This window comes from Aquimarina hainanensis (genome assembly GCF_042684685.1).
Lineage (GTDB): Bacteria > Bacteroidota > Bacteroidia > Flavobacteriales > Flavobacteriaceae > Aquimarina > Aquimarina hainanensis.
In genome coordinates this window covers 831-58,501 of sequence record NZ_JBHULX010000045.1, presented here as the reverse complement: position 1 = coordinate 58,501, position 57,671 = coordinate 831, and the positions used below count along the sequence as shown (strand labels likewise).

Below are 57,671 nucleotides of genomic sequence, written 5' to 3'. Positions count from 1 at the left end.
TGATTGTTACATTCGGATTAGCGGGGCTTAGAATTTCAACTTTTCTTCTAAGGTTGGTTAAGTCTATGTCCAAAGCATCGAGAATGCTTATCGCCTTTCCACTTCCGTCACGTAATAATCCCAACATAAGATGTTCTGTGCCTATGAAGTCATGACCTAAACGCAAAGCCTCTTCTTTGCTATAAGCAATCACATCTTTTACTCTAGGTGAAAAGTTATCATCCATAATTCAGTTTCTTTCTTTGTTATAACTAAAGTAATGATTTTTAAACAGACATCACAAAAGTTATTCCTTTTAATTATTTTAAAAATGTTTCTGGCTAATTATCACGATTTTGTCATGATGACAGCATGGAGATAATTATAAGGTGTCAGAAAATAGGTTTTATTCGATAAAGCTGTTGAATACAAGCTTTACGGGTAAATAGACAAAAAAAACTTTAATAATCAAAATCTATATTTGTAGACTTATTAACCATGTGGTATACGATAGTTGTTAATAAATTACCTATATTACAGTACGTATTGGCTGTTAAAACCGTCTTAATTTACTTAAATTAGCGCGTTGAATAAGTCAATTTAGAATAAAATAATTATTTATGGCTGAAGGAGAAAAGCTAATACCTATCAATATAGAAGACCAGATGAAGTCTGCGTACATCGATTATTCGATGTCTGTAATTGTGTCAAGAGCATTGCCAGATGTAAGAGATGGTCTTAAACCTGTACATAGACGTGTACTGTATGGTATGTATGAGTTAGGAGTTAGGGCAAATAGTGCTCATAAGAAATCCGCAAGAATTGTAGGAGAGGTATTGGGGAAATATCACCCGCATGGAGATTCATCGGTTTATGATACAATGGTAAGGATGGCTCAGGAATGGAGTCTTCGATATATGTTGGTTGATGGACAAGGAAACTTTGGATCTGTAGATGGAGATAGTCCGGCTGCAATGCGATATACGGAGGCGAGGATGCGTAAGATATCAGAAGATATGCTGGCAGATATTGAAAAAGATACTGTTGATCACGCATTTAATTTTGATGATACCTTACAAGAACCTACAGTATTACCGACCAGAGTTCCTGGTTTGCTTATTAATGGTGCTTCAGGGATTGCGGTAGGGATGGCTACTAATATGCCTCCTCATAATTTATCAGAAGTTGTTGATGGTACCATAGAGTATATCAATAATAATGATATTGAGATTGATGAATTGATACAGCATATAAAAGCTCCTGATTTTCCTACAGGAGGTATTATATATGGATATGACGGTGTAAGAGAAGCCTTCAAAACAGGAAAAGGTCGTGTTGTAATTCGCGGGAAAGCCAGTTTTGAAGAGGTGAATGGAAGAGAATGTATTATCGTTACAGAAATACCATATCAGGTAAACAAGGCAGAAATGATTAAAAAAACTGCTGATCTGGTTAATGATAAAAAAATTGATGGTATTTCGTCGATTCGCGATGAATCGGATAGAAAAGGAATGCGAATTGTGTATATATTAAAGAAAGATGCAATTCCTAATATTGTCCTTAATTTATTATATAAATATACAGCGCTACAATCATCTTTTAGTGTTAATAATATAGCCCTGGTTAATGGGCGTCCAAAACTATTGAATGTCAAAGAGATGATTCATCATTTTGTTGATCACAGACATGAAGTAGTAATAAGGAGAACAAAATATGAGTTGAGAAAAGCAGAAGAACGGGCTCATATTTTAGAAGGATTAATCATTGCTTCTGATAATATAGATGAAGTAATAGCGTTAATCAGGTCATCATCCAATGCAGATGAAGCACGTGCAAAGCTTATCGAGCGATTTGGTCTAACAGAAATTCAGGCAAGGGCAATTGTAGAAATGCGATTGCGTCAGCTAACAGGACTGGAGCAAGATAAATTGAGAGCGGAGTTTGAAGAATTGATGAAAACAATCGAAGATCTTAAAGATATCTTAGCGACAGAAAGTCGTAGAATGGATATCATTAAAGAAGAACTGATTGAAGTAAAAGAAAAGTATGGAGATGGACGTAGATCTCAGATAGAATATGCCGGTGGAGATCTTAGTATAGAAGATATGATTCCGGATGAAAAAGTGGTAATCACAATTTCTCATGCTGGATATATCAAGAGAACTTCTCTTAATGAATACAAACGACAAAATAGAGGAGGAGTAGGGCAGAAAGGAAGTACGACTAGAAATGAAGATTTCTTAGAGCACCTTTTTGTAGGAACAAATCATCAATATATGTTGTTCTTTACACAGAAAGGAAAATGTTTCTGGATGCGGGTATTCGAAATACCTGAAGGAAGTAAAACTTCTAAAGGTAGAGCAATTCAGAACCTTATTAATATTGATTCTGATGATAAGGTAAAGGCATTTATTTGTACGAAAGATCTAAAAGATGAAGAGTATATAAATTCTCATTTTGTGATCATGGCTACAAAAAAAGGACAAGTAAAGAAAACTTCTTTAGAACAGTATTCCAGACCAAGAACCAATGGAATTAATGCAATTACCATAAAAGAAGGGGATGAATTGCTGGAAGCAAAGCTGACTAATGGAATGAGTCAGGTAATGTTGGCAGTTCGCTCTGGAAAAGCGATCCGATTCGAAGAAGAGAAAACAAGACCAATGGGACGTGGAGCATCTGGAGTAAGAGGAATTCGCTTAGCAGATGAAAATGATGAAGTAATTGGAATGGTCGCTGTAAACGATATGGATAGTAATATACTAGTAGTGTCGGAAAATGGATATGGAAAACGTTCTAAGTTAGAAGATTATAGAATTACAAACCGAGGAGGAAAAGGAGTGAAGACCATTTCTGTAACTGATAAAACAGGTAACTTGGTATCGATAAAAAATGTAACAGATGATGATGATTTAATGATCATTAATAAATCAGGAATTGCTATTCGTTTAGAAGTAGAAGGATTAAGAGTGATGGGGCGTGCCACTCAAGGAGTGCGTTTGATCAACCTCAAAGGAAAAGATGCGATTGCAGCGGTAGCAAAAGTGATGCATGATGAGGAAGATGTAGACGATGAAAACGAAGAGCAGGAAGAAAATATTGAAAACAAAGAAAATGGCACGAATATTGATAGTGCAACTGAGTAATTTACTAAAACTAAATCCCATAAAAAGAAAGAAAATGAAAAATAAACTTATTGTAGCGTATTTTTTAGCGATTGGAGCAGTAGGGTTTGCGCAAAAGCAAGAATTGAAAGAAGCGACCAAAGCTATTAAATCGGGTAATTTAGAAGCTGCTAGTCAAGCTTTAAAATCTGCAGAAGGATTGATAGAAGCTGCAGCTGATAAGTACAAAGCGCAATACTATTTGTTAAAGGGGCAAGTTGCTTCGGCAACAGCTAATGGGGCTTTGGAAAAAATTGAAAGTGCAGCAAATGCATATAACAAAGCAATGGAAATTGAGAAAGCATCAGGAAGTAGTAAGTATACTCCTGTAGCTAATGAAGCATTGGTTAAATTGCGTCAAGCCTTAATCGAAAATGCGATTAAAGATCAAAATGCAAAAGATCATTCGGCTGCTGCAAAAAAATTGTATTTAGGGTTTAAAACTAATCCGGCAGATACATTATACCTATATTATGCTGCTTCTAATGCTGTGAATGCAAAAGAATATGATACAGCATTAACGTATTATAACAAATTAATAGACCTTAATTTTACAGGAATTCAGACACAATATGTAGCTACAAATAAGAAAACAGGAAAAGAAGAAGCATTTCCTGCTAAGAATATGCGAGATATTTCTGTAAAAACAGGAGACTTTATTAATCCTAAGACGAAAAAAACTGATTCAAAAAGAGGAGAAATTGCAAAAAATATCGTTTTGATTTATGTAAGTCAGGGGAAGAATGAAGAAGCAATGCAGGCAATGGCAAATGCGAAGAAAGAAAACCCTAATGATGCTTCTTTGATGCAGGCAGAAGCTGACATGTACTACAAGTTAGGAGATGTAGCGAAGTATAAGTCGATCATGGAAGAAATCGTTAAAAATGACCCTGAAAACCCAGACTTATTCTATAACCTAGGGGTGAGCGCTTCTAGATTAGGAGATAATGATAAGGCTGTTGAGTACTATAAAAAAGCAATTGACTTAAAACCAGGATACGAAGCAGCGCAAGTTAATGTTGCAGCTGTAATTCTAGGGAAAGAGAAGAAAATTGTTGATGAAATGAACGGGTTAGGTACTTCTAGTAAAGATTATAAGAGATATGAAGTGCTTAAGAAACAAAGAGAGGATGTGTATAGAGAAGCTGTTCCTTACCTAGAGGGAGCGCTAAAGGCAAATCCTGATAATGTAGAGGCATTACGTACATTAATGAATATTTTCTATCAATTGGATGATCCAAAGGCTGATGAGTTAAAAACCAAACTTAAAGCATTGGAAGGAGGAAACTAATTCATAGTAACATACGAATAAAAAAAAGCCGGAATTAATCCGGCTTTTTTTATTCGTATACTTATATTATTAAATAAATCTAAATAAAAATAGATTTAATGTTAAAAAAGTTAAAAACAATTGGGGTGCGTTAAACTTCTGTTTAAATTTAATGATAGTTCGAACTACTAATAAATCATTTATTCACCTAATAAATAACTCTTAAAACATGAAAAATATAGTTACCGCTATATGCATCCTTATTGGATGTGTAGTAGGGCACGCTCAGATCAGCCAAGGAGGAAAACCAGCTTTCTCCGATGAATCCTTCGGGAAATCTTCGTCAGTCCCTTTAGAAATATTACCATCTGTAAATGTTTCTAAACTGTTAAAGGAAGATCAAAAGGAAAAAGAAGAAGGATTGCCTATGCGCTTTGCCTATGCACATGATGTAAATTTTACGCCTGCTAATTCAGGAAAATGGTATACAAAATCTAATGGTGATAAGTATTGGGTTTTGGAAATAACTTCTAAGGGAGCACATTCTCTAAACCTTACATTTTCTAAGTTTCATTTAGAAAAAGGGGCTCAATTATTCATATATAACCCACAAAAAACAGATGTAAAAGGAGCTTTTACGGAGTTTAATAATAAAGTTTCTGGTAGACTAGGAACGGCTCCTGTTCAGGGAGATAGGGTTGTTGTCGAATACTTTCAGCCTTCATCTGTAAAAGGGATGCCACAACTGGCAATAGAAACAGTAGCACATGATTATAAAAATGTATATGGTTTAGCCAAGGCATTTGGAGATTCAGGATCATGTAATAATAATGTGGCGTGTGCAGAAGGTGATCCATGGAGAGACCAGATTAGATCAGTAGCAATGATCATGTTGGCTAATGGAGCCAGAATATGTACAGGAGCCTTAATTAATAATGCAGCTAATGATGGAACACCTTATTTTTTAACAGCGAACCACTGTACAGGTTCAGATGTTACAAATTGGGTTTTTGTATTTAACTATGAATCTCCAGGATGTACAAATGTTGATGGATCAACTAGTCAATCTATTTCTGGGTCTCAATTAATGAACAAAGGGTCAAACTCTGATTATGCTTTATTAAAACTTTCAGCAGCACCACCTTCTAGCTATAATGTGTATTATTCTGGATGGGATGCTACCGGAGCTGCTCCCTCTAATACCACGGGAATTCACCATCCAAGTGGAGATATCAAAAAAATATCTTTTGATTATGAAGCAGCTACAGTTTCTGCTTATTTAGGAGGTGCTGGAACTACACATTGGGAGGTTAGTGACTGGAATGATGGAACTACAGAGCCAGGGTCTTCCGGATCGCCATTGTTTGATCATAACCAAAGAATTATTGGACAACTGCATGGAGGATATGCAGCTTGTGGAAATGATAGAGGAGATTGGTACGGTCGTTTATCGGTTAGTTATCCTAATATATGCGAATGGTTAGCACCAGGATGCCAAACCAAAACAGTTAATGGATATGATCCTTCTGGAGGAGGAGGGGAAGATACAGAAGCTCCGACGACACCTTCTCAATTAAGAGCCTCTAATGTATCTAATACATCATTAACGCTATCATGGAATGCGTCTACAGATAATGTAGGAGTAACGGCATATGAAATATTTCAGGATAACCTTCAGGTTACTTCAGTAGCAGGAACTTCTGTAGAAATAACAAATTTAACAGCTAATACTACTTATAGTTTTAAGATAAGAGCTAGGGATGCTGCCGGGAATCAATCTCAATTTAGCGCAGCTGTAGAAGCCACTACTACAGATACCGGTGGAGGTATTTGCGATGGAGTTGCTCCTTGGGACTTTAGAGCTACCTATGAAGAAGGAGATCGAGTAGTCTTTAGCGGACGATTGTATGAACGCAAAAATTCTAGATGGAATTTTATAGGATTCTGTGATAGAAATAGAACTGTTCCTGCTATATCAGGGATTCAATTACAGGAAAACCCTGTTAAAAACAATACGCTACGTCTTCAATTACATGAAAAAAGCAATATGCCATATCAGATAATGGACATGAAAGGAAGAGTAAAACTTTCAGGAGTATTGTCATCAGAAGTACCTGTACAGTCATTAAAGAAAGGAATGTATATTCTTAAAGTTAGAAATGGAGAAGAGGCAACGATTATACGTTTTGTAAAACAGTAAATCGTCATCTTCAATATATTTAAAAAAAAGAAAGCGGAGCTAGCAAATAGCTCCGCTTTTGTTTATTGTGCTTTTTTTAGCTCAAACAATTGCATATTACTTTGGAGGCGTTCTTTTACCAGGTTCATCATTCGCTTGTTTAAAGCTGAAGAATTCTTGATGTAAGTTGCATACTCCTCTGCAGTAAATAAACCAATCACCATGCCTTTGAGGCTGTTTCTGAATTTGGTGTCTTTTTGAATAGCATTCTCAATATATCTTATCTTGTTTTCTGGAGATAAATCGTAGAAAGTATTTTTTCTCTTTTTTATATAGTTTTTAAAAACCGCTATAAATAAATCGTTTTGAAGTTTGATAATAGGTCTTACGGTCTTGTTTTGGAATAATTCATCACTAGTCATATTTTTAGAGATATGAGAGTTCAGAATTAACGGACGAATTTTTAGTAAATCTTTTTCTCTGTTTTCCATAATAAAGAGTGTTTCTTAAAAATACTTAAATGTTTGGGAAGTGTTACAAGTTGATTTGTTGAGTTTTGCACTTTTTATAAACATTTAAAAAGAGAGAATAATTAATAAACATTTGATTACAATTTGATAAAATAAAACAATATTTTTATCGTCTGGGTTCTATATAAGAAATAAAATAACCGGGAGGGAAAAAAGAAAGAAATAGCAATGAGTATTAGAGTTCTCTTCATAAAAAAAATAATTGTAAAAACAGATGAAATTCGGAAAAGTTGAGCGTCCGGAGTTAATAGATTTTTCATTGCCTCTGGATCATACAGATACAGCATCGGTATTAAACTCCACAAAAACGACAGCTCCATTGTCACTTTATATAGGATGTGCAAAGTGGAATAAACAAGATTTAAAAGGGTTTTATCCACGAGGGACTAAAGATGAATTGGTGTATTATGCTAATCAATTTAATTGCATCGAATTAAATGCAACATTCTATCGGATTTTTCCGGAGGACCAGTTTAAGAAATGGTATCATAAAACACCTGAAGGTTTTAAGTTTTTTCCAAAACTGGTACAGAATGTATCGCATCTAAAAAGATTGAATGAAGAGGTGCATCCTTATGTAGATAGCTATTTGGCTAATGTTATTCATCTGAAAGAAAAGCTAGGTACGATTTTTTTACAGATGCATAGCAACTTTGCACCGAAAGACTTTGATAGAGTTATACGTTTTGTAGAAAGATGGCCAAAAGAAATAAGGTTGGCAATAGAGTTTAGGCATACAGATTGGTACAATGAAAATAGTATAGCAACAGAATTAGCTTCTTTGTTGTCAGAAAATAACATTACTAACGTATTGACGGATACAGCGGGGAGAAGAGATTTATTACATATGCGATTAACTACTAATGAGGCATTTATTCGTTATGTAGGAGCTAATCACGAATCTGATTATAGCAGATTGGATGCTTGGGTAGAACGTCTGATAAAATGGAAAAATGAAGGACTCCGCAATATTCATTTTTTTGTACATCAAAACATAGAAGAAGAATCACCTTTATTATCTAAGTATTTTATAGAGAAGATGAATGCTTCTTTAGGAACAAGCCTGAAACTACCTGGAGAAAACCCTAATGAGTTAAGCTTATTTTAATTTATTTTACGGTTTTACAGTAGTTAAAATAAGTTTTTTTTATGGTGTAAGCCTGTTTTTTAAGGGATAAAATTGCATTTAATCGTACAAAAGTGTATTTTAACGATGGTTTTGTGCATTTCGACGACAGATAACGAAAGTATTTGTTTTTATGCAGTTACTTTGTAGTGTATCAAAATTATTGTAATCAACTTAATTCCAGCCGCCATGAAAAAAGTTTTATATATCCTACCGTTCGCATTGTTAGTTTTTTCTTACACTACTCTAATTGCCCAAACATCTCTAGAAAATGACGAGCATATTCATCATGTACACGAATTGCATGAAGTGAAAAATGACACATGTAATGCAAAAAAAGTATGCGCTTATAGTTCTGAAATTGTTAATGTGATAGTAATTGACTCTTTGAAAACGAATGCATTATCAATGATTGATATTTTGTCTTCTGATGAAAATTCGGATGTAAATTGCTCAGCAGGTTTCTGTATGACTAAATCGCATAACCATAAAAGAGGATTAACAACCAAAAAGCAATTGTTTCACTATTTTATTAATATTAGTTGTTAATACCAGATTGTTGTTGAAATTGTTTTTTATTCCGATAGAATTATAATCCAATAATTATTTCAGTTATTTTTGTCGCCTAAACAAGGCATACCATGAAATTTTCTGATTTAGGAGTTCCTAAAAATATAAATAAAGGATTAAAAGAAATGGGGATTGTTACTCCCACAAAAATCCAGGAAAAATCGATTCCTCTTTTAATACACGATTCGATTGATTTTATAGGGAAAGCACAAACAGGAACAGGAAAAACTGCTGCTTTTGGCGTTCCTTTGCTATCCAAAATAAACCCTCAAAAAAAAGAAGTTCAGGCCTTGATATTATCTCCTACAAGAGAGCTTGGACAACAAATAGCAAAACAGCTGTTTAAATTTACAAAGTATACTGATAAAATTTTTGTAGAATCTGTCTATGGAGGAGAAAAAATAGAAAGACAAATTTCCAGAGTACTACGCCCTACACATATCATAGTAGCTACTCCAGGACGATTGATCGATTTGATTGATCGTGATGTAGTTGATATTTCAAAAGTCAAAACCATTGTAATGGATGAAGCGGATGAAATGTTGAGTATGGGGTTTAAAAAAGAGTTAACTGCTATATTGTCCAAAACGAAAGGAAAACGAAATATTTGGTTGTTTTCAGCAACCATTCCCGCTTCGCTAAATGATATTATCAATACTTATGTACGAAAAGATGCTACAAGAATAACAATAGACAAAGAAGATGCTGTAAATAAAGATATAGAGCATCATTTTGTGGTTGGAGAAGAAGTGAATAAATTAGATACGTTGACTTACTTCTTGAAGTCCCAGAAACAAGAGCGTGGAATTATTTTTACCAGAACTAAAGTTGCTGCACGAACACTTTCCAAACAACTCAAAGCTAAAAATTATGAAGTAGGGTTGTTAGAGGGAGAGATGACACAAAAGGACAGAGATAAAGTAATGAGAGGGTTTAAAAATGAATCCTTGCAATTGTTGGTGTCAACTGATGTGGCAGCCAGGGGAATTGATGTTGCTAATTTAGCTTTTGTCGTGCACTACCAACTTCCCGATCAAACAGAATACTATACTCATCGTAGTGGCAGAACAGGAAGAGCAGGAAATAAAGGGCTTTCTTTGGTGCTAATTAACAGGCAGGAAGTAAAATATTTGCGGAATCTGGAAAAAGAATTGGGAATACATTTTAGTCAGGTTCGATAGTTTTTGTGATTAGTTTAAGATGAAATGATAAAATTTTATTAATAAAATTTTATCATTTGACGATATTGAGCTCTAACATTTTTTTTGTTATTTAGTTGTTTATTATACCAATAATCAACTTCATGCAATTATTAGATTATCTAAAAGATAAAAAGGCGGATGCAGCTTTCCATATTGCGCAATCTTTGGCAAAAGAATATTACAATGATACGTATAATGCAGCGCATATTTTAAAAGCATTACTTCATAAAGATGTAGGCTTACGGGATTTTTTTAAGCAGATAGATGGGGATATCTATTATATAGAAGAATGGGCTGAAGTTAGAATTGAAGCACTCCCAAGAGTGACTTCTATTCCGGATGAATTATACGGTGATAAATCAGTAGATTCGGTTTTATTAGAAGCAGATACCATAAAGCTAAAATTAGGAGAAGATACTATTACACCTCTGGGACTTTTGATTTCTATTTGTACTCCTGGGGTTGGATTTTCTTATGAACAACTAAAGACTCTTCCCTTAAAATCAGAAGATCTACTTATTGCTGCTGGACAAAGTGGAAAGAGTGTACAAGGAACAAAAACGGTTAGAACACATCAGACCAAAGATGGAAAAAATATAGATGTAAGTGTTTTAGAGCAGTTTTGTGTTGATAAAACATTAGAAGCTCAAAACAATGGATTGGAAGATGTCTTTGGAAGAGATGCTGAAATAAAAATGATTACAGAAATATTAGGAAGAAGATCAAAACCTAATGTATTAATTACCGGAGAATCAGGAGTAGGAAAAACAGTCTTGCTAGACGGTTTTGCTAATGAAGTGGTAAACGGAACTGTACCTGAAATTTTGAAACATGCTCAGATCTATGAGCTTGATTTTATTAATATGGTTTCTGGAGCCAGTTATAAGAGTGAAGTAGAAGATCGTTTCAAAAAAATACTGACAGCTATTAAGCAGTTTGATAAACCAATTCTACTGATCGATGAGCTCAATAATCTGACAGATAAAAATAATGGGAACCAAGGATTGGTTAATATTCTTAAATCTGAATTAGCAAAAGGAGAAGTTACGTTTATTGCAACTGTAACAAATGATGCTTTTAGAAAACATATAGAAGTAGATGAAGGACTGTCCAGACGATTTGAAAATGTAGATTTAGAAGAACCAGGAGAAAAAGAAGCGCTAAAAATGATTTCGAATACAATTGAAAAATATAGAGCTCATCACGATCTGGAAGTTTCTGATCATACCATAGAAGAAGCAATACGATTGGCTAAGCGATTCAGTAAAGATAGAAGCCTACCGGATTCAGCTATAGATTTGATAGATAGGACAATGTCAGCTACCAGGTATATGCTGGGGACTACTGTCGCTCAAATAGCATTGGTAAAAGAAAGTCTGGAAGTGATTGAAGCTAGTGAAGGAGATGAGCTGAAAAAGGTAGAAGAAAGCAAGTGGCTGTTTGATGATTTAAAAAATAAATTTAGTTATTTGTTGTTCAGTGAACTGATAGAGGAAGACACCTTGCTAAAAGGAGAAAGTTTTGCAGAAAACAAATCTCATATTTTGACTGTTCTAAATAAATTTGAAGCAAGTGCAGCGGCAGAGAACAGGGAGATTAACAAAAATGATGTTTCGGCGACGATTGCTAATAAGACAGGTATTCCGGTAGGTAAATTACAAGCAGATGAGAAAGAGCGTTTGTTGCAGATGGAAGAGCTGTTAAAAAAACGAGTAATAGGGCAAGACCATGCAGTAAAGATAATTACAGACTCTATTTTAGAATCTAGATCAGGATTAAGTAAGCCGGGATTACCGATTGGTTCTTTCTTCTTTACAGGGCCTACAGGGACAGGAAAGACAGAATTAGCTAAATCACTGGCAGAATTTTTATTTCAAACAGAAGAAGCGATTATTCGTTTTGATATGTCTGAATTTAAAGAAGAGCATTCTGCAGCCTTGTTATATGGAGCGCCTCCGGGATATGTAGGATATGAAGAAGGAGGAATGTTAGTCAATAAAATTAGACAGAAACCATATTCTATTGTGCTGTTTGATGAAATAGAAAAAGCACATCCCTCGGTATTTGATATTTTTTTGCAGATATTAGATGAAGGAAAATTAAATGACAGATTAGGGAAAACAGGAGATTTCTCGAATGCAGTGATTTTATTTACCTCAAATATAGGAAGTGATCATGTTGTAAAATCTTTTGAAGATGAGGTGATTCCAAAATCATCAGACTTATTAGAAATTATGTCCAGGCATTTCAGGCCAGAGTTTTTGGGGAGGTTAACAGAAATTATTCCTTTTGCACCGATAACCAAAGAGAATGTAGTGAAGATATTTAATATTCAGTTAAAAGATTTACACAAAGCATTGGGGAAACAGGAAATAACATTGGAGCTGACAGAGAAAGCACAAGAATACTTAGCGCTTAAAGGGTTTACCCCTAAGTATGGAGCAAGACCATTGCGTGGAATAATAAGAACAGAATTAAGAGCCCCTCTTTCCAGAATGCTGATTACCGGAAAAATAGGGAAGGGAGCAAAAGTTCATTTAGATGTAGAACAAGAAAAGTTAACGTGGAAATATGATTAAATTAGTTTCCAGTAATAAAATTAGTATATTTAACATTCACAATCATTTATTAAGAGTACTATGAGTAATACGTATGGATTAGGAGGCACTGAAGTAAAAACAGATGCAGCAGAGGCAATACAGGAAATTGGACAAAACAAAACTTTGTTAGTACAAAAATTGACACAAGATCAGCCGATTAAACCAAAGGTTGTAAGTGGACTAACAAATGTGGAATCAGTTTTTGAACACTATAAGCCAGAAGTAGAAGTTGAATTCGAAGATGCAGATGGGGTAGAAACCAAAGAAACCCTTCGATTTAATAACCTGGGTGATTTCGGTAAAAAAGGAATAACGAATCAGAGTAAGTTTATCAATGACCTTGATACGGAAAAGGATCAATATCTAAAGATTGTGAAGCAATTAAAATCGAATAAGATATTAAAAAGCGCTTTGGCAGACCCTGATGCGAAGCAAGCACTTATTCGTTCAATTCAATCGTTAATAGCAGAATTACAACAAGGTTAAAAAAGAAATCATGGCAGAAGCAAAACAAGCGCAACAAAATATAAATATAGAGAACCCGGCAAAGGAGTTAAAGATAAACGAAGAAAAGCTGGCTAAGTATGGAGGATTTGATTTATTAGAGGCTTGTATCGATAATGTGCAAAACCTGAATCCAGAAAGAAAAGCAAGAAAGAAAATATTCCTTACGGAGTCTTCTAAGAAATTAGAAAGAGAAAAACTTCAGAAAACACTGGAGTTGTGGAATGATATTTTATCGATAGAAGGAGATATTCCTGCAATGGTTGAAGAGTCTGAAAAGAAATCAGAAATTGCTGGAAAATCACTAGAGAGAAACCTTGGTGCTGCTTTAGAGCAAACAAGAGAACTAGAACAGTCATATCGATCTGTTGCTCTGTTCTATAAAAATACAGACGAGAGCAAGATCAAAAATATCAATATTGTTAATGCTGAGTTAGAGCAGGTCAAAGATCTTGATAATACCCGCTTTATCGATGCTATTCAGGAAGAATTAGTACAGGGATATGATCGATTAGATCTGAGAGATAACTATGGGTTATTGGTGATTCCAGGGTACTTAGGTTCTAACAAGGTGGTAGAGAAATGGGCAAAAATAGCGCATGATAATAAAGTAATGTTGATAACGGATTTCGAACATTTGGATGAACCAGATGATGTGATGGAGTTGTTCGAAGCGGCTAATCTTACAGGAGGAGATAAATACCGTTCTAATGTTATTATGGCGTGTAACTGGTTAGTAGGAAGAGGAAAGCACGATGAGGTAGGAGAAGATGAAGATCTTTTTGTACCGCCATCTAGTGCATTGGCAGGTAAGATATATCAAACCTTAATGTCTCAGGTGACTGCAGGAAAGAAACACGGAGGTATTAATGAAGTAGATGGAGTGCGTTTTGATCTTAAAAAGAGTGAAATAGCACAATTAGAGAAGCAAGGATTGGTTCCTATGGTGAATGAGTATGGGAAAGTAATGGCTTTTTCTGCTAAGACACTATTTAATGGAGATAACCTTGGGCTACAAACATATTCTGTAGTTAGGGTGTTTGATTATGTTACTAAGGTGCTGATGGATTTTCTTAACAGAAGAGCGTTTGAGAACTTTAATGCTAGAACCAGAAAAGAATTAATGGGGCAGATTGTGAAATTTTTAGATAGTATTTCTGGTCCTGATAAATTGATTGAGGATTTTAAAGTAAAGCGTTTTGAGCAAGATCCGCAACAAAAAGATAGGGTATTTCTGGATATTCATATGAAACCATATTTCCCGGCTAAAAACTTTATGATAAAGATGGATGGTCAAAAAGGAGATGAAGGTACAGAGTGGGACTCTGATTATGAGCAGCAGTAATTAATTATATGATTCACTTTTAATAGTGAATAAAAATACAAAGAGCAATTGTTACTTCAGTGATAGTTGCTCTTTTCTTATTAAGAGACAGCTTTTAGCTTAGAGATGGTAGAGAGCAGTTTGTCAAAATTAACGGGTTTCGGGAAGTATTTATCAAAACCTATCTGTTTGAATTTTTTAATGTCTTCAGGCATGGCGTAAGCTGTAACAGCAAATACTGGAATCCCTTTGGTTATTTCCAGACATTTGATTTTTTCTAATAATTCGCAGCCATCCATCTGGTTAGCTCCTAGATTTATATCTACTAAAATTAAATCAAAATTTTCTTGAGATACCATTTCTAATGCATCGGGTCCATTTTCAGCTATTACTACTTTTGCTGTGTTTTTGGATAGCATTTTATGCATAACTATAGCATTGATTTTATTGTCTTCTACGTATAGTATGTTCATTTTTTAATGGGGATTAAAATAACGAATTCAGTTCCTTCGCCTAATTGACTTTTCACTTTTATTTTTCCTCCAAGTATTTCTATGTATCGTTTGGAAAGGCTTAATCCGATACCAGTGCCTTCGTACTTTCTGCTGAATCCAATGCTCTCCTGGACAAAAGGATCAAATATCTTTTTTTGATTCTTTTTGTTAATTCCAATACCGGTATCTTTTATAGCAATATAAATAAAATCTTTTAAAGATTTAGTATAAATAGAGATATCTATTCTACCTTCGCTGGTATATTTTATCGCATTGTGTATAATGTTATTCAATGCACTCCTAAAAAGACTTTCGTCTATAAAACTCACAGGAGATTCTTCACTGATTTTTATATCATATCCTAATTTTTTTGCTCGTGCCATATGTCTGTATTCTCTAAAAGAAGATTCTACAGCATAATTCACATCAACATTAGTATATGTGAGATTTTTTTTAATTGCGGCGGCTTCACTAAAATCTGATAGATTGTTTAATGTTTTTAGGAGTCGTTTTTTACTGGTTTCCATGTATTCCAGTAATTTTTCTTGCTCTTCGGGATCTGTTTCTTCTAGTAAAAGTTTGCTGATAGTCATAATTCCGTTAAGAGGAGTTCTGATTTCATGACTAAAATTAGAAAGGATATTAGATTTTAAGCTGCTTAATTCCTGTTCTTTGATATGGGCTTCTTTGGTGGCTAATTCTGCCAGCTTTCTTTCTGTAATATCTAAGAAGCTTATCAGAACAGAGTTTATAGTTTTTTTGTTTTCATAAATAGGAGTGTATTTAATTTCCAGCCATTGAATAGATCCTTTGTACGTAATGCGTTCGATTTCTTTCTTGATGTTTTTTCCCTTTAAGGCATTATTAAATTCATAAGCGAATGTATTTTTAAAGTTTAGAGGGGTGATATCGATAAAACGACATTTTTCTTTAATAGGATTAATATTAAAGCCTTTTTTTATAATTTCCAGAGAATTGTCATCAGCGAGCAGTATTTCTCCTTCAGGGTTTAATAAAATTGTATAGATAAAACCATTATTAACAATAGCCTTGAGTCTGTTTTGGTTTTCACGAATGATTTTTTTGTTTAATTTTTTCTGATGTACATCGATAAGATTCCCGATCATTCTTACCGTTTTTCCGTTTTTATCTTTTTTTCGATATCCGTGAATTTCATAATGCCGATATTCACCGGACGCATGTTTGAGGCGATATGCATTGTCATAGTAATATCCGTCTTGTTCTATATTCTTATGGTAGCGTTTTATGTATCCATCATAGTCATCCGGGTGGATCATTTCCCTATAAGTTTTTAAAGGAATAAAATCTTGTTCTAATGAGAGACCAAGCATTTTTTTGAAATCGTCGCCATAAAACACAGCCTCTTTGTCAATAATAAGATCAAAAACTCCGGATCGGATCCCTTTTAAGGCTAGTCGTTTTGTCTCTTCGTTGTATTTTAATTTTTCTATATAGGTTTTGCGCTCACTAATATCCGTGATACTGCCATTGATACTAATAACGATTCCTTTGTGAGAGATAGGCTCAGCAAGTACCCGAACCCACTTAATGTTCCCTTTTTTTGTTGTTATTTGTTCTGTAAAAGTGTAACACGTTTTATTGTTAACCAAGTCAGTAAGGTGCTCTTTTATTGTGTTTTGAACTTTTTCGGGATAATATGAAATGCTTTGATCGAGTGTTATTGTTGTGGTTTTTGGGAGGTCAAAAATGGCATAACATTCGGGAGACCATGTTAGTTTTTGTTTTTTTAGATCATAATTCCAAACTCCTGTTTTAAAATTTTTGATAGCACCTTTCTTGAATAAGTTATCACTTTCTTTGGTAATGTTTATTCCTGTAGCATATATGTAATCCTCATGAAACAAGAAGGAGAATTTTAAGTGGATAAGTCCTTCGTTTGATGGGAAACGAAGGGTTCTTTCTACTGGTTTTTTAGTTTCAGTCAGGAGTTTCATCACCTCATTGAAGGGGATGATATCATCGTCTATAAGTAGGTCGGCAAGTGCAGTGTTGTCTTTTTTGATCGGGGTAGATGATAACGAATTACAAATAGTATTATAATCAACAATAGCCCCTTTTTTGGTAAGTGTAAAAAGAAAAAGAAGCGAGGAGTTGAGAAGTTCTTTATGCTGTTTTTCGATAAAAATCATGGAGTTTAGATTGGTCTTTCTAAAGTTACAAAATGATTTCTACATACAATAATAGATAAGTTGAACTTTTTTGCATAAAAAAAGAGGAACAACGTTCCTCTTTTCTTTTAAGTATTTGAGTGTTATTAGATAGCCCACTCATTAGCATGAGAAGCAGTTCCCATAACAATTTCTTGTGCAGAGAAAACAATTTCTTCATACATTGGGATTTTCCCAGTAGAATCAAATTTTTCGGTATACTTAACGATATACGCATTTTTGATTTCCAGTTTCTTTAACGTAGCGTCCGTATCTCTTTTAATAGAGATTAATTCTGCGTTAGTTGTCTGGAAGTTGTTAAACGCTAAGTTAGAAAGTACATCACTCCCTGTAGACTCAACAGCAACAGTTACTTTTCCTCCTCTTGTAATAGTAGAAGGTCTACCAGTTGCATCAGTTTCCTGGAATAATCCATAGCTAGATGATAATACATTAAACTCGTCGTTTCCAATTTTTAAAATGGCTTTAAAAGACATAATTAATAAAATTTAAATGTTAATAAAACGTAATAATAAATATAAAAATGTGACTTGCACAGGTCTAAATTAGTGAAAATAAGAGCCTAGGAAAAATCTAATTTGTTATAGAAAAGTTAAAAACAGTAATATTGTTTTATTTGTAAGAAAAAAGCTATTGTAATCTTCTTAATAAAAGAAAGGAGTTAGATTAAGGACAAAAAAAGCAGTTTTTGACAACTTGTCAAAAACTGCTTTTTTTGATTTTTATCTTGATAAAAATCAAGCTCTTTTGCAGATGATAATATCGTCTTCTGCAATACCGTTACCTTCAATAGTTCTGTTAAAATCGATATGCCTTTGTGATTTATACCATTTTGGATTGGTGTAGAATATCCATCCGTAAGGTTCGTTTTTTTTGTCTAAAAACTTAATTTTCTTTTCTGGATGTCTGTGATTATAATCATTAATAAAGAAGTAAAATAGTTTTCCGAATTCCATTTTTTCAGGAGCTTTAAGTCTAAAATTACTTACCTCATCCTCGGTTTCATCTTTATTAAATTCAAAAGAAATAACTAATGGGTTTTTTAACTCATCATCAGAAGGGTCTTTTATGTTTTTTCCGATAGGGTAGTGCCACTTCTTATAATATTTTACAGGGACGGATATGGAATACTCATAGGTCTTTACAATCATAAATGGAATAATAAAGAAAATAGCAGAAGCCATAAAGAGGTATATGTAATCCGGTTTGTATTGCTCTACAACAAACATAAAGGTAGTCAGACCAAGAAGACAGATTACAACTGTATATAGAAACTCGTGCCAGAAAAAGGTTTTCTTTTCTGATAAATCAGGAAAAAAATGCCTTAATGCAATAACATGAAGAATCCCTAACAACAAAAATATAACCTGAAAAGCAATAAAGTTATTGATTGGAATATTATTGAGCACATTTTGGTTTGCTAAGAGCCCCGTAGCGCCAAAAACAAGCAAAGTGACAATCACGTAAAGGAAAAATTTCTTTTTATTCTTTAAAAGTAATTTTCTTAGTTTTCCTACTAATCCCATAAGTAGCCCACTGATTGCCATCAGTAGTACTCCTATTTTTAAAAAACCAAATCCAATTGCTGAAAGTATCATTAAATTCATATTGTTGTGGTAAGACCTATTCTAGGGCTGTCTTCTTTATTTATTGTAAAAGTATTTTCTTCTTCTGAAGAAAGAATGGTTAATTCGGAGTCCATTTCCATTGGAAGGAAATAGTCACAAAAGGTACTAATAAATTTCTTAGTAACACCATTCTTTGTGTAATTCTTCATTTTACTCCTTTTTACAGGACCTATGGTTATAGTAACTGAAGGGTAGTAGATAGCTGTTTCTTCTAAACTTAGTGTCATGTCTACTCCTAATCGTGTCGATCTAAAGGATTCTTTTATATGGTCTGATATTTTTTTGTCTTTACGCTGGATCTCGACTTTCTCGTTGATAATCTTTTCGAGACTCAAGGCTGTCAATTCTAAATTTCCTGAAATCTGATGTACATAAGGGAGGAGTTGTAGTAATTTAATACTGTATTCTTTAGGAATGTCATCGTTTAGTTTCCAAAATTTTAATAAGAAATCATTCTTGAGGTTGGTAAATTTGTTGATGAGTAATCGCTCATTTTGTTCGATTTTTACCTGTTGTGTGAAAAACTCATTTTCCAACGGAGCAAAAAAGTTTCTGGCGTCTTTCTCTTGTTTTTTATACCTTTTTCGAATCTCGTTATAAGATGTCTTGTCTTTGGAATCTATAGGACGATGAAACACGCCTTCAGGAAGGCTATCATAAATTCCATTTCTGGCCAGACTAAGTTTTATCTTATCACTTTTACCGGAAAAAACATCAAACTTCGTGTCTATAATGTCTCTTCGATATGACCGGGAAAATACACTTTCATTACTAATATCAATGTCTGAAAAGTTCATAGAAGAGTTACTTAGGATTTCAGCAACAATAACTTCAGCTTTCAGGTTTTGATAGACAGTTAGTAATTCTTGATATATGTATTCTATATTTTGTTCTTTCATTACATCCCCCTCTAATGATATTACTGGCTATCAGAGGTCTTAGCGGTTCTGGGCTTTCTTCCGGCAGAGACAAACATTTTTTGCCAGTGAGCCTTGGTTAGATCACTAATTTGAACTCCGTTTTTTCCAGAAGCTCCTCTTCGTGCCGTAGAATGTACAAATTTTCCGTTTTTTAGATAGACTCCAACATGGGTAATAGGATAATGCTCAGAGCCTTGTTTGTTGAAAAATATAAGGTCTCCTTCGACTAAGTACTCTTGCCCAAGAAACTTATTTGTATCTGGCGCATCGTATTGCTTCTGAGCAGTACGTTCTATGAGGACATCAAAAATATCGTGATATAAATATTGAGAAAAGAAAGAACAATCAATCCCTTGTTTGGTTTCTCCTCCCATTCTGTAAGGAGTATCCATCCAGTCATCAATAAACTTAAATAAGGGGATATTATCAATTTTTTTTGGAGCTACATTCAGGATAGTTCCGTATTTGTTTTGGATAGGAAGGATCGCATTTTTTTGAGCTAAAGCAATGGAATCTCTTCTTGCTTTTTCTCTTGCTTCAGCCAATGCTTTTTTTGCACCTCCACAACTAGCAATTCCTATAAAAATACTGATTAATAATAAGGTTTTTAAAAGTAATTTCATTCTCGATTTTTAATTTACACAAATATAAAAAAAGTTCAAAGATATTTAGAGTCTTCAAATCTATATAAAATATTAATTTTTCATAACCTAAAATATTAAGATAATTTTAAGGAAGTTTGCAGGGTCTGTTGATGTATCTAAATAAAATCTTTATTAAATTGCGAATTCCTTTTTACAGCAATATAAACCAACCATCGACTTCTATGATCACATCTTATTATAAAATACCTTTAGATACCAGTGGCATTATTAAAAATGAAGAAGTTGATAAAATAGAATTAAAACAATCAATTGTTAACTTTATTCACTTGGTAACCACTTCATATTATGGAGAGTGTAGTTTTGATGAGTCTTTTGGTTGTTCGATATGGAATATTGATTTTGATAACCTGGCAAGTACAAATAAGCTTAAAAATGTAATTGCAGATTCTCTGGTGGAAAGCATTACCAGCCATGAGAAAAGACTCAAAAACATAAAAGTAGAAGTAGATATACAACAAGAAGAGCTGAATCGTCATGATAGTGTTAACAGAATTAAAAAACGGGTAGATATTGTAGTAAATGGGATTCTGAAACAAACCAACGAACCTTTTTCTTGTCTAGAAAAATTTTATATAGCACCACTATCATTTTAAAATACTTATGGGGGCAGAAAGTGAAATAGAAATTAAAAACAGAATGATCAAGAAGGCAGCTTCCCTATGGGGAGTTTCTGCTAATGAAATAGAAAGCTCTTTTGATCCTTTAGTATCATTATTGATAGGAGCCTGTGCTTCGGAAATAGAAAAAATATCAAATGAAATAGATAGTTCTCAGGTTCGGGTTACAGAACGATTAATCCAGTTGATGACCCCCGAAACAATCTATGGAGCTAAGCCTGCTCATGGTATTGTATATTCAGAACCGGTGGAAAAAGTACTGGATCTGACACCAGAGCATTTGCAGTATTATAAAAAGAAAATTAGGGTCAAAAATGCAGGGCAGGAATTGAAAAATATATATTTTTCTTCTGTGCAGAAGTTTAGGATGGTAGATGCTTCGATTACTCATATGATCTGTGGAGACAAAGGATATGTACTAGAAGGAAAGAAAAAATCAGATTTTGACCTGTCTTTCAAAAGTAAAAAGAAACTACCTTTTTCGGTTTTATATATCGGTATAGAAACTTCTTATAATAAGCTTAATCTTAAAGATGTTTCCCTCTATAATGAATTGTTAGATGTTTATGAGAAAGAGCTCTTCTATCACCATCTTAAGAATGCAGAATTCTTTTTTGATAACCAGGAAATAAAAACAATAGCAGGCTACAGTAATAGTGAAATTTCCGCAAGAGATCATTTGAATTCTATTTTTGAGTATAAACCTAATAAGACCAGAAATATAGAAGGACAGATTAAAACGCTGTATGAAAAACATTTCGTATCCTTTAAATCAGATGTATTGCTTAGTAATAAAGGGAGTATTCCTGATGACTTATCTGAGATAGTCGATTTTGAAGCGCATGAAGAACTACAAAAACTAAACTGGATTAAAATTGTATTTCCCCGGATAATAGATGATAATATTTTAGAAAATGCATTTTGTTCTTTAAATGCTTTTCCGGCGCTGAATCGAAAATGGGAGCATATTTCATATCAGCTAAAAGATTATATAGATATTGTACCAATCAGTACTCAGGATTTATTTCTGGATGTAAAACAGATCGCTAATACCTCGGGTATAGATTATAAACTGAGAGAAAGTGATACCTCCGAAGATCATAAAGGGACCTATGTAATCCGAAGAGACAATGTAGGAAAACTAGATTCGAGAAAAGCAAAAGAATATCTGGCACACCTAATAGAATTGTTAAAGAGTGAGAGTGCTTCGTTTTCTTTTTTTGGAAATGATTTTCTCCAATCTAATATTGACGAGTTAAACCAGAACATTTCGCTACTGGAAAAGAAGATTATGGATATGAATACTTCTTTGATGGATACTACATATCTTTCGGTGAAACCAAAACAAAAGAAAGACACGCTGCTTATTGAGTATTGGGTGACAAATGGAGAAGAAGCCAACCAGATAAAACAAGGAAATTCATTACATATTTATCAGGGAAGTGATCTCAAGCAAAATAAAAGTGTATTTTTAACAACAACTTTTCAGGGGAAGAATGATCTGAGTATGGAAGAAAGGTTACAGGCGTATAGAAGAGCACTGTTATCCAGAAACCGTATTGTAACCAAAGAAGACGTCAAGGCATTGTGTTATGAGTTTTGCGGGGAACGAATAGAAGAGGTAAAAGTTGTAAAGGGGTTTAAAACATCTATAGAAATTCACAAAGGACTTGTACCTTGTATGGAAATTATAATACAGCCTAATAAAGAAGTAATGACATTAGATGAGGAATGGAGTTCTTTAAAGAGTAATATCTTGTCAATACTAGAACAACAATCTTTAAATGTATTCCCGTATAAAATTACTGTATTGAACTAATATGAACTATCTAATTTTTTAAATATAAATTTTGAAAACAACAAGTAACACGAATTATCATATTGACAGAAGTATTATTCTTTTTTTTATAGGAGTAATTATTATTTCAGCATCTGTATTCGGATATAGATTAGCGAATCATACTCCCTGTGATATTGTTGATTTTAGTTTTGATTCGAGCTCTTTGAGAGTAGGAGAGATTATTAGGTTTAAGGACAAGACTAAAGGAATAGTTAATGAAAGAGAATGGGATTTTGGTGATAGTACAAAAATTGACACCAGAATAGCGCCGTTTCATACATATGAGCACCCAGGGCAATATACAGTAAGATTGCGAATTAATGGAAATTGTGAAGGGATAACTCAAACCTTGACGATTAAAGAAAAGGCATTCGTATTGGATTCGACTAAGTTAGCTCGTTTCAAAGTGCCAGTTTCAATAGAAGTAGGAAAAGAATTAAGGATTAAAGATGAAACCAAAAATGCCCGAACTTGGGAATGGCGATTTGGAGAGACTGCAGATGTTAATTCAACAGATAAAAACCCTAAATATGTCTATAAGACTCCGGGGTTAAAAACAATCACGCTTATCGTTAATGGAGATGTGAGATATGGAACTAAAAAGAAAATAAATGTATTGCCAAAACCTTCTTTGGTTGATAACAAGCCCGTGAGAAGGGTTCCGAGGAATTCACCTAAATCAACAATACCATATGCTCCAACAATAGGAGTCGCTCCGATTAGTGATAAGCCAAAGGAGACAAAAGCTCCTTTTATAGGGTTGAATAAATTAAAAGAAAAGTTACTGTTAGTTGCAGATGAAAAACAAACAGCAAAAAACTTTAATGAATATTTATGTGGTAACCTAAACTTGTCAATAGTTGTTAATAGGAAGAAAACGACCTTTATTGAATTTTGTCAACGTATAAAGGGAAAAGGAATAAAAATTAAAGAATTGGAAATCGTTAGGGCAGAAAATAATTGTATTAAAAATCTGGTCATAAGATATTCAAAAACAGGGTTGTTTTAATAAAGATAAAAATGAAGCACACAAAACATCACAGAGTGAATTGGATTGATGGAATGAAAATTAATAAAACTCATTTCATCGAGACTGAAAATGCTTTTTCTCAGTTTGTACAGGTAGTAGCATCTAAAGATGTAAACTCAATGAATTATGGGTTGTTACCGGAACTGACAAATGAAGATGCTGTAGATATCGTATTTTCTATGGATGGACAGGATACGGTAAAGATACAATTAAATAAATGTAGAGCTATTACTGCTGGAGGGTTTGTAATTGATATCACAAATGATATAACAGCGTCTTTAGAAAGCCAGGGTAGTGTTATTAAAACAGAGTATACGGTTAATGTAGCGGATGAAGAATGTTATATTGTTTTGCAGGTTAATCCGTATAAAAGAGTTCCTATTGGTGATGCAGACCCAGAAGAAGAACCTCCAAGGCATCCTTATGTTTTGCCAGAGTACAGTCTTCATGTATTAAGTAGTGAAGAGACGAATCAACAGGAATTTGGGAAATATCATGTGACAATAGCCAAAATAGTTTTTAAAGAAGGTGTTCCTCAATTAGCAGAAGATTTTATTCCTCCTTGTGTGTCTATACAAAGCCATCAGGATTTGAAATTTATCTATTCGGAGATTCATACGTTCTTTAATGCGTTGGAAAAATATTCTATTGGAATTGTTCAGAAAATATACCAAAAAAAGCAAACCAATGAATTAGCAAAAATGGTATTGGCTTTGACGCAAAATGTTTTTGGGTATTTAGGAGGGATGTTACCGGAATTTAGACTGTATGATCGTCAATTACCTCCGATTATTATGATTACTAAGTTAATGGCATTAGCACGTGTGATTAAAAATAGCCTAGACGTATATGTAGGTACAGGAAAAGAAGAGCTTCTTAATTATTTGTCGGATTGGTGTGATTTAAATCAGGGAGCGCTGGAGAATGTATTGATAGAGATGATAGAAATAGAATATCAGCATTCTGATGTTAATAAGGCGCTAAACCATGTATCTGGATTTACAAAATTAATGCTCACATTGTTTAAAAAGCTTAATGAACTTGATTATATTGGCAAAAAATCAGACTCTAATATTTTTGTAAAAGAAGAGGTAGTCGCAAAAGAAGATGTAAGAAGCAGACGAAGCTTTTTGTTAGATTAAGAAAAAGAAATCATCATATCAACTATAAATAACCATAATGAAACCCAAAAATAGCAAGGAGAGAAGAAATAGTGTTTTGAAATTTATCATTTTGTTTCTGTGTACTACAGGATTAATAGTGGCAGCTTTATTCTTTGATTTTAATAGAGTACCTCTTAAAGAAAATAAAGTGTTGAGAGAACGGGCGGTTGCTATAGAGAAAGAAATGAAATTTCAAGGAGAATTTTCTAATGAAATAAATAATGTGAGATCACTAATTGATTCATTGGATGTTCCTGGACAGAATCTACCACATATTAATTCACTGATTACGTCTAAGATTGTTGATATTCAGAAGTCATTACCAAAAGAAGACTCTACTTATAGATATGAAATGTATACTAATATGGTGCAGACATATGTGGATATCCAGCAAATGAAAGGAAAATTACTGCAGTATGAGGATATTGATAAGACACTAGAAGAGTATAAAGAAGAAATAGATCGTTTAAGAGATGAACTTAATCAGGCAAATCGAAATCTTGATGCGTATAGATTATCGAGAAATTAATTAAAATAGTATCAATAAAAAAATCCCTTTTGCACTTCACAAAAGGGATTTTTTTATTGGTATTTTTTATTTTGCCTTTAACCAGTTCTCTCGTTGTAGCAATGCTTTTTCACTTGGTTTAGAATAAGGAGTAAGGGTAACAGTAGGATTAGTGGCTAATCTCAGAATTGTTTTTCTTTCTTCTCCAAGCCTTCTGTAGGTTACTGTAATTCTTTTTCCAGGTTTGTGCTTTTTTAGTACTTCATCAAACTGTTCTGGAGTAGAAAAAGTAGCATTATTTATCGATAAAATGATATCGCCTTTTTCAAGTCTGGCATCATAAGCAGGAGTACCTATTCGAGTGTAATCTGCAATTGTCGCAAAATCATTTTTATCAAAGGTGATTCTAGCTCCAAAATAAGGTGTTTTGACATCTGTTTTTAAGTAAATCGCAACCGTAGCAAGCAGTTTCTTAAAATCAGGAGCATGACTATTGTATATGTAACTTTTAAAGAAATTATCAGCAAAAGATTCTCCTGCATATTCACGAAGTGTAAAAAGTAAATTTTCTGTAGTATAAGGAGTTTCATTTTTGCCATATTTAGCCCATAATAATTTCATATAGTCATCTAGGTTTAATCCTTCTTTATGACTTCTTAGAGAAAGGTCTAATGCGAGCCCTAACATGCTGCCGTATGAGTAATATGATATAAAGGTATTGGATCTGTTGACAGGGTCAACGGAAGTTGCAGCATCAACCAAGGGAGCTTGTTGACTCATTTCTATAGGGTTGAAAAAATTCCTGCCTGGAGAGTTCCATACGTAATTATAAGTTTTATTAAGGCTGTTTATATACTCTTCCTGAGTTAGAATTCCAGCACGACACAGGATAAGGTTTGTGTAATAACTGGTAAATCCTTCTGCAAACCAAAGTTCTCCAGACATATTCGCTTTTTCAAAGTCAAACGGTTCTAAGGATTGCGGGCGGATTCGTTCTACATTCCACGCGTGAAAAAACTCGTGAGAAACAGTTCCGATATTACCTTTCATACCTCCCTCAGCAAGACTCTTAGTGCTGGTTAGTACTGTAGAGTTTCTGTGCTCCATTCCATCTCGCGAAGAAATAGGCATGTAACAAGCAAGAAAAGTATATTCTCCATAATCAAAATTAGGGAAGTCTCCAAAGACTGCTTTTTCTTGTTCTACAATTTTCTTGATTTGCTCGAAATACTGATCAGCTTCTTCTTCTGTTCCTTGATGTTGTAAAGCCAGTTTTATAGTATATTCAGTACCTCTGGATGGGACTTTGAACTCTTTGACAATATGATTTCCTGTCAAGATCGGACTATCCATAAAATACTGAAGGTTAGGGGCTAGATAACTATTTCCTCCTAATGGGATCAGTTGAGTAGATATTTTCCAGTTATGTCCAGGTTTAACAACAACAGTAAGTTGTACCGGTCTCTCTTTTAATGTAGGGATATACATAAAAGTAGCAGGGATATTCAATAATGCATATGAATCGTTTACCTGAGAATATGTTCCGTCAGCTCTGTCTGCAAATAAGCGGTATGATAGGAGTATTGTCCCGTCATGTCCGGAAACATCCCATTGATGTGGATTTGGACGAGTGACCATTACGCTCTTTCCTTTACCATCAGTAATTTTTACATCATAAACATTTTTAGAAAATTCGTGCAGTGCATAACGTCCGGGAGATGTTCTACTCATCCTTAGCGATATGGTTCCGCTTTCTAAATTGGTGAAAGTGGCTTCTATTAATGCTTCATGATGAGCAGCATTATCAAAAGATATTTTATACTCGTTTCTTACCTGAGCGATCCCTGTTTGAAAAACAAGCAATAAAAAAAAGATTCTTAGGTATTTCATTAAAGATGATTTTTATAAATAAACTTAGTATCTATTTAGTTATTATGTGATGAATAATTATTTCTTAAAAAATTAAGAACGTGTTATAAAAAAGCCTTTTTCTAAGGAAGTCAAAAATACGATAAACTCTTAACTGCGCAAAGATTGTAAGTATAAATTAAGCAAAGGGAGTATTTGTTAAAGAAATGCTATAAGAACTTTACATAAAAGGAATAAAAGAATACAACTGATGATGGAGAAAATAAGCATGAAAACAATAGTAGTGTATGGTTGTTTATAGTGCTTAAAAACGGAATATAAAATGCAAATAGAAAACGTTATAAAAGTAATAAGAATGCCTATCTTAGAGAAAAAGATATAGTTTTGGGCTTTCTGGACTGTTCCTATATACAGTGAGATAAAGCTGATAACAATTACGATAGTTGTAATTGCTGTAATGTAACTCCAGTATCCTTTCATTATACATATAGATGAAGAGGTAATAAGGGAGGAGATTTTATTTTCGTACCTGTCTTAACTGACAACAACATTGCGATACTATTTTTTATGAAAGCCGTAAAAGTACAGATAATCTGATAGTTCTTATCTACTATACTATATATTTTTGAAAATCATGTTAATTTTGTGGTTAAACCACAGGGGAAGCATGTTGAAACACTGTGTTTTGTGATTTGATTTTTTTAGAAAGATAAATTGTTTGGAAACTAATATTAATTATTATGGAAGAAGTGTATGTAACTTTTGAAACAGAAAGGTTAATTGTAAGACCGACATCGGTAGAGGATTGTTCGTTTGTGTTAGCTCTATTTAACACTCCCAAATCAATAAAGTATATCGGTGATAGGAATATTAAAACAATAGAAGAGGCAGAGGTATACATAAAAAAAAGAATGCGATCTCAGTTGGAGCGATTAGGGTATTCTAATTACACTGTTATCAGGAAGTCTGATGGCGCAAAAATTGGTTGTTGTGGTTTGTATGATAGAGAAGGAGTTGAAGGGATTGATATTGGTTTTTCTTTGTTGCCAGAATATGAAGGGAAGGGGTATGCATATGAATCAGTCAGTAAATTGAAAGAAATAGCTGAAAATCGTTTTGCATTGACTAAAATCCGGGCAATTACGAAGAAAGATAATGTTGGCTCGCAGAAGCTATTAAAAAAAATAGGATTGGAACAAATAGGAGTCTTGACACTTCCTAATGAAACAGAAGAATTGTATTTGTTTTCTAATTGATTTTTCAGAAAGGGTATATAGATGAGATATATTTTTGTGTAGAGTAAGAGTATACCTGGGGTTCTTTTTTGAGAATTGGAATAAAAATAAAAAGAAGATAAAAAAAACAAAACCTCAGTAAAAACTGAGGTTTTGTTGACCTTGCGGAGAAAGAGGGATTCGAACCCCCGGAGGTGTGACCCTCAACAGTTTTCAAGACTGCCGCATTCGACCACTCTGCCATTTCTCCGTTGCGGGTGCAAATATAAGACCTTTTTTCAGTTAGAAAAAACTTTTTTTGAAAAAAAATCACCTTTTTTTCTTTTGTGAAAATATTCACGTATTCATATAGGTCTAAATGAGTATATTGCGTCATATTTAATTTACACTTATACATGAAAAAAGTTTTAATAGTATTAGGGGTTTCCCTTATCTATTCTTGTGCGTGCACTAAAAAAACAAAAAATACTACAAGTACCGATAAAGGAAATGCCTCAACTTATGCAGCAACGATTTCTTCCAAAGAACTGAAGGAGTATTTATATACGTTTGCAGGAGATAGTTATGAAGGAAGAGATACGGGAGAGCCAGGGCAGAAAAAAGCAGCAGAATACCTAAAAAAACAATACAAGAGGATGGGAATAGTATCTCCTATGGGAGGGGATGACTATTATCAGGAAATACCAGACAGCTATTTTAGGGGAGGAATAAAATCATCAGAAAATGTACTGGCGTTCATAGAAGGCACAGAAAAACCTGAAGAAATTATAGTGCTGTCTGCTCACTATGATCATGTAGGTGTGGACAAAGATGGTAATATATATAATGGAGCAGATGATGATGGTTCTGGTACTGTTAGTATACTAGAGATAGCAGAAGCATTTGAGAAAGCAAAAAAAGATGGGTTTGGTCCGAAGCGTTCTATTCTATTTTTACATGTTACAGGAGAAGAAAAAGGATTATATGGTTCCAAATTTTATACAGAAAACCCTGTTTTTCCTTTAGCTAATACAGTAACTAATCTGAATATAGATATGATCGGGAGAATTGATCCTAATCATAGGGAAGAAGGAAAAAGTAATTATATTTATTTGATTGGAAGTGACCGTTTGAGTACGGATCTCCATAAAGTGAGTGAAGCAATGAATGAAAAGTATACCCAATTAGATTTGGATTATACATATAATGATAAGGATGATCCAAATCGTTTTTACTATAGAAGTGATCATTATAATTTTGCAAAGCATAATATTCCTATTATTTTTTATTTTAATGGAGTGCATGAAGATTATCACAAGCCTACAGATACCCCGGAAAAAATCGATTATGACTTATTAGCTAAAAGGACTAAGTTGATTTTTTATACAGCTTGGGAAGTTGCTAATAGAGCAGAACGGTTGGTTGTTGATGGGGTGACAGAGTAAGAAATATTTGATAACGATAATAAAAAAAGCGATATGAATTTCATATCGCTTTTTTTCTAAAAATGTTTTTCGTTAGAAATGATTAATGTAATTATATTCTTATATGATTGATTATTTTGTGATGTTTTGAACGAGCGCCCGTTTCTAAATGCTGATATGTTTGTTGTTTTTTTCTTTTTGCCATTTTAAGAAACGATCTTTAAATATAGCCACTTTCTCTTCGTCTGATAATTGATTAGGGAATTGAAAAGAGTATTGTTTAAACGCTTTTATTAATAGATTCGTTATAATGATGTCTTTGTTCTCGTATTTTTCTGATTGATTAGGCTTGTAGCCGTAATTTTCTAATAAAGTAAGGAAAATATCTTCTCCGTAAGGAGTTATTTGTCTAATTTGTTGATCCAGGTTATTCATTTCGTAATCTTTCACCGAACTTACTATTTTGTTGTGGGTGTATTGGGAATAAGTAATTAAAACGGCATAAATGGCAAGTGAAGTGACGAATAAGTTTGTTGAAATGTATTTCAAGGGATTAAAAAGGATGTGTATCCTTCGGGTTGATAATTTCCTCCCGGCATTTCAGGAATAAAATGTAGCTTATGTTGATGCTTTTGTGTTAGAGGTCTGTTGTAAATGATACATGATAATTTATGGTTTGTTTTATTGGAACCATATCAAAAACAGCGGTAGGAAAATACTTAAAAAAATAAAGCCCTGCTATTGCAGGGCTTTTAATACGGGTGGAAGATCGGTCTCGAACCGACGACCTCCTGAACCACAATCAGGCGCTCTAACCAACTGAGCTACAACCACCGTTTTAATTCGGGGGCAAATATAATGCCTTTTATCGTATTAGCAAAGGAAAAAATGAATTAAATTAGGTTAAAAATAGAATCCACTGCTACATAGCGTTCTACAGTGAAGCCTTCTGCATATGATACGCCAATAATACGACCAAGATCGGCTGCCCGGTACGAAATACTGTCTTTAAAATTCTTATTCGAAATAGGTGTGGACGGCTCTTTACTTGACGGATCATAAAACTGAGAGGCGTATGCCATTACACTTTTTATTTTAGTATCCATATGATCACTGACATCAACAACAAAGTCAGGTTCTATGTTCTTCCACTGGATATAGTGATACACATGTTTTGGTCTCCATGCTTGCTGAGCATTACCATTTATCTGAGTCTCGATTCTTCTCAATCCAGATAAAAAGCAAGCATCACTGGTAAGTTTACTTCCTTTACCATGATCAATATGCCGGTCTGTTACCGCATTACATAAAACAATTTCCGGCTGGTATTTTCTAATGATTTTAATAATTTCTAACTGATGAAATTCGTCATTGATGAAAAAACCATCTCTAAAACCAAGATTTTCACGAACAGAGACTCCTAGTATATCAGCTGCATTTCTGGCTTCCTGATCTCGTATTTCTGGGGTTCCTCTGGTTCCTAATTCTCCTCTGGTAAGGTCTAAAATTCCTACTTTTTTTCCATTACTAATTTCTTTGGCAATAGTTCCGGCACAACTTAATTCCACATCGTCAGGATGCGCTCCTATAGCGAGAATATCTAATTTCATTCACTTATTTTTTTAGTCTTTACTAGTTCTTTTTTAGTTTCGTTAATGGCTTGTTGTATATCTGCGATTATATCTTTTTTATTTTCGATTCCAATACTTAGTCGTAATAAATTGTCTGTAATTCCTTGTTGTAGTCTTTCTTCTGGTGATAATAAAGCATGTGAGGTTACTGCTGGTGATAAAATGGTACTTTCTACTCCGGCAAGACTCATGGAGCTTTTTATTAATTGCAGGTTTTTCTGAAAAAGAGCAGGACAAATGTAGTTCTGTAGCTCAAAGGATACCATACCGCCATATCCCTTCATTTGTTTTTTAGCAATATGATGATTTGGGTGTGTTTTTAGTCCAGGGTAATAGATGGTTTTGACATCTTCATTTTTATGAAGCCATTTTGCGACTTGTTTTGCATTTTTATTCTGTTGTTTTACTCGAAGACCAAGTGTTTTTATACTTCGTTCTAACATCCAGACGGTAAAATCACTTAAACTACCACCAAGATTGATTCCTAATTGGAAGATCGTGTTGATGTTTTCTTTTGTAGATACAACAGCCCCTGCCAGAATATCACTATGACCTCCCAGATATTTTGTTGCAGAGTGAATGACAATGTCAACTCCAAGATCGATCGGGGTTTGATTGACAGGAGAGGCAAATGTATTGTCAATCATTGTGGTGATACGATGTTTTTTTGCAATCGATGTGACAGCAGTAATATCTGTAATGGTTAACAAAGGATTAGAAGGTGTTTCTATATATATAACCTTGGTATTGGGGCGTATTTCTTTTTCGAAGAGATCAATATGATCCACATTGACGAATGTATATTCGATTCCATATCTATGAAACTCCTTTTTTACGAGATTAGCAGTTCCTCCATATAGTGTTTGTTGTAAAATAATGTGATCTCCTTTTTGTAAAAAGGCGAGAAGAGTAGTGCTTATTGCTGCCATTCCACTCCCGAAAATCAATGCGTTTTCTCCATTCTCTAATCGGGCAATTTTTTTACTTAATGCTTCTTGATTAGGAGTGTTAAAATATCTTGGATACCTCTTTGTTTCTACTTCTTCAAAAGCATATGAAGTAGATAGGTAAATAGGAGAGATGGCACCGTTGAACTGGGAGTCTTCAAGTTGTCCCCAATGGGTGCAGATTGTGTTAAATCCTTTCTTAGTTGAGTCCATATAATACGAGCTAAAAATATGCTCTAAATTACTACTAAAAAGGTATAAAGACGAATTTCATAAAAGAAATCGAAAATGATACGCTTACATAAGCTTCATCTTACTTATGTTTTTCATGATTGTCTGGAAAAATTGTTGGGTGTCATATGGTTTTATGATGACATCATTCATTCCGACAGATAATGCCTGATTTCTCACTTCCCCTTCTTCAACTGCTGTGAGGGCAATTACAGGAATATTAGGGTTAAATTCCCGAATTATTTTTGTAGCGTCTAATCCGTTCATTTCCGGCATATTGATGTCCATTAAGACAAGATCGAATTTTTCACTTCTTAATTTTTCTATGGCATCCATTCCATTGCTGGCTACATCACAGGTATACCCCTTCTTTTTCAGGATGTTCTGAGTGACAATTTGATTGATTTTGTTATCATCGACAATAAGAACATAAAAATTAGAAGTGCCAATACTAATAGCTTCTCCGGTTTTTAGTGCTATTTCATGAGCTTTAATTGCCTTTTCGTAAGTTAAATCAAAATAAAATTCAGATCCGACACCCTCTTCACTGATAATATGAATTTCACTATCGTGTAATTGGATTAATTTTTTGACAATAGCAAGTCCCAGCCCCGTTCCTTCGTATTCCAGATTTTGGTTTTTGACCTGGGCAAAATTATCAAAGATAGTTTTTTGTTTGCTTTTTGGAATACCAATACCATTGTCTTTTACTGTAAAACGAAGTTTATAGACATTATTTTTATATTCCAGGCATTGTACTTTGACCCAGATATTTCCATCTTTTGTGAACTTTAACGCATTCCCGATAAGGTTGATTAAAATTTGAGATAGTCTTACAGAGTCTCCTAATAATGTACTGTTGATTTTAGGATCAATATCGATTAATGCAGTATTGTTGTTGCTTTTTTGTTTGGTGTGTAAAGAATTTACGATTCCTTCTATAAGCGATCGTAAATCAAATGAAACTTTCTCCAGCTTAACTTCATTAGTTTCTATTTTACTTAGTTGTAATACATCGTTAATTAATGCCAATAAATAATCTCCAGAGAATTTTAAAGACTCTAAGTATTCATTTCTTTTTTTCTCTTCCGGGTTTTCCATTAATAGCGAAGTTAATCCGATAACTCCATAGAGGGGAGTTCTCAATTCATGGCTTACGGTAGAGATGAATTGTGATTTTAAGGTAGAGACTTGCTCGGCAGCTTCTTTTGCAATTAGTAGTTCTTTGTTTTTCTCAAGAAGGTCGTTATTTAGCTTTCTTTTTTGTGTGTTATTTTTGTAGGCGCTTAATAAAAAAGCCATTGATATGAGAATAAGGATAGTTCCCAGTGCAATAATGATTCGCCATTTTATAACCTGAGAAGCACGTTCTGCTTTGTCCTCATCTGCTTGTTTGATTTGTTCTTTATATTGTCCTACCTGATATTTTACATTTGCTTTTTGTAGTTCTATAATATTTTTTAGGTTAATTGCCTTTAAGAGGTTGTCTACATATTCCTGTTGGTAGTCATATGCAGATTTGAAATCTCGCTGAATATAATACAGCATTGATTTTGCTTTGTAAGCAGTCGCTAGCTGTTGATAGAAATTAGAAGTAAGTTCATTGTTTTTACTCTTATCATTGATACTAGCTTCTCTTTTGGAATGAAAGATGGCTTCCTTTAAGTATTTTTCTGCTTTTTCGTAGCGTTCTGTGCTGATATAATATTTTCCTAATAACACATGTAATCGTACCTGATCCAGACTGGAGGTGTGATTTCCGATAAGCTTTTTGGCAGGAGATAGATAATTATATGCTTTGTTATATGCTTTGCGATTAATGTATAAGCTACTGAGATTCAGTAAAGGACGGATCATCCTAGACGTATCATTAAGTCGTACAGCAAATTTATAGGATTGATTATAATAATGAATTCCTTTCTGATAGGTGTTTTTATCCTTTGAGTATAAACGAGCCAGATTGTTGTACAGATCTGTTTCTAAAGGTTTGTTTTTTGAAATTTGAGAGTAAGTAAGTGCTTTTAGGTAATTGGATTTAGCCTCGTGGTCATCTTCATTGATTTCATAGTTTTTGGCAATAATCGTATGAATGAGTCCCTTACTTTTAGAATCGTCATTAAAAGCCGCATTTTGTAATGCAATTTTGGCAATTTCCAGCGATTCATCGTATTTGTATTGATCCTGTAATTTTTCAGCTTTTTTGATATACAAATGAATGCTATCAGCACTCAATGAGTTTTGAGCTCTAGAGTTTTGTAGATGACAAACAAGAAAAATAGTAATGATGTACGTAAAAAAGTTTTTCAACTTATGCGGTTTTCAAGTAAACTAGTTAAGCGAAAATACAAAAATTGATGTAACAAAGTGTAAATCGTCGTAATTAATGTGCAATTTATCTATGTTTTTGTAAGAAAAGAGGTTTTTGCGTAGGTTTTTGGGGTTAATAAAGTTGTTTATTAGGAAAAACTATCAGTACATAAAAAATAAAAATTGTTTCGTTGTTTGAAGCCATAATTCAGCTGTATATTTGTGATCGAAAAAAATATTAATACAAACATTAAAAAAAACAGAAAATGGCAATTGTAGGCAAAAAATTTCCAAATCTTGAAGTAGATGCAATGAACGATATGGGCGATACTTTTAAGATTAATGTTTTAGAAGAAGCAAGAAAGAATAACAAAAAAGTATTGCTTTTCTGGTATCCAAAGGATTTCACTTTTGTATGTCCAACAGAACTACATGCTTTTCAAGAGGCGCTAGGAGAATTCGAAAAAAGAAACACAGTAGTAATAGGAGCGTCTTGTGATACTCCAGAAGTACACTTTGCTTGGTTGAATACTTCTAAAGATAATGGAGGTATCGAAGGTGTAACATATCCAATTTTAGCAGATTCTAATAGAAACCTGGCTAGTACATTAGGGATATTAGACATCACTAATGAGACATATAATGAAGAAACAGGAGCAGTATTGGTAGAAGGAGATAATGTTACTTATAGAGCAACTTACCTTATTGATGAAGAAGGAACTGTATTCCACGAAGGAGTAAATCACATGCCAGTAGGAAGAAATGTAGCAGAATTTTTACGTTTGATAGATGCATACGCTCACGTACAGAAAAACGGAGAAGTATGTCCTGCAAACTGGGAAGAAGGAAAAGATGCAATGTCTGCAAATAGAGACGGTGTAGCTTCTTACTTAGCTTCTCACTAATAAAAAAAACTTTCCGGGGTTCTCAAGAGTCCCGGAAAGTCAAAAAAATAACAAAAAAAAGAATTATGATAGAAGAATTAAAGGAAGATAATTTAGCAGACGTAGTAGGTGCCAATGATACAGTTGTAGTACAGTACTCTGCGACATGGTGTGGTAATTGTAGAATTATGAAGCCAAAGTTCAAAAAATTATCGACAGAAGTAGAAGGAGCAGCATTTGTAATTGTCGATGCAGAAAAATTTCCAGAGTCCAGAAAAATGGCTACAGTAAATAACCTACCAACTTTTGCCGTGTTTAAAGGAGGAGATTTTGTAAATCAAGTACAGACAAATAAATATGATGTTCTAAAAGAATTAGTAAATGAAGTTACCAGTAATTAAGCACCTCACTAATTTTATTGAGGAAAATGACGAAGATTTTTTAGTAGAAACGATAGAAACACTAGAGGCATTAACAGAAGTCCCTTCCTTAAAGGATGAAGAATTAGATGTTATAGGAGAGTTAATATCTAATATGTACGGAGCCCTGGAAGTGGATAAAATGATCAAAGAAGGAAGTCCTAAAAAAGAAGCGTTAAATACTTTTATGAAACGTGTCTTAGGATCTATAGATACCTAAGTATAAAATACCTACTAGATAGGAACATGAAATGTATCATACTATATCTTTATATATGATACATTATTGTTTTATACGAATTACAAAATAAAATCGTTCTGCTTTTTATAAGATTTTATGTAGATAAAATGCATAATCTTATTAATTTTATATCTAAAAATTAAAACAATAACAACATGGCTTCAATTACACTAAAAGGAGACACGATTCACACTTCTGGAGTACTACCAGAAAGAAACACACAAGCACCGGATTTCGAACTGATAAATGCTGATTTATCAGTGACAAAACTTTCTGACTATAAAGGGTCGAGAGTTGTACTTAATATCTTCCCTTCTGTTGATACAGGAACCTGTGCAGCATCTGTAAGAGCATTTAATAAAGAAGCAAATAATCTAGAAAATACCAAAGTTCTTTGTGTATCCAGAGATCTGCCTTTTGCACAAGCTAGGTTTTGTGGAGCAGAAGGATTAGAGAATGTCGTAAACCATTCTGATTTTAAAGATGGGAAATTTGGAAAAGATTACGGGGTAGAGATCGTAGATGGTCCTTTACAAGGGTTACATTCCAGAGCTGTAGTCGTGCTAAATGAAGAAGGTACGGTTATGTATACAGAGCAAGTGGCTGAAATCACAGAAGAACCAAATTACGCGGCCGCTTTAGAAGTACTGTCATAAAATTATATGGGTAATATTACCAAATTTATTCAAGGACGTTTACGGGGAACCAAATATGCTGTAAAAGGAGCCTTACTGTTATTAAAAACAGAACCTAGTATTCAGGTTCAGGCAGGTATAGGTGTTGTAATGACAATAGCGGGATTTTATTTTGAAATTACCGCTACCGAATGGATATTACAAACTTTTGCCATTGGTCTAATAATGAGTATTGAAGGGCTTAATACTGCAGCAGAAGCTATTGCAGATTTTGTCCATCCTGATTACCATGATAAAATAGGATTTATTAAAGATGTAGCTGCAGGAGCAGTGTTTATTGCAGCAGTTACAGCGGTTATTATTGGTGGTATTATTTACCTCCCGTATTTGTTATAGAAATTTTTTTAGCTTTTTTACGTTCCTTTATAGATATTCGTATTTTTGCGATAAGACATCAATAAATGGCTAAAAAAAAGACAACCACTAAAAGAAAAAGCACAAAAGGGTCTAAGACCACACTAAAAGAAAAGTTAACCTTCTCAAGACAGCAAAAAGTTGTTTTGGGAAGTTTTCTGTTTTTTTTAGGAATAGGTTTGTTTTTTGCTTTTATATCTTTCTTCTATAATTGGAAAATAGACCAAAGTGAAATATCTCAATTCGGGAACAGAGAAGCAGAAGTAAAAAACTGGCTCAGTAAATTCGGGGCATCAGTTAGTCACTTTTTTATTTTCAAAGGTTTTGGAATATCTGCATTAATCTTACCAGTCTTAATATCGCTGTCCGGAGTTTATCTCTTTTTTGATTTGAATAGAAAAAAATTGGCGGGATTTTGGTTCTGGGGGATATTGGTGATGTTGTGGATTGCTGTTGTATTCGGTTTTATAGAAAAAGAAAACGGGCTATTAGCAGGGGTAATCGGATACGAAATTAATGATTTTTTGAGAGACTATATCGGTTTTATAGGTACGGTATTGGTACTCGCTTTTCTTGCCATAGTCTATATCGTAGTAAGATTGCAATACACTCCTGAGAAAATTGCTGTTTCACTAAAGAATTTAGAAAAGAAACAACCTCGCAAAAAGACTGAAAATACAGCTGTAGCGGAAGAAATTCAACCGGTTGTAGAAGAAACTCCCGAGATTACAGAAAAAAACGATATAACAGCTACCAAAAACACAGAATTGGAAGTAGAGGCAAGTTATGTTCCTGTAGCAGACACCACTATTTCTATGGCTGTAGATACTACTGTTGAGCAAAAAGAACCAAAAAATGAAACTGATAAAATTGTCATAAAATCAGAAACAGATCCTGAGGACATTGCAATGGAAGTGGAAACTGTTGTAGAAGAAGAAGAGGTTGTAGAAAGTCTGAGCGAAAAACTGGTTCAGGATTTTGGAGAGTTTGATCCAAAATTGGAATTAGGTAATTATAGGTTTCCTACTATTGATTTGCTCAAAGACTATACAAGCCAACTAGGAGGAATTACGATAGATCAGGGAGAGTTAGAAGAAAATAAAAACAGAATTGTAGAGACATTAAAGAACTACAAAATCGAAATTGCTCAGATCAAAGCTACAGTTGGTCCTACGGTAACTTTATACGAAATTGTACCAGAAGCAGGAATTAGAATTTCTAAGATTAAAAACCTGGAGGATGATATAGCATTGTCTCTGGCAGCACTGGGGATTCGTATTATTGCCCCGATTCCGGGAAAAGGAACTATTGGAATTGAAGTTCCTAATAAGAAATCGACCATTGTATCTATGCGCTCTGCAATTTCTTCTTCTAAATTCCAGAATGCCGAGATGGAGCTGCCACTATCATTAGGTAAAACAATTTCGAATGAGACCTTTGTTGTGGATCTGGCAAAAATGCCTCATTTACTTATGGCAGGAGCTACCGGGCAAGGTAAATCCGTTGGTCTTAATGCTATCTTGACATCGTTGTTGTATAAAAAACATCCGGCAGAAGTCAAGTTTGTATTAGTAGACCCAAAGAAAGTAGAACTTACGTTGTTCAATAAAATAGAAAGACACTTTTTAGCAAAATTACCAGATACGGAAGAAGCAATTATAACCGATAATACGAAGGTTATAAATACGCTGAATTCATTGTGTATTGAGATGGATGCCAGGTATGATTTGCTAAAATCAGCAATGGTTCGAAATATTAAAGAATACAATGCAAAATTTATAGCCAGAAAACTAAATCCAGAAAACGGGCATAAGTTTTTACCATATATAGTATTGGTTATTGATGAGTTTGCAGACTTAATCATGACAGCAGGAAAAGAAGTAGAAACTCCCATTGCCAGATTAGCACAATTAGCCAGGGCAATAGGAATTCACTTGATTATTGCTACTCAACGACCTTCTGTAAACGTGATTACGGGGATGATCAAAGCAAACTTCCCTGCCAGAATAGCATTTAGAGTAACCTCCAAGATTGACTCGAGAACTATCTTAGACTCAGGAGGAGCAGACCAACTGATAGGTAGAGGGGATATGTTGTATACCCAAGGAAATGACTTGGTTAGGATTCAATGTGCTTTTGTGGATACCCCAGAAGTAGAACGTATTACTGAATATATCGGAGGCCAAAAAGCATATCCAGATGCACATTTGCTACCTGAATATGTAGGTGAAGAAAGTGGCACGAGTATTGATATAAGTGTAAGTGACCGGGATAAATTGTTTGCCGAAGCAGCAGAAGTTATCGTTACTGCACAGCAAGGTTCAGCCTCTTTATTACAGAGAAAGTTGAAATTAGGATATAACCGGGCAGGAAGATTAATAGATCAATTAGAAGCAGCAGGAATTGTAGGACCATTTGAAGGAAGTAAAGCAAGACAAGTTTTAGTTCCGGATTTGACAGCCCTTCAGAAACTTCTGGATGAAGAAGGTTGATCGTAAAAAAAGAATATAATTAATATACAATACCATAAGCATAAAATGAAAAAGCTATTATTAGTACTATTTATTACAACTGGATTTACAACCATGCAAGCACAAAGTGCCAAAGACTTTTTAAACGAAGTCTCTGCAAAAGTAAAAAGTTATAATAATATTGTTATAGGATTCAAGTATGCAATTAATAACCCAAAAGAAAATGTATCACAGGAAACTAGAGGAGATGTTACGCTAGAAGGAGAGAAGTATATTTTAAACCTTATGGGGGTTAAACAATTATTTGATGGGAAGAAGTTACATGTAATTAGCCCAGAAGATGAAGAAATCAATATCTCATCATATAGTGAAGACGATGACAATAGTATTACTCCATCAAAGATGTTGACTTTTTATGAAGAAGGGTTTACCTATAAAATGGATATTGTACAGAATGTTAACGGAAGAAAAATTCAGTTTGTAAAGTTGGTGCCGATTGATTCTAAAAGTGATTTAAAAGAGATTTTATTAGGAGTTGATAAGCAAACAAAAAATATTTACAAATTGATTCAGGCACAAAATAATGGGACAAATGTAACTTTTACAGTAAATAGTTTTAAAACCAATCAGCCCTTATCAAAAACATTATTTACTTTTGACAAAACAAAGTATGAAAATTACTATATCAACCATTTAGACTAGTTACATCATTGAAAATAATTGATAGATATATTTTAACGTCTTTTTTAAAGACGTTTTTTCCGCTTTTTATAATTATAATGTTTATTCTTTTGTTGCAAACCATCTGGTTATTCATATCAGAGTTGGCGGGAAAAGATTTAGACTTTTCAGTAATTATGAAGTTCCTGACTTTCGCGACTCCTAGGTTAATTCCTATGGTATTACCATTAACCATTCTTTTGACTTCTATTATGGTTTTTGGGAATTTTTCAGAGAACTATGAATTTGCTGCTATGAAGTCTTCGGGAATTTCATTGCAGCGGGCTATGAGAATGCTTACAGGGTTTATGATCCTTGTTGGTTTAGGAGCTTTTTGGTTTTCCAATACGATTATACCGGAATCAGAAAAGAGGTTTATCAATCTGAGAAAAAATATTGTAAAAGTAAAACCAGCAATGGTTATTACCCCGAATCAATTTAATGATTTGGGGGATATTAATATACGGGTTTCTGATAAACATGGAGATAATGACCAGTTTCTGACAGATGTGATCATTCATAAAAAATCCGTCAGACCGGGTAATTATACCGTGATAAAAGCGGTAGAGGGAGAGTTGCAGGGGAGCAAAGATTCGGATTTGATTACTTTGGTACTTAAGGATGGTAACTATTATGAAGATATACAGGAGAATAAGCCAAACTCAAAAAAGAAACTCCCGTTTGTAAAGACACACTTCAAACAGTATGTATTAAATATCGATTTGTCAGAAATAGGAAATGTTGATATGGATGCTCAGCAATATAGTAAAGGGCATAATATGCTCAATGTTGCAGAGTTAAAAGAAGAGATTGATACAATATCATCTACTTATAACCTGAAAAGAAAGTCACTACACACTGAAGTAGATGTGATAATAGGGGCAGAAGGGCTAAACAAAAATATTAAGATCGATACACTTCAGGCATCAAATGATACCCTGAACCTCGAAAAATATTTTACAGCACGACAGAAAGTAGAAATAAGTAATAATGCAATATCCAGTGTTGATGTGGTCCTTAGAAAAATTACGTCATCCAAGAAGAGTCTTACGTTCAAAAAGAGAGCCTTAAATAAGTACGAAATGTCATTGCACGATAAATATGCATTGGGGATTGCTTGTGTCTTATTGTTTTTTGTAGGGGCCCCGTTAGGAGCAATTATAAGAAAAGGAGGATTAGGGCTCCCGATAGTAGTAGGAGTTGTATTGTTTTTAGTGTATCACTTTATAGGGATTTTTGCTAAAAATGGGGCAGAAGAAGACGGAATTCCTCCATTTTTAGGATCCTGGCTGGCTACCTTTGTTGTCTTTCCTCTTAGTATTTTCCTTACCTACAGAGCAACGAGAGATAGAGGCTTTTTTAATTTTGACTTTATAACCGTTCCAATAAGAAATTTCTTCGTAAAACGATTCTCTAAAAAGAAGAAATAGGATTCTTTTTGAATATCTTTGCGATTAAATAAATTAAGATTTAAAACATGTCAAAAATTACCGAAACTAAAGCGGATATCAAACTGAATACTATACAAGAAGCAATAGATGATATTCGCAAAGGAAAGGTTATTATAGTGGTAGATGATGAAGATAGAGAAAATGAAGGTGATTTTATAGCAGCTGCAGAAAAAGTAACTCCGGAAATGATCAATTTCATGGCGACTCATGGAAGAGGATTGATATGTGCTCCGCTTACAGATGATCGATGTGATGAGTTAGATTTGCAGATGATGGTTCAGCATAATACAGTACTTCATGAAACACAGTTTACAGTTTCTGTCGATCTAAAAGGTCATGGATGTACTACCGGAATTTCCGTTCATGATAGAGCTAAGACAATCAAATCTCTAGTTGATGAAAGCACAAAACCTAGTGACCTAGGTAGACCAGGGCATATTTTTCCGTTGAGAGCTAAAAATGGAGGCGTATTGAGAAGAACGGGGCATACTGAAGCCGCAGTTGATTTAGCACGTTTAGCAGGGCTAAATCCAGCAGGGATTTTAGTAGAAATATTAAATGAAGATGGTACAATGGCGCGATTACCTCAATTGGTGGAAGTGGCCAAAAAGTTTGACCTGAAACTAATTTCTATAGAAGACCTCGTAGCCTATAGAATGCAACATGATTCATTGATCGAGAAAAAAGAAGACTTTGATATTCAGACGCGATTTGGAGCCTTTAGGTTAAGAGCTTATCAGCAAACAACCAACAGTCAGGTACATATTGCACTGACTAAAGGAAGCTGGAAAGAAGATGAACCGATCCTGACCAGAATTAATTCTACCTTGTTTAATAATGATATTTTGGGGACGCTAACCCATAATGCTGATGATCGTCTGGCAGCAATGTTCAAGAGGATTAATGACGAAGGAAAAGGAGCAATCATTTTTATCAATCAGGAGAGTCAATCCTTTAACCTGTTAAAACGTTTGGCAGGATTAAAAGAATTGCAGACAGGGAAAGAAGTTGTCAAAGCACCAAAAATGACGATGGATAGTAAAGATTTTGGAATTGGGGCTCAGATCTTACACGATCTCAATATTCATAAACTACGATTGGTTTCTAACAGTGAACAGCAAAAACGCGTAGGAATGATAGGGTATGGATTAGAAATAACAGAATATGTAGGATATTAATATAATACCCTACATATTTATATGATTATAGTATTATTATAAGATACTTGCAAGGGCTTCTACCATTTTAGAAGCCCTTTCTTTTACTTCATTTTCTGACCACCCTACTTTTATAAGGCAAGATATGGTTCTTCCCATCCAGGCATCACTTGCTGGGAATGCTTTGTTATTTCTTTGCAGTCCAGAGACAATATCATCAGCATATTTTATAAGAGAAGAGGGAGTTAACAAATGTTCCCATTTTTTGTAATAATGCCAATTGTTGTCATACCAATAAAAACAAGCATCTACACCGTGTTCACCAAGTGTTTTATGAGCCTTTCTGGCGATGTTCTCATCTGGTAAGAAGAAGCTTAAAAATGCATAGCTTTCCACACCGGTATCAGGAACGCTTCTGAATGATACTTCCGGGATTGTTGCCAGGGCAGAGCGGAGGATCGAATAATTCTTCTGCTGTAGAGAGATTGTATGATCAAGCTTTCTCAACTGTGCAATTCCAACAGCGGCATTAAGTTCTGAAATACGGTAGTTGTATCCTAAAAAAGGATGGGATTCTGCTCCTCGGTCATTACCAATATGATCGTGTCCGTGATCGTGATATTTATGCGCATGATCAGCATAGGTGTCATTATTAGTGATGACAGCTCCTCCTTCCCCGCAGGTAATGGTTTTGACAAAATCAAAAGAGAAACAACCCAGATCTCCATAGCTTCCCAAAGGCTTTCCTGCATAGGAACCTCCAATAGCCTGACAAGCATCTTCCAGCAATAGTAATTGGTGTTTGTCACAGATGTGTTTTAAGGAAGCTAAATCAGCCATAGAACCACACATATGTACAGGCATCACTGCTTTTGTTTTTGAAGTAATAGCAGCTTCTACTGCGGCAGGGTTTAACGTAAGTGTATCGTCAATATCACATAAAACAGGAATTGCTCCGGTAGCTAAAATAGCTTCAAAACTAGCTACAAAAGTAAAGGTAGGCATGATCACTTCATCTCCATATCCAATACCGGCAGAAGCAAGTGCTACTGTTAGAGCGGCAGTTCCACTGGAAACTACCTGAGCGTGTTTTACCTTCATTTTAGCAGCTAGATCCTGTTCTAGCTCTAATGCTTTATGATGCCCATTTCTCATAGGATCAAATCCATAGCGCATTAATACTCCGTTGTCTAAGACGTCTTGAACCTCTTTTCTTTCTTCGTTACCAAATAACTCAAATCCTGGCATGTATTGTTGTTTTAATTTGTAAACTCTATTTTTTTAAGAATATTCTTTTTGTGTTTATTATAAAGCAGTTCTTCCTAAAAAGAAAAAAACTCTTTTCAACAAAAATATTGAAAAGAGTTTTTATTATTTAGTTGTATGTTTCTAAAACTACTATTTTTTTAACATATCATGAATAAATGAAAAATAACCGGAAGGGTCTCTCAATTGGCTGTAAGCACTGATAGTACCGATAATTTTTTCTCTGGAGTTAAAAACTATAATTTTAGGAAACGTTTTTTCTTTATTAAACTTTTTGATTAATTGCGAATTTAACTGGCGCTGTTCTTCTGTAATAATGTCTTCTCTTCTGGGATAATCTACCTCTAGTAACACAAAGTCCTTTGCCGTTTTTTTAAACTCAGGAGAGTGAAAAAAATCTTCTTTTAGCATTTTGCAGGGAGCACACCAATCGCTTCCAGTAAAATACATGAGAATAGGTTTATGTGTTCTTTTTGATAGTTTCTTTGCAGTATCAAAATTGGTTACCCATTTTAATTCTCTATGCTGAGCAGTAAGGAGTGTGGTGGACGTTATTAGTAATAAAAAACACAACTTTTTCATAGTTTACGACTTAGGGGATATAAACAAAAATAACATTTTATTTAAATTATTCGCAAACACCTTGCCAATTAATAGTTTTACAGATTAATTACAATTTCATCCAGTGGTTTACGCACTTTTTTCATGTCAGAAAACATATCATCATCAGCTCTGTATCCTACTGGTAATGCTAATACGGAACGAAGACCTCGTTCTTTTAATTTTAATACTTCATCGTACTTAGCAGGAATAAACCCTTCCATTGGACAAGAATCAATTTTTTCGAGCGCACATACATTTAGTAAATTCCCCAGTGCTATATAAGCTTGTTTGGATGCCCAGGTAATGATATCCTCTTCAGACTTTTCTCCAAAAGAAGTTATCAATTGATTTTTGAACGGATCAAGGATCTCATCAGGAGTATTCCGAATGTTTTTTACCGTATCAAAGTACTTGTTAATATATTGTTCTCCAATATTTGTTTCAATACAAATAACAAATAAGGGAGAAGCATCACTAACTTGTGATTGATTCCAGGAATGTTGCTTTAGTTCCTCTTGTAATTCTTTGTTGTTAATAACCAATAGCTTTAGAGGTTGTAACCCATAAGAAGTAGCAGTTAGGTTAAAAGACTCTACAAGGATATCTATTTTTTCTTGTGGAAGTGTTTTGGTATTGTCGAATTTTTTAGTCGCATATCGCCATTTAAGACTATCAATAATATTCATTAGAAGTTTTTTAGAATCTATCACAAAGATACTAGGAATAGGGCTACCTTTGAATTTTTTTACAGTATGTTAACTTAGTAGAGGTATTTAAGTAATGGAAGAACGAATAGAAAAATCAGAAACAAGAATCTTTAAAGCAGTATTTCCTAATACAACAAATCATTATGAAACTTTGTTTGGAGGAACGGCACTACAATTGATGGATGAAGTATCTTTTATTTGTGCTACCCGGTTTAGCAGAAAGAAGGTAGTGACAATTTCTACAGATAAGATTGATTTCAAAAAACCAATTCCTGCGGGTTCTATAGTAGAGTTAGTCGCTAAGGTAGTAGTTGTAGGACGAACAAGTTGTTCGGTTCAGGTAGATATTTTCAAAGAAGATATGTATAGTGATGAACGGGAAAAAGCAGTAACTGGTCTGTTTAAGTTTGTAGCGATTGATCAGGATAAAAAACCAACGCCAATCATTTGATCATACAACAGATAAAAAAGTGCCTATAATTCTCTTTATAGGCACTTCTGTTTTATCGTATTTAAGGAAGTTAAATTTATTTTTTGTTAACCAATTGCTTGATTTTAATATTAAAAGCAGCAAATAGTAATGTCATAAATGGACTGATGTAATTAAAAATAGCAAAAAAGAAGTAATCTGCTACCGGAACACCGAGAACTCCACTTTGGTATGCCCCACAGGTATTCCAGGGGACTAACACAGAAGTAACTGTTCCAGAATCTTCAAGAGTACGACTTAAGTTCTCAGGAGCTAGCCCTTTTTCTTTAAAAGCTTTGGCATACATTTTTCCGGGAACAACTATGGCTAGGTATTGATCAGATGCGGTAACATTTAATGCGAGGCAACTAGCAACTGTACTGGCAAAAAGTCCGAAAATAGAATCGAATAAGCTCAATAATGCTTTACTAATCCTGGATAGAGCCCCAATGGCATCCATGATACCACCAAAAACCATCGCACAGACAATAAGCCAAATAGTACCCAACATCCCATTCATTCCTCCAGAAGTAAACAAATCGTTTAGTTCTTCACTACTAGTTACAACCGCAGTATCTACAGTCATAGCCTTCATAACGCCTATATAGGCAGTTTTGAAATCCATAATCTTGCTCTCTGCTATGCTCATAACAATTTCCGGTTGAGCGATAATGGCAGCGATTCCTCCTAATAAAGTTCCTATTAATAAAGCTACAAGAGGAGGCGTTTTTTTTATGATCAGACCGATAACGATAACAGGAACAATAAATAACCAGGGGGTGATATTAAAAGCATCTCCAATTGCAGTTAATTGTTCCCCGATTTCCGGAGTTCCGGTAGTGTCTAATGTCAGACCTATGATGATAAAAATAATAAGAGTAATGATAATAGTGGGGACTGTTGTATAAGTCATATATCGGATATGAGAAAACAATTCTCCTCCAGCCATTGCAGGAGCTAAATTCGTCGTATCAGAAAGAGGAGACATTTTATCTCCGAAATATGCTCCAGAAATAACAGCTCCAGCTGTCATTCCAGCTCCAATACCTAAGGTGTCTCCAATACCTATTAATGCAATTCCTACGGTAGCTGAGGTTGTCCAGGAACTCCCCGTAGCAATGGATATGATTGCACAAATAATAACACAGGCAGCTAAAAATATTGTAGGGTTTAATATTTGAAGACCATAATAAATCATTGTTGGAATAATACCACTAATCAACCAGGTACCAGCCAACGAACCTACCATTAATAAGATAAGAAGTGCTACGGCGGTTGATTTTATATTATTCGCTACTTCTTCCATCATTTGTTTATAGGATACCTTGTTAAAAAAACCAACGATAGCAGCAACGGCAGCTCCTAATAATAAAATAAACTGATTACTACCGCTTAGCGCATCATCTCCAAATGCAAAAGATACATTGTAGAATAACATTCCTACCAAAATAATGATTGGTAGAAGGGCTTCCCAGATGTTTAGTTCTTTATTTTTAATGATTTCTTCGTCTTGAGGCTTAGAAGGAGTAATATTTTGACTATCCATATATAGAATTCGTAATTAAAAAGATGTAATGTTACGATATTATTAAAATCTATGCAATGAATTTTTTTAAACAACAGCCTGTTTTTAAAACACTTCTAAAACTTAAAATGTGTTAAAATAGTTAATTTTGTGTATTTTATCGACTAATAATGTTTTTTATCGATTATTTCGATTTATTCATAATGTTATTTTAATGTAAACATATTTGTTGGTCATATATTTGAAGTGTAAAAAAGAAAGAAAATTAAATTTTATTGTTTTTAGTGTTTTTTTTGCCCCTAGTGAATTAACCTTACTGTGATTAAATTACCCCCAATGTGAATTGACCTAGCTAATTTAAATTCACTTCCCCAAATGGTAAAGCCTCTCCCCCAGAGGCTTTTTTTTATTTCTGATATCTTAGTAACTTGTTAGAAAAATACTCTATGAATTCACTTCGTTTCATCGCATTAGAATTATTCGTATTATTCGTATTGCTGCCCGTTAGCTTTTTGATAACGTATCCTTTTGTTATTAAAGCAGGAGTAACTCTCCTAGCATTTGGGTATGTGTTATGGGGTATAAAGAAAAGAAAAGTATTTAAGAAGAAAGAAGAATGGAGAAACACAGGATTTTTTTGGAGAGATACACTATTTAAATTTCTGATAATTGCAATCATCACCACAGTGTATGTATATCTTGCAGCCCCCCAGCATTTATTTTTTATTCCTTTAAAGAAAACCGGATTATGGTTAATTATTCTTTTGGTGTATACTTTTCTTTCCGTGCTACCTCAGGAAATAATATATCGTACGTTTTTTTTCGAGCGATACGCTTCTTTGGTAGATAATAAATGGTTGTTTATTTTTATCAATGCTATTTTATTTTCATTAGCACATCTCTTTCTGAAGAGTCCTCTGGTTCAGATAATAACTTTTATAGGAGGATTGTTGTTTGCATTTACATATCTGAAAACCAGGTCAACAATACTTGTCTCTATTGAGCATGCATTATATGGTTGCTGGTTGTTTACAGTAGGCATGGGGGAGATGTTAGCATTTCCAGGAATAGAAGGATGATATTCAGAGATATTAAAAAGACAGAGGCATCTATATGTGATGCCTCTGTGATGTTTTTACAAAGTATTTAAATACTGAATAAGTGCTTGTACGGCCTTTCCTCTGTGACTTATTGCATTTTTTTCTGATAGCGGGAGTTCTGCAAAAGTTTTATCATGCCCCAGCGGTTGAAATACCGGATCATATCCAAAACCTTGGCTTCCGGTTTTCTGAAGTGTAATTTCTCCACTGCAAATACCTGTGAATGTCTCTTTTGTATCTCCTATGATTAGGGATATAACAGTTTTGAAACTTGCAGTTCGATCGTTTTCAGAGGCTAATTCAGTCAGTAGTTTATCCATATTAGCATTGGCGTCTTTTTCTTTACCTGCATAGCGGGCAGAATATACACCAGGAGCTCCGTTTAATGCCTTGACCTCTAATCCGGTATCATCAGCAAAACAATCGTAGCCATACTGTTCTTTGACATACATAGCTTTTTGTAAGGCATTCCCCTCTATAGTAGGGGATGTTTCGGGGATATCTACATCACAGCCTATATCGGCTAGGCTTAGAATCTGTATATGATCCGGTAAAGCAGCCTGTACTTCCTTTACTTTGTTTTTATTATTAGTAGCGAAAACTAATTTCATATAAAAATGGTTATTTTATTAATCATATTGAGCATCAAACTCTGTTTTCCATTTGCCCTGGACCTTTAAGACTTGCTCTATAACGTCTCTGACACAACCTTTTCCTCCTTTTTTATTAGATACATATTTAGAAACTTCTTTAATTTCTGCAACAGCATCTTGTGGGCAGGTAGGAAGTCCTACTAACTCCATTACAGGCAGATCAGGAATATCATCTCCCATATACAGAACATTTTCTGATTTGATATTATAAATATCCAGATATTCATCTAATTGTTCTACTTTGTGATGAGCACCGAGATAAATATCAGTTATTCCCAACCCTCTTAGTCGTTTACGAACCCCTTCATTTGTTCCTCCAGAGATAATGCATACATTATACCCCTGTTGAACTGCTGTTTTTAGGGCATAACCATCTTTAATATTCATTGTTCTAAGTAGTTGTCCGTCAGTGTGTATTACTACAGTACCATCTGTTAATACACCATCCACATCAAAAATAAAAGTTGTGATATGGTTTAAATACTCTTTATAACTCTTTTCCATATTTTGTTTGTATCGCTTTTGTAAAAGTTGAATAAAATTCTTTTTGAGAAGCAACTGATAATGTATTCAGGTGTTTCTCTATTGTTTTTGTATCGTTTCGTAATGCAGGCCCTGTTTGTGCTTTATCGGGGGGCATTTCTTTTATTTTTAGAGCTGTTTCCTCGATTAGTCCATGTAGAATTTCAAAAGGAATATGATGCTCCTGACAAATATCATGGCCTATGGAAAATAAGTGATTAGTAAAATTATTTACAAATACAGCTGCCACATGAATAATACTTCGTTTATGAGAAGAAATGGGATATACCTTCTTAGATAAAAAACCGGCTAAAGAGCTTAATAATTTCTGATCCACTGGATTGTCAGATTCAATACAAAAAGGTACTTGTTCGAAATTAATTTCTTTTCCATGACTAAAAGTTTGTAATGCGTAAAAAACACCTCTGTTATTTTTTGGATCTATAACATCGATGGACTTCCCCCCTGAAACATGGACAACCAATCTATTGGTAAAAGGGAGTTGTTCCGATACCGGTTGTATAGAATCATCGCTAATTGCTAGGATATAAACGTCTGCATTCTTTAATTGGGAGAGATCGGTAGTGATATCCTCTTGTGCCTGAGCATCATCGAGTAATATTCCTTTTCTGTTATAGCACTGTCTGATAGTAACTTCTGGAATGACTTTAAAAGCCGTATACAGATGTTTTGCTACTTTTCCTGATCCTAAAATAATGACATTTATCATGAGGCTAAAATAATGAAGATGTTTCAAATATTATCAAGGGAAGATGACTTCTGTTAAAACAATTAAAACTGTATGGTTTAATTCGATAAATCCTCTTAAATGTCCTAAATTTGCACAGTTTTAAAAAAGAGATATTATGCAAGATAAGTTGGTGAGTATTTTATTCTCCACAAGATTAATGGCGGTTTTATTTATTGTATTTGCAGTTTCTATGGGGGTTGGAACACTTCTGGAAGATGCACATGGGACAACAGCAGCGAGAATTTGGATATATAATACCTGGTGGTTTGAAGCAATTATGGTATTTTTTTGTATCAATTTTTGTGGGAATATAGTTCGATATAAACTGTATAGAAAAGATAAATGGGCAACCTTGATTTTGCATTTATCTTTTATCCTGATTCTTGTCGGAGCTTTTGTTACACGATATATTAGTTATGAAGGTGTAATGCCGATACGAGAAGGAGAGACTACAGCTACTTTTTTATCCGAAAAAACGTATCTGACAGCATTTTTGGATGGAGAGATTAATGGAGAACCCAGACGTAGAGTGATCTCTGATGATATGGAATTTGCAGCAGCTACCGACAATCATTTCGTAATTCATACAGATTATAATAAACAGCCAGTAACCATCACTTATAAGGATTATATACAAGGTGCTGAAATGGGATTGGTCGCATCAGAAGATGGAGAAAATTTTCTGAAACTGGTAGAAGCTGGAGGAGGAGAACGACACGATCATTTCTTAAAGGAAGGAGAAGTAGCAAATATTCATAATATTCTAATCGCTTTTAATAAACCAACTAAAGGAGCAATTAATATTAGTTATGGAAAAGGAGAGTATTATATAGAGTCTCCTTTTGATGGTACTTATATGCGAATGGCTGATCAGTTTAAAGGAGAGGTTATAAAAGATAGTGTACAACCGTTAATGCTTAGATCATTGTATCAAACAGCAGGAATGCAATTTGTGATTCCTGAACCGGTTCAAAAAGGAAAATATGACGTTGTACCTATAGAAGAAAAAGCAAAAGGGCAACAAGATGCATTGATATTAGATGTTTCTTCTAATGGAGAAACAAAAGAAGTAAAGCTGTTAGGAGGAAAGGGATTTGCTAACAATATGAAGAAATATCAAATAGGAGGGTTGGATATGTATTTTAGTTATGGGTCGAAAGAAATGAAACTTCCGTTTTCTCTAAAACTTAATGACTTTATAGCCGAAAAATTCCCGGGAACAGAAAAGGCCTATAAAGCATTTAGAAGTAAAGTGGAAATTGTAGAGGAAAACTCTTCCGAGCCTTATGAGATCTATATGAATCACGTATTAGATCATAGAGGGTATCGTTTTTTTCAATCATCATTTGATGCAGATGAAAAAGGAACTATTCTATCGGTTAATCACGATTTTTGGGGAACCTGGATTACCTACATAGGATATATCTTATTGTATGTAGCATTGACATTAATTTTATTTGTAAAAGGATCAAGATTTAAAGAAATAGAAAGAAAACTTGACAAAATAAAGAAAAAGAAAAGCCAGCTATCTCTGATTGTGGTACTGCTCTCATGTAGTTTCTCTTTTGCACAACAAGGAGGGCAACATGAAGGGCATGGACAAGTGGCTCCTACTAAAAAACAATTAGATTCTGTCATATTAGCAAATGCAGTAAGTAAGGAACATGCAGCAAAATTCGGAAGTGTTGTAATCCAGGATGAAAGAGGGCGAATGAAGCCTGTAAATACATTTTCTTCAGAGTTATTGAGAAAATTAAGCAAGAAAGATACTTATGAAGGACTAACAGCAGATCAGGTTTTTGTCTCTATGATCGAAAACCCTTTTATATGGTACAGTGTTCCTATTATTGAGATTCAAAGAGAAAATGATAGTATTCGAAAAATATTAGGCGTTCCTAAAAGTGAAAGAAGAATTTCCTTAATCGACCTTGTAGAGCCTGATGGAACCTATAAACTTACTCCCTATTTAGAAAAAGCAAGTAGTACCACAACTCCGAGTAGTTTTGAAAAAGATTTTCTGAAAACACATGAAAAATTTTATTTGCTTAATCAGGCATTAGGAGGGGGGATTCTGCGCGTTTTCCCGGTACCGAATGACGATAATAATAAATGGGTTTCTGTTCCGCAGTTAAATGAAGTAAAATTTACAGGAATGGATTCTGTGTACACAAGACAAATTATCCCTATTTATAGGCAATCCCTGCTGGAAGCAAGAAAAACTGGAGATTATAGTAAACCAGATAAGTATGTAGAGAGTATTAAGAGTTTCCAGAAGAAATTTGGAAGTGAAGTATTACCATCTGACCGAAAAATAAAAGCAGAAATAGCATTAAATAAATATGATATATTTAGAACACTATATCGGTATTACCTTATATTGGGTGTTTTATTAATGGTAGTGGTGATTGCCAGAATTTTTAGAGATTCCAAAATAATAAAAGGATTGATATATGGAATAATTGGTATTATCATTATTACTTTTATCATGCATACTGCTGGGTTGATTATCAGGTGGTATGTTTCCGGGCATGCTCCCTGGAGTGATGCATATGAATCGATGATTTATGTAGCATGGATTACTTTAGGAATGGGATTAGCACTCGGAAGAAAAAGTGATTTGACAATTGCGGCTACAACTTTTGTGGCAGCAATTATATTGTTTTTTGCTCATGAAAACTGGACAGATCCTGCTATTGCTAATTTACAGCCAGTATTAGATTCGTATTGGGTATTGATTCATGTATCTATTATTGTAGGAAGTTATGGTCCTTTCTTTGTAGGATGTATATTGGGAGTTATCGCTCTTATTTTAATGATTATGACTACCGGGTCAAATAAGAAAAAAATGGATCTAGCCATTAAAGAATTAACCATTATTAATGAAATGGCGTTGACAATTGGTCTGGTCATGCTTACTATAGGAAATTTCCTTGGAGGAATGTGGGCAAATGAAAGCTGGGGGAGATACTGGGGATGGGACCCGAAAGAAACCTGGGCATTAGTGAGTATTATGGTATATGCTTTTGTGATTCATATGAGATTAGTTCCTGGTCTGAGAGGAAAATGGCTCTATAATTTTATTTCAGTGATCGCAGTATATAGTATTCTGATGACATATTTTGGAGTGAATTTCTATCTCAAAGGATTGCATTCATATGCTAGTGGAGATAAGGTAATCACCCCAAATTCGGTGTACTATTCCATTATGTTTGCAATCGTATTAGGAGGAGTCTCTTATTGGAAATATAAGAAACATTATAAAAAATCATAAGGAGAAGAGAGGAGATAATCCTCTCTTTTTTTTAACCAATTGGAATTTTCTTTCCCAAGTACTTTGGTTGTTTTCCAATAAGTAAGTCAATGATCATTTTTACTCGAGCGAAACGCTCCCGAATCTGAGTTTTCAAACCATAATGAATGTTGACATCTCTAGCATTAAAACCAATAGCATTGATTCCTTTATTTTCAGCAATAAATATTGCCCTTTCGTTATGGAATTTTTGTGATATGATGGTAAACTTTTGAAGGGTGAAAATTTCTTTTGCTCTGATAATAGAGTCTAATGTTCTGAAACCGGCGTAATCTAGGTAAATACGAGAAGCAGGAATGCCTTTTGTAATTAAATCATTTTTCATGGTGGTAGGCTCATCATATGTATTCGTTCCATTATCCCCACTTATAAGAATGTAATCAATTTTTTTTGCTTTATAAAGAGCTACCGTTGCATTGATTCTGTAAGTATAATAAAGATTAACTCTGCCGTTTTGTAGAAATTTAGTTGTACCTAACAATAGACCTACTTTATTTTTAGGAATGCTAGTAATCGTGTCATATGTTTTTTCTGCAGTTTTATCAATTACTATTTTATTGGCTTTGTATAAGCTTATAACCGAAAAAATCGAGATAATAATTAGAATGAATAATAGTTTTTTTCTTTTTTTCATAGAAGTGCATAAGTATATGGGAGGGGATTTGTTTTTCCAAAGAAAAGAAATAATATTTTAACCCCCCATTTATATACTAATACAAATAGGGGGTAAAAAGCTTCATATTTTTTAATTACGCAGGAATCATCGGTTAATATATATATAACCTTTTAATGTTTTGACTACACCAGGTTCTGGGATATAGCTTATTACATAATAATAAGTTCCCACTGGAAGCATGTCTTTTTCTTTAAAGGTCGCTCTAGAACTAGAAATTCCTGTAAAGAACGTATCGTTTTTTCCGTAGTTTTTAGCAGTATATACAACAACTCCCCATCGGTTATATATTTCTACAGTATTTTCAAATTTTTCGATCCCTCTAATCGTAAAAACATCATTGTCTCCATCTCCATTGGGAGTCATTCCTGTAAAAACTTCAATTCCATCTTCTGCATCTGGAATTGTACCATTAGGTTCCAAATAGTCAGGAATTCCATCTCCGTCTGTATCTTGAGCATCTGTGGGGATTCCGTCTCCGTTAGGGTCAGGGTTTTCATCGATAGTTAACAGACCATCATTGTCATCATCTATATCCTGAAAATCAGGAGTTCCATCTCCATCTGTATCTTGTATGGTATATGAAGTTTCGCCTCCATCAGGGTTATTTTGAACACTATCAGAGATTCCGTCTGTTCCCCAGGGACCTTCGATTCGACCATCTCCATCTGTATCTGTACCTCCATGTCCTGCTTCTATATAATCATAAACCCCATCTCCGTCTGCATCTAAATCGAGACTATCAATAATACCATCATTGTCAGTATCCAGAAACGGATCACCATTTTGTTCATCTAGATCTGTAATTCCATCGTTGTCATCATCTAAATCTTCTGTATTAGGAAGTCCATCTCCATCAGAATCAAGATAGCTGATCGTTGGGTCTTCAGGGTCATTATCGTTATCCGTATCCGTATCTGTAGGGTCTTCAGGATCATCAGAGTCTTCAGAAATAAATGTGGTCCCGTTTGGTAAAGACGCTTCAACGGTGGCAATATTACTTACGAGTTCTTCATTGATATCTTTTTGTGTTATGATATATTCCCCTGTAAAGGAATGAGACATTCCTGGAGCCAGATTATCTAATGTATTCCCTCCTATAAAGGAAAGGATAGGGTCATCAATAATCAGATTATTAAGTGTAACATTTCCCGTATTAGTTACCGTAATTGTATACACTAGAATATCTCCAATGGAACGATACATTTTTTGATTTACAGTTTTCACAATATCAATTGTTCCGAATTGAGGAGTATGGGTTGTTGTTATATCATCAGGATCCCCATTACCATCAATATCAACATCAGTATCATCTTCTGGGTTATCAGAAAGGTCCGTAACAGTACTGCCATCTGGAGCTATAGCGTCCACAGAAGCTGAATTATGGACACTTCCGGCGTCTAAGTCATTTTGGATAATAGTATGAGAAGCAATTACAGATACAGTCTCTCCAGGAGCTAATGTTGCAATAGCAGAGGGCTGAATACTTCCGATATCAGCATTATCATCAGTGATTACAACATCCGTGAGTGTAACATTTCCTGTATTAGTTATAGTTAATGAATATGTAATAACTTCACCAACTTCATCCCATAATCCATCAGGAGCAGGGTCCGAGACCTTTAATAAACGAATACTTGGTTCTTGAATAAGTGTCGTAATTGTTGGATCATCAGGTGTCGTTGTATCAGGATTATCGGAGTCATCAGTTGCTATATTACCACAAATGTCTGTTCCTGATACCTGAGCTACGTTACTAACAAAACCATTATCTAAATCGTCTTGTGTAATAAAATGACTGGCAGTGATAGTATGGCTGTCATTAGCATTGATAGCGGCTATTGAAGAAGTACTTAGAACATCTGCATTATTATCTGTTATGGTAATGTTTTGCATCAATACTTCTTTAGGGTTCTCTATGGTGATTTCATACATAATCGCCTCTCCTAGGGTATCATAAGCCCCATCAGTAGCAGGAAGTGTTCTTTTCGTAATAACTAATTCAGGAACAGGGGAGATAATTACTTTAAATACATATGGGTCTCCCACGCAGTTGTCAGGTGATGTAGGCGTGATTGTATAAATCACTTCCTGTTCCAAATCAGTTGTATTAGAAAGTGAATCAGTAATTGAAGAAGAAGTCGAAACGGTTGTAGTTTCTCCACTAACATTAGGGTTATCAGTTGCTACCCAGCTAAAAGTAGTTCCCGGAACATTCGTATCCAACGTAAGATCATGATTTATAGCTGCATCACTACAAATAGTTTCTATAGGAGCAATTGCTACAAATGGTTTTGGGTCAATTGTAACAGTAAAAATGTAATCGTCTCCTTGGCAGCCATCTGGGCTAAAAGGAGTAATAGTGTAGGTTACGGTTTGTACATCTCCACTGATATTGATGAGTTGGTCAGCGATTATTGGAGTTGTTGAGGGAGTTATTGTTTCTCCTGTAATATTTGGGTTATCATTGGCAATCCAGTTGAAAGTACTTCCTGGGATGTTCGTGTCAAGCTCCAGATTATGGTTAAGAATCGTGTCACTACAAATAAGCTGT

At 34.3% G+C, this 57,671-nt stretch carries 50 protein-coding genes and 2 tRNA genes (1 of these 52 only partly in view); 28 read left to right on the top strand and 24 right to left on the bottom strand.

The genetic code is table 11. The features are described 5' to 3' along the window. On the bottom strand, window positions 1–226 hold the 5' portion of the coding sequence (locus ACFSTE_RS20840; RefSeq protein ID WP_176030697.1) for an ATP-dependent Clp protease ATP-binding subunit. Its footprint begins 2,333 nt before the window's first position; the window shows 226 of its 2,559 coding nt (coding positions 1–226); it begins with the start codon at window positions 224–226; its stop codon lies off the left edge, out of view. 373 nt (window positions 227–599) lie between these two features. Here ACFSTE_RS20840 and gyrA point away from each other — a divergent pair, with 373 nt between their 5' ends. The 3 genes from gyrA to ACFSTE_RS20825 all read left to right on the top strand — a co-directional run bounded on the left by gyrA (window position 600) and on the right by ACFSTE_RS20825 (window position 6,613). Next, window positions 600–3,125: a DNA gyrase subunit A gene (gene gyrA / locus ACFSTE_RS20835; protein WP_176030696.1), complete on the top strand. Its 2,526-nt coding sequence runs from the start codon at window positions 600–602 to the stop codon at window positions 3,123–3,125. Window positions 3,126–3,159: 34 nt separating this feature from the next. Beyond that, the gene (locus ACFSTE_RS20830; protein WP_176030695.1) at window positions 3,160–4,434 is read left to right on the top strand and encodes a tetratricopeptide repeat protein; all 1,275 of its coding nucleotides are present in this window, start codon (window positions 3,160–3,162) and stop codon (window positions 4,432–4,434) included. A 208-nt stretch (window positions 4,435–4,642) separates the two neighbouring features. Next, entirely contained in the window at window positions 4,643–6,613 is a 1,971-nt protein-coding gene (locus ACFSTE_RS20825) for a fibronectin type III domain-containing protein (protein WP_176030694.1), read from the top strand. Window positions 6,614–6,675: 62 nt separating this feature from the next. Here ACFSTE_RS20825 and ACFSTE_RS20820 read toward each other — a convergent pair whose 3' ends face one another. Beyond that, window positions 6,676–7,083 carry a glyoxalase gene (locus ACFSTE_RS20820; RefSeq protein WP_176030693.1) on the bottom strand — a complete coding sequence of 136 codons (408 nt, stop codon included), beginning with the start codon at window positions 7,081–7,083 and terminating at the stop codon, window positions 6,676–6,678. 253 nt (window positions 7,084–7,336) lie between these two features. Between ACFSTE_RS20820 and ACFSTE_RS20815 the strand changes: the two genes are divergently transcribed. From ACFSTE_RS20815 to ACFSTE_RS20790, 6 genes are all read left to right on the top strand, one after another. Further along, window positions 7,337–8,230, top strand: coding sequence for a DUF72 domain-containing protein (locus tag ACFSTE_RS20815; RefSeq protein ID WP_378254259.1), 894 nt, complete (start codon window positions 7,337–7,339; stop codon window positions 8,228–8,230). A gap of 240 nt (window positions 8,231–8,470) precedes the next feature. Beyond that, the gene (locus tag ACFSTE_RS20810) at window positions 8,471–8,797 is read left to right on the top strand and encodes a hypothetical protein (protein WP_378254261.1); all 327 of its coding nucleotides are present in this window, start codon (window positions 8,471–8,473) and stop codon (window positions 8,795–8,797) included. A gap of 92 nt (window positions 8,798–8,889) precedes the next feature. After that, on the top strand, window positions 8,890–9,999 hold the full coding sequence (locus ACFSTE_RS20805) for a DEAD/DEAH box helicase (protein WP_176030690.1): 1,110 nt from the start codon (window positions 8,890–8,892) through the stop codon (window positions 9,997–9,999). 122 nt (window positions 10,000–10,121) lie between these two features. Then, on the top strand, window positions 10,122–12,599 hold the full coding sequence (locus tag ACFSTE_RS20800) for an ATP-dependent Clp protease ATP-binding subunit (RefSeq protein ID WP_378254263.1): 2,478 nt from the start codon (window positions 10,122–10,124) through the stop codon (window positions 12,597–12,599). 60 nt (window positions 12,600–12,659) lie between these two features. Further along, window positions 12,660–13,106 carry a hypothetical protein gene (locus ACFSTE_RS20795; RefSeq protein WP_176030688.1) on the top strand — a complete coding sequence of 149 codons (447 nt, stop codon included), beginning with the start codon at window positions 12,660–12,662 and terminating at the stop codon, window positions 13,104–13,106. A gap of 10 nt (window positions 13,107–13,116) precedes the next feature. After that, window positions 13,117–14,469, top strand: coding sequence for a DUF5458 family protein (locus ACFSTE_RS20790; RefSeq protein WP_176030687.1), 1,353 nt, complete (start codon window positions 13,117–13,119; stop codon window positions 14,467–14,469). Between the two features lie 80 nt (window positions 14,470–14,549). Here ACFSTE_RS20790 and ACFSTE_RS20785 read toward each other — a convergent pair whose 3' ends face one another. From ACFSTE_RS20785 to ACFSTE_RS20760, 6 genes are all read right to left on the bottom strand, one after another. Then, window positions 14,550–14,921 (bottom strand): response regulator, encoded by a 372-nt coding sequence (locus ACFSTE_RS20785; RefSeq protein WP_378254265.1) that lies wholly within the window; start codon window positions 14,919–14,921, stop codon window positions 14,550–14,552. After that, a complete protein-coding gene (locus ACFSTE_RS20780) occupies window positions 14,918–17,113 on the bottom strand; it encodes a PAS domain-containing sensor histidine kinase (protein WP_378254267.1) in 2,196 nt (731 codons plus the stop codon). The genes ACFSTE_RS20785 and ACFSTE_RS20780 overlap by 4 nt, the downstream gene beginning before the upstream one ends. Window positions 17,114–17,238: 125 nt before the next feature. After that, the gene (gene tssD, locus ACFSTE_RS20775) at window positions 17,239–17,628 is read right to left on the bottom strand and encodes a type VI secretion system tube protein TssD (protein ID WP_176030684.1); all 390 of its coding nucleotides are present in this window, start codon (window positions 17,626–17,628) and stop codon (window positions 17,239–17,241) included. A gap of 261 nt (window positions 17,629–17,889) precedes the next feature. Then, complete coding sequence (locus ACFSTE_RS20770; protein ID WP_254884051.1) at window positions 17,890–18,759, bottom strand: TssN family type VI secretion system protein; 870 nt, start codon at window positions 18,757–18,759, stop codon at window positions 17,890–17,892. After that, window positions 18,756–19,679 (bottom strand): hypothetical protein, encoded by a 924-nt coding sequence (locus tag ACFSTE_RS20765; RefSeq protein ID WP_176030683.1) that lies wholly within the window; start codon window positions 19,677–19,679, stop codon window positions 18,756–18,758. The genes ACFSTE_RS20770 and ACFSTE_RS20765 overlap by 4 nt, the downstream gene beginning before the upstream one ends. Window positions 19,680–19,699: 20 nt before the next feature. Then, window positions 19,700–20,323, bottom strand: a complete 624-nt coding sequence (locus ACFSTE_RS20760) for a C40 family peptidase (RefSeq protein ID WP_176030682.1) — start codon at window positions 20,321–20,323, stop codon at window positions 19,700–19,702. 203 nt (window positions 20,324–20,526) lie between these two features. Between ACFSTE_RS20760 and ACFSTE_RS20755 the strand changes: the two genes are divergently transcribed. Genes ACFSTE_RS20755 through tssO form a run of 5 tightly spaced genes read left to right on the top strand, consistent with a single transcriptional unit; the run spans window position 20,527 to window position 25,544 of the window. Then, window positions 20,527–20,958, top strand: coding sequence for a GPW/gp25 family protein (locus ACFSTE_RS20755; protein ID WP_176030681.1), 432 nt, complete (start codon window positions 20,527–20,529; stop codon window positions 20,956–20,958). A 7-nt stretch (window positions 20,959–20,965) separates the two neighbouring features. Next, window positions 20,966–22,801 (top strand): type VI secretion system baseplate subunit TssF, encoded by a 1,836-nt coding sequence (locus tag ACFSTE_RS20750; RefSeq protein ID WP_176030680.1) that lies wholly within the window; start codon window positions 20,966–20,968, stop codon window positions 22,799–22,801. A 31-nt stretch (window positions 22,802–22,832) separates the two neighbouring features. Beyond that, window positions 22,833–23,831 carry a PKD domain-containing protein gene (locus ACFSTE_RS20745; protein WP_176030679.1) on the top strand — a complete coding sequence of 333 codons (999 nt, stop codon included), beginning with the start codon at window positions 22,833–22,835 and terminating at the stop codon, window positions 23,829–23,831. A gap of 11 nt (window positions 23,832–23,842) precedes the next feature. Next, window positions 23,843–24,994, top strand: coding sequence for a hypothetical protein (locus ACFSTE_RS20740; RefSeq protein WP_176030678.1), 1,152 nt, complete (start codon window positions 23,843–23,845; stop codon window positions 24,992–24,994). A gap of 37 nt (window positions 24,995–25,031) precedes the next feature. Then, window positions 25,032–25,544, top strand: coding sequence for a type VI secretion system TssO (tssO, locus tag ACFSTE_RS20735; RefSeq protein WP_176030677.1), 513 nt, complete (start codon window positions 25,032–25,034; stop codon window positions 25,542–25,544). Between the two features lie 66 nt (window positions 25,545–25,610). On the opposite strand, the gene ACFSTE_RS20730 is transcribed toward tssO, so the two are convergent. Beyond that, window positions 25,611–27,413: a M61 family metallopeptidase gene (locus ACFSTE_RS20730; RefSeq protein WP_378254277.1), complete on the bottom strand. Its 1,803-nt coding sequence runs from the start codon at window positions 27,411–27,413 to the stop codon at window positions 25,611–25,613. Window positions 27,414–28,132: 719 nt separating this feature from the next. Between ACFSTE_RS20730 and ACFSTE_RS20725 the strand changes: the two genes are divergently transcribed. Beyond that, window positions 28,133–28,648 carry a GNAT family N-acetyltransferase gene (locus ACFSTE_RS20725; RefSeq protein WP_176030675.1) on the top strand — a complete coding sequence of 172 codons (516 nt, stop codon included), beginning with the start codon at window positions 28,133–28,135 and terminating at the stop codon, window positions 28,646–28,648. Window positions 28,649–28,792: 144 nt separating this feature from the next. On the opposite strand, the gene ACFSTE_RS20720 is transcribed toward ACFSTE_RS20725, so the two are convergent. Then, window positions 28,793–28,877 (bottom strand) — tRNA-Ser (locus ACFSTE_RS20720). Between the two features lie 145 nt (window positions 28,878–29,022). Between ACFSTE_RS20720 and ACFSTE_RS20715 the strand changes: the two genes are divergently transcribed. Next, window positions 29,023–30,051 carry a M28 family metallopeptidase gene (locus ACFSTE_RS20715; protein WP_378254280.1) on the top strand — a complete coding sequence of 343 codons (1,029 nt, stop codon included), beginning with the start codon at window positions 29,023–29,025 and terminating at the stop codon, window positions 30,049–30,051. Window positions 30,052–30,195: 144 nt separating this feature from the next. On the opposite strand, the gene ACFSTE_RS20710 is transcribed toward ACFSTE_RS20715, so the two are convergent. The 5 genes from ACFSTE_RS20710 to ACFSTE_RS20690 form a co-directional block, all read right to left on the bottom strand. Next, window positions 30,196–30,480, bottom strand: a complete 285-nt coding sequence (locus ACFSTE_RS20710; protein ID WP_378254282.1) for a hypothetical protein — start codon at window positions 30,478–30,480, stop codon at window positions 30,196–30,198. Between the two features lie 309 nt (window positions 30,481–30,789). Next, window positions 30,790–30,865 (bottom strand) — tRNA-His (locus ACFSTE_RS20705). A gap of 58 nt (window positions 30,866–30,923) precedes the next feature. Beyond that, entirely contained in the window at window positions 30,924–31,640 is a 717-nt protein-coding gene (gene bshB1 / locus ACFSTE_RS20700; RefSeq protein ID WP_176030672.1) for a bacillithiol biosynthesis deacetylase BshB1, read from the bottom strand. Next, a complete protein-coding gene (locus tag ACFSTE_RS20695; RefSeq protein WP_378254284.1) occupies window positions 31,637–32,821 on the bottom strand; it encodes a trans-sulfuration enzyme family protein in 1,185 nt (394 codons plus the stop codon). The genes bshB1 and ACFSTE_RS20695 overlap by 4 nt, the downstream gene beginning before the upstream one ends. Before the next feature lie 84 nt (window positions 32,822–32,905). Further along, a complete protein-coding gene (locus ACFSTE_RS20690) occupies window positions 32,906–35,146 on the bottom strand; it encodes a tetratricopeptide repeat-containing hybrid sensor histidine kinase/response regulator (RefSeq protein WP_176030670.1) in 2,241 nt (746 codons plus the stop codon). Window positions 35,147–35,412: 266 nt separating this feature from the next. On the opposite strand from ACFSTE_RS20690, the gene ACFSTE_RS20685 reads away from it, so the two are divergent. The 9 genes from ACFSTE_RS20685 to ribB all read left to right on the top strand — a co-directional run bounded on the left by ACFSTE_RS20685 (window position 35,413) and on the right by ribB (window position 43,559). Continuing rightward, entirely contained in the window at window positions 35,413–36,051 is a 639-nt protein-coding gene (locus ACFSTE_RS20685) for a peroxiredoxin (RefSeq protein ID WP_176030669.1), read from the top strand. 65 nt (window positions 36,052–36,116) lie between these two features. Continuing rightward, a complete protein-coding gene (locus tag ACFSTE_RS20680) occupies window positions 36,117–36,431 on the top strand; it encodes a thioredoxin family protein (protein ID WP_176030668.1) in 315 nt (104 codons plus the stop codon). Continuing rightward, window positions 36,412–36,669, top strand: coding sequence for a DUF6952 family protein (locus ACFSTE_RS20675; protein ID WP_378254287.1), 258 nt, complete (start codon window positions 36,412–36,414; stop codon window positions 36,667–36,669). The genes ACFSTE_RS20680 and ACFSTE_RS20675 overlap by 20 nt, the downstream gene beginning before the upstream one ends. 176 nt (window positions 36,670–36,845) lie before the next feature. Beyond that, window positions 36,846–37,346 (top strand): thiol peroxidase, encoded by a 501-nt coding sequence (tpx, locus tag ACFSTE_RS20670; RefSeq protein WP_176030666.1) that lies wholly within the window; start codon window positions 36,846–36,848, stop codon window positions 37,344–37,346. 6 nt (window positions 37,347–37,352) lie between these two features. After that, window positions 37,353–37,721 carry a diacylglycerol kinase gene (locus ACFSTE_RS20665; protein WP_378254289.1) on the top strand — a complete coding sequence of 123 codons (369 nt, stop codon included), beginning with the start codon at window positions 37,353–37,355 and terminating at the stop codon, window positions 37,719–37,721. Between the two features lie 65 nt (window positions 37,722–37,786). Continuing rightward, the gene (locus ACFSTE_RS20660; protein ID WP_378254291.1) at window positions 37,787–40,231 is read left to right on the top strand and encodes a DNA translocase FtsK; all 2,445 of its coding nucleotides are present in this window, start codon (window positions 37,787–37,789) and stop codon (window positions 40,229–40,231) included. A 45-nt stretch (window positions 40,232–40,276) separates the two neighbouring features. Then, a complete protein-coding gene (locus tag ACFSTE_RS20655; protein ID WP_378254293.1) occupies window positions 40,277–40,912 on the top strand; it encodes a LolA family protein in 636 nt (211 codons plus the stop codon). Between the two features lie 8 nt (window positions 40,913–40,920). Beyond that, window positions 40,921–42,360, top strand: a complete 1,440-nt coding sequence (locus tag ACFSTE_RS20650) for an LptF/LptG family permease (RefSeq protein ID WP_378254295.1) — start codon at window positions 40,921–40,923, stop codon at window positions 42,358–42,360. A 47-nt stretch (window positions 42,361–42,407) separates the two neighbouring features. Beyond that, window positions 42,408–43,559 (top strand): 3,4-dihydroxy-2-butanone-4-phosphate synthase, encoded by a 1,152-nt coding sequence (ribB, locus tag ACFSTE_RS20645; RefSeq protein WP_176030661.1) that lies wholly within the window; start codon window positions 42,408–42,410, stop codon window positions 43,557–43,559. 36 nt (window positions 43,560–43,595) lie between these two features. Here the strand turns inward: ribB and ACFSTE_RS20640 are convergent, their stop codons facing one another. From ACFSTE_RS20640 to ACFSTE_RS20630, 3 genes are all read right to left on the bottom strand, one after another. Next, a complete protein-coding gene (locus ACFSTE_RS20640) occupies window positions 43,596–44,786 on the bottom strand; it encodes a DegT/DnrJ/EryC1/StrS family aminotransferase (protein ID WP_378254297.1) in 1,191 nt (396 codons plus the stop codon). A gap of 150 nt (window positions 44,787–44,936) precedes the next feature. Then, window positions 44,937–45,386 (bottom strand): thioredoxin family protein, encoded by a 450-nt coding sequence (locus ACFSTE_RS20635; protein ID WP_378254299.1) that lies wholly within the window; start codon window positions 45,384–45,386, stop codon window positions 44,937–44,939. Window positions 45,387–45,463: 77 nt separating this feature from the next. Continuing rightward, window positions 45,464–46,093, bottom strand: coding sequence for an NAD(P)H-dependent oxidoreductase (locus ACFSTE_RS20630; protein ID WP_378254301.1), 630 nt, complete (start codon window positions 46,091–46,093; stop codon window positions 45,464–45,466). A 94-nt stretch (window positions 46,094–46,187) separates the two neighbouring features. Here ACFSTE_RS20630 and ACFSTE_RS20625 point away from each other — a divergent pair, with 94 nt between their 5' ends. After that, entirely contained in the window at window positions 46,188–46,565 is a 378-nt protein-coding gene (locus tag ACFSTE_RS20625) for an acyl-CoA thioesterase (protein ID WP_176030657.1), read from the top strand. A gap of 76 nt (window positions 46,566–46,641) precedes the next feature. On the opposite strand, the gene nhaC is transcribed toward ACFSTE_RS20625, so the two are convergent. After that, complete coding sequence (nhaC, locus tag ACFSTE_RS20620; protein ID WP_176030656.1) at window positions 46,642–48,129, bottom strand: Na+/H+ antiporter NhaC; 1,488 nt, start codon at window positions 48,127–48,129, stop codon at window positions 46,642–46,644. A 425-nt stretch (window positions 48,130–48,554) separates the two neighbouring features. On the opposite strand from nhaC, the gene ACFSTE_RS20615 reads away from it, so the two are divergent. Further along, window positions 48,555–49,187, top strand: coding sequence for a CPBP family intramembrane glutamic endopeptidase (locus ACFSTE_RS20615; RefSeq protein WP_378254303.1), 633 nt, complete (start codon window positions 48,555–48,557; stop codon window positions 49,185–49,187). 56 nt (window positions 49,188–49,243) lie between these two features. On the opposite strand, the gene ACFSTE_RS20610 is transcribed toward ACFSTE_RS20615, so the two are convergent. Genes ACFSTE_RS20610 through ACFSTE_RS20600 form a run of 3 tightly spaced genes read right to left on the bottom strand, consistent with a single transcriptional unit; the run spans window position 49,244 to window position 51,113 of the window. Continuing rightward, window positions 49,244–49,819, bottom strand: coding sequence for a non-canonical purine NTP diphosphatase (locus tag ACFSTE_RS20610; protein ID WP_176030654.1), 576 nt, complete (start codon window positions 49,817–49,819; stop codon window positions 49,244–49,246). Window positions 49,820–49,837: 18 nt separating this feature from the next. Then, complete coding sequence (locus ACFSTE_RS20605; protein WP_176030653.1) at window positions 49,838–50,365, bottom strand: KdsC family phosphatase; 528 nt, start codon at window positions 50,363–50,365, stop codon at window positions 49,838–49,840. Then, window positions 50,349–51,113 carry a Rossmann-like and DUF2520 domain-containing protein gene (locus tag ACFSTE_RS20600; RefSeq protein ID WP_378254306.1) on the bottom strand — a complete coding sequence of 255 codons (765 nt, stop codon included), beginning with the start codon at window positions 51,111–51,113 and terminating at the stop codon, window positions 50,349–50,351. The genes ACFSTE_RS20605 and ACFSTE_RS20600 overlap by 17 nt, the downstream gene beginning before the upstream one ends. Window positions 51,114–51,249: 136 nt before the next feature. Here ACFSTE_RS20600 and ccsA point away from each other — a divergent pair, with 136 nt between their 5' ends. After that, window positions 51,250–54,405: a cytochrome c biogenesis protein CcsA gene (gene ccsA / locus ACFSTE_RS20595; protein WP_176030651.1), complete on the top strand. Its 3,156-nt coding sequence runs from the start codon at window positions 51,250–51,252 to the stop codon at window positions 54,403–54,405. 31 nt (window positions 54,406–54,436) lie between these two features. On the opposite strand, the gene ACFSTE_RS20590 is transcribed toward ccsA, so the two are convergent. Further along, a complete protein-coding gene (locus ACFSTE_RS20590; RefSeq protein WP_378298378.1) occupies window positions 54,437–55,078 on the bottom strand; it encodes a SanA/YdcF family protein in 642 nt (213 codons plus the stop codon). A gap of 126 nt (window positions 55,079–55,204) precedes the next feature. Then, on the bottom strand, window positions 55,205–57,671 hold a 2,467-nt coding region (locus tag ACFSTE_RS20585; protein ID WP_378298377.1), incomplete at its 5' end, for a DUF7507 domain-containing protein.

Bases quoted from the DNA above. Each gene is read 5' to 3' on its own strand.
- ACFSTE_RS20660 (WP_378254291.1), top strand. From the start codon at position 37,787: ATGGCTAAAAAAAAGACAACCACTAAAAGAAAAAGCACAAAAGGGTCT.
- ACFSTE_RS20685 (WP_176030669.1), top strand. From the start codon at position 35,413: ATGGCAATTGTAGGCAAAAAATTTCCAAATCTTGAAGTAGATGCAATG.
- ccsA (WP_176030651.1), top strand. From the start codon at position 51,250: ATGCAAGATAAGTTGGTGAGTATTTTATTCTCCACAAGATTAATGGCG.
- ACFSTE_RS20600 (WP_378254306.1), bottom strand. From the start codon at position 51,113: ATGATAAATGTCATTATTTTAGGATCAGGAAAAGTAGCAAAACATCTG.
- ACFSTE_RS20785 (WP_378254265.1), bottom strand. From the start codon at position 14,921: ATGAACATACTATACGTAGAAGACAATAAAATCAATGCTATAGTTATG.
- ACFSTE_RS20655 (WP_378254293.1), top strand. From the start codon at position 40,277: ATGAAAAAGCTATTATTAGTACTATTTATTACAACTGGATTTACAACC.
- nhaC (WP_176030656.1), bottom strand. From the start codon at position 48,129: ATGGATAGTCAAAATATTACTCCTTCTAAGCCTCAAGACGAAGAAATC.
- ACFSTE_RS20815 (WP_378254259.1), top strand. From the start codon at position 7,337: ATGAAATTCGGAAAAGTTGAGCGTCCGGAGTTAATAGATTTTTCATTG.
- ACFSTE_RS20725 (WP_176030675.1), top strand. From the start codon at position 28,133: ATGGAAGAAGTGTATGTAACTTTTGAAACAGAAAGGTTAATTGTAAGA.
- ACFSTE_RS20680 (WP_176030668.1), top strand. From the start codon at position 36,117: ATGATAGAAGAATTAAAGGAAGATAATTTAGCAGACGTAGTAGGTGCC.
- tssD (WP_176030684.1), bottom strand. From the start codon at position 17,628: ATGTCTTTTAAAGCCATTTTAAAAATTGGAAACGACGAGTTTAATGTA.
- ACFSTE_RS20715 (WP_378254280.1), top strand. From the start codon at position 29,023: ATGAAAAAAGTTTTAATAGTATTAGGGGTTTCCCTTATCTATTCTTGT.
- ACFSTE_RS20605 (WP_176030653.1), bottom strand. From the start codon at position 50,365: ATGGAAAAGAGTTATAAAGAGTATTTAAACCATATCACAACTTTTATT.
- ACFSTE_RS20665 (WP_378254289.1), top strand. From the start codon at position 37,353: ATGGGTAATATTACCAAATTTATTCAAGGACGTTTACGGGGAACCAAA.
- ACFSTE_RS20615 (WP_378254303.1), top strand. From the start codon at position 48,555: ATGAATTCACTTCGTTTCATCGCATTAGAATTATTCGTATTATTCGTA.
- ACFSTE_RS20610 (WP_176030654.1), bottom strand. From the start codon at position 49,819: ATGAAATTAGTTTTCGCTACTAATAATAAAAACAAAGTAAAGGAAGTA.
- ACFSTE_RS20730 (WP_378254277.1), bottom strand. From the start codon at position 27,413: ATGAAATACCTAAGAATCTTTTTTTTATTGCTTGTTTTTCAAACAGGG.
- ACFSTE_RS20635 (WP_378254299.1), bottom strand. From the start codon at position 45,386: ATGAAAAAGTTGTGTTTTTTATTACTAATAACGTCCACCACACTCCTT.
- tssO (WP_176030677.1), top strand. From the start codon at position 25,032: ATGAAACCCAAAAATAGCAAGGAGAGAAGAAATAGTGTTTTGAAATTT.
- ACFSTE_RS20625 (WP_176030657.1), top strand. From the start codon at position 46,188: ATGGAAGAACGAATAGAAAAATCAGAAACAAGAATCTTTAAAGCAGTA.
- ACFSTE_RS20630 (WP_378254301.1), bottom strand. From the start codon at position 46,093: ATGAATATTATTGATAGTCTTAAATGGCGATATGCGACTAAAAAATTC.
- ACFSTE_RS20780 (WP_378254267.1), bottom strand. From the start codon at position 17,113: ATGATTTTTATCGAAAAACAGCATAAAGAACTTCTCAACTCCTCGCTT.
- tpx (WP_176030666.1), top strand. From the start codon at position 36,846: ATGGCTTCAATTACACTAAAAGGAGACACGATTCACACTTCTGGAGTA.
- ACFSTE_RS20740 (WP_176030678.1), top strand. From the start codon at position 23,843: ATGAAGCACACAAAACATCACAGAGTGAATTGGATTGATGGAATGAAA.
- ACFSTE_RS20760 (WP_176030682.1), bottom strand. From the start codon at position 20,323: ATGAAATTACTTTTAAAAACCTTATTATTAATCAGTATTTTTATAGGA.
- ACFSTE_RS20695 (WP_378254284.1), bottom strand. From the start codon at position 32,821: ATGGACTCAACTAAGAAAGGATTTAACACAATCTGCACCCATTGGGGA.
- ACFSTE_RS20755 (WP_176030681.1), top strand. From the start codon at position 20,527: ATGATCACATCTTATTATAAAATACCTTTAGATACCAGTGGCATTATT.
- ACFSTE_RS20640 (WP_378254297.1), bottom strand. From the start codon at position 44,786: ATGCCAGGATTTGAGTTATTTGGTAACGAAGAAAGAAAAGAGGTTCAA.
- ACFSTE_RS20800 (WP_378254263.1), top strand. From the start codon at position 10,122: ATGCAATTATTAGATTATCTAAAAGATAAAAAGGCGGATGCAGCTTTC.
- ACFSTE_RS20805 (WP_176030690.1), top strand. From the start codon at position 8,890: ATGAAATTTTCTGATTTAGGAGTTCCTAAAAATATAAATAAAGGATTA.
- ACFSTE_RS20750 (WP_176030680.1), top strand. From the start codon at position 20,966: ATGGGGGCAGAAAGTGAAATAGAAATTAAAAACAGAATGATCAAGAAG.
- ACFSTE_RS20795 (WP_176030688.1), top strand. From the start codon at position 12,660: ATGAGTAATACGTATGGATTAGGAGGCACTGAAGTAAAAACAGATGCA.
- ACFSTE_RS20675 (WP_378254287.1), top strand. From the start codon at position 36,412: ATGAAGTTACCAGTAATTAAGCACCTCACTAATTTTATTGAGGAAAAT.
- bshB1 (WP_176030672.1), bottom strand. From the start codon at position 31,640: ATGAAATTAGATATTCTCGCTATAGGAGCGCATCCTGACGATGTGGAA.
- ACFSTE_RS20770 (WP_254884051.1), bottom strand. From the start codon at position 18,759: ATGAATTTAATGATACTTTCAGCAATTGGATTTGGTTTTTTAAAAATA.
- ACFSTE_RS20790 (WP_176030687.1), top strand. From the start codon at position 13,117: ATGGCAGAAGCAAAACAAGCGCAACAAAATATAAATATAGAGAACCCG.
- ACFSTE_RS20820 (WP_176030693.1), bottom strand. From the start codon at position 7,083: ATGGAAAACAGAGAAAAAGATTTACTAAAAATTCGTCCGTTAATTCTG.
- ribB (WP_176030661.1), top strand. From the start codon at position 42,408: ATGTCAAAAATTACCGAAACTAAAGCGGATATCAAACTGAATACTATA.
- ACFSTE_RS20825 (WP_176030694.1), top strand. From the start codon at position 4,643: ATGAAAAATATAGTTACCGCTATATGCATCCTTATTGGATGTGTAGTA.
- ACFSTE_RS20590 (WP_378298378.1), bottom strand. From the start codon at position 55,078: ATGAAAAAAAGAAAAAAACTATTATTCATTCTAATTATTATCTCGATT.
- gyrA (WP_176030696.1), top strand. From the start codon at position 600: ATGGCTGAAGGAGAAAAGCTAATACCTATCAATATAGAAGACCAGATG.
- ACFSTE_RS20765 (WP_176030683.1), bottom strand. From the start codon at position 19,679: ATGAAAGAACAAAATATAGAATACATATATCAAGAATTACTAACTGTC.
- ACFSTE_RS20830 (WP_176030695.1), top strand. From the start codon at position 3,160: ATGAAAAATAAACTTATTGTAGCGTATTTTTTAGCGATTGGAGCAGTA.